Below are 55,467 nucleotides of genomic sequence, written 5' to 3'. Positions count from 1 at the left end.
CCGGGGTCCACGTCGTGCCACGGGACCAGGACGAAGGCCCGCTGGTGGGCGCGCGGGTGGGGAAGGGTGAGCACCGGGTCGTCGGAGACCACGTCCGCGTACGACAGGATGTCCACGTCGATGGTGCGCGGACCCCAGCGCTCGTCACGGACCCGGTCGAAGGCCTCCTCGATGGCCTGGCCGCGCTCCAGGAGCGAGTCCGGCGGCAGCGTCGTCTTCACGACGACCACCGCGTTGAAGTACGAGGGCTGCGAGCCGGGGTCGACGCCCCAGGGCTCCGTCTCGTACACCGGCGAGACGGCCTTGACCCGGAGGCCGGGCGTGTCCTCCAGGGCGTCGATGGCGCCCTGGAGGGTCTCCAGGCGGTTGCCCAGATTGGCGCCGAGGGAGATCACCGCCCGTTTCGGATTGGACAGTGTCACATCGGCCGCGTCGACCTGCGCGACCACGGAGGCGGGCACCGGCTGTACGGTCGGGTCGCTCTGCGCCCCGCTGGGATACACGGTCATACTCGGCTCCGGATGATGGTGATGGTGACGTCGTCGAAGGGCACGGTGATCGGGGCATCCGGCTTGTGCACGACCACCTCGACCTCCTGGACGCCTTCGTGCTTGAGGCACTGCTGGGCGATCCGCTCGGCCAGCGTCTCGATCAGGTCGACCGGTTCGCCCTTGACGACATCGACGACTTCTTCCGCCACGACGCCGTAGTGCACGGTCTTCGTCAGGTCGTCGTCGGCCGCCGCGGGGCGGGTGTCGAGGCCGAGCACCAGGTCCACGATGAAGGTCTGGCCCTCCTCGCGCTCCCGGGGGAAGACGCCATGGTGCCCACGGGCCTTGAGGCCGCGCAGCGCGACACGATCCACGCGAATCACTCCTGCTGTTCGTCGGTAGCGCGGGCGGCGCCGAGAGCGGTCGGCGTAGCCCACACATTCGAATCTACCTGCGGCCACTGACAACGCCCGATCACGGGGGCGCGTACAGAAGTCCGGGTGGGTGATACTCGCCCCTACCCCCGGGTCCGCCGGGTCAACCCTGTGGGAGCCGCCGCCCACTCAGGCGGGCGTTTCCTCGCCGTCGTCGCCGCCCGGACCGCCTTCACCGGAAGGGTCCTCTCCGGTCTCGGCCAGCACCGGCGATCCGTGGTGCGACCAGAGCTTCCAGCCCTCGGGCGTCCTGCGGAACACATTGGTGGCGACGACCAGCTGCCCGACCAGCGGGCCCAGCTCACCGGCCTCCTCGGCGGGGCCGCCGCTGAGGATGTTCTCGGTGCAGGTCACCAGGGCGGTGTCCGCGGTGATACCGACCTTCACATCGGTCAGGAAGAACTGGATGTACTCGGTGTTCGCCATGATCAGCGCGTACGACCTGAGGACGTCGCCACGCCCCGAGAGCACCGGCCAGCCGGGGTGGACGCAGGAGATCTCGTCGTTCAGCCACAGCCCGGAGAGGGCCTCGAAGTCCCCCCGCTCCATCGTCTCGTAGAAGGTGGTGTTGGCGAGCTCGACCTCTTCGACCTCGGTGCTCGCGGTCACTTGGCTCCCTCTACGGCGCGGGCCACCCGGACCGCGTCGGCCGTGGCCCGTACCTCGTGGACCCGGACGGCCCAGGCGCCCTCGTGGGCGGCGAGCGCGGAGACGGCGGCGGTGGCCGCGTCCCGCTCGCGGGCGGGCGGCGGGGTGGCGCCGTCCCGTGCCAGTACGCGGCCGAGGAAGCGTTTGCGGGAGGCGGCGACCAGCAGGGGGTGGCCCAGGGCCCGTACCTCGGAGAGGTGGGCGACCAGGGCCAGGTCGTGCTCGGCTTCCTTGGCGAAGCCCAGGCCCGGGTCGACGACGATCCGCTCCGGCGCGATACCGCCGGCGACCGCCGCGTCCACCCGGACACGCAGCTCGGCGACGACCTCGGCGACCACGTCCCGGTAGACCGCCCGGCTGGTCATGGACTCGCTGAAACCGCGCCAGTGCATCACCACGAAGGGGGCCTCGGCGGCGGCGACCACCGGGATCATGGCGGGGTCGGCCAGTCCGCCGCTCACGTCGTTGACCAGCAGCGCACCGGCCTCGATCGCCTGCTCGGCGACGGCGGCGCGCATGGTGTCGACGGAGACGGTGACACCCTCGGAGACCAGGCCGCGCACCACGGGCACCACCCGGCGCAGCTCTTCGTCGGCGTCGACCCGGCTGGCGCCCGGACGGGTGGACTCACCGCCCACGTCCACCAGGTCGGCGCCTTCCGCGACGAGGTCGAGGCCGTGTTTCACCGCAGTGCCGGTGTCGAACCAGCGGCCTCCGTCGGAGAAGGAATCGGGCGTCACATTGACGACACCCATGACCGCGCAGCGGTCCCACTCCGGCAGTCCTGCAACCAGGCCTCGCCCGCGCAACGTACTCATACCCCCAGCCTAAGCGCTGCCCGCGGGCCCGGCCGTGGAGTCCGTACGCCGACAGGGGGTGCCGGGCGGCCCGTACGGCCCAGGGGCGGCCCCGGCCGGCGGACGGGCTCGCTCGGCCCCGTTACGCCGCCTCCGCGCCGTTCTCCGTCGCGAGATGCGCGCACGGCCGTTCCTGCACCCGCTCCCGCCGGGAGAACGGCCACGGCAGGCCCAGATTGACGAACCCCTCGGCCTGCATCGCGGCGAAGCCGATGCGCGGCAGGTCGCTGGTGTTGCGGAAGACCACGAACCGCGGTTCCCAGCGCGGCCGGAACTTCGCGTTGAACTTGTACAGCGACTCGATCTGGAACCACCGGGAGAGGAAGACCAGCAGCCCGCGCCAGCCCCGCAGCACCGGACCCGCGCCGAGCTTCTCGCCGCGGGCCAGGGCCGAGCGGAACATCGCGAAGTTGAGGGAGACCCGCTCGATGCCGAGGGCGGGGGAGGCCTCCAGGGAGGCGACGATCAGCAGCTCGTTCATGCCCGGGTCGGCGGCGCGGTCGCGGCGCATCAGTTCCAGGGACATGCCGTCCGTACCCCACGGTACGAAGTGGATGATCGCCTTCAGGTCGCCGAAGGGGGATTCCGGCCCGTCGGCCTTGTGGGCCGTGGCGATCACGCAGTCCCCGTCGCCGGGGTCGCCGATCCGGCCGAGCGCCATCGAGAAGCCGCGCTCGGTGTCGGTGCCGCGCCAGGCCGCCGCTGCTGCCCGGATCCGCTCCAGTTCCGCCTCGCTCACGTCACGGACGCGCCGGACCCGCGTCTCGTAGCCACCGCGCTCGATACGCTTCACCATCTGGCGTACGTTGCGCATCGCCCGTCCGGCGAGGGAGAAATCCACCACGTCCACCACCGCCTCGTCGCCCAGTTCCAGCGCGTCGAGCCCGGTCTCGCGGGTCCAGACCTCACCGCCGGTCTCGCTGCACCCCATCACCGCGGGGGTCCAGGAGTGCAGCTTGGCCTCGTCCATGAAGCGCTCGATGGCGCCGGGCCACGCCTCCACGTCGCCGATCGGGTCACCGCTGGCGAGCATCACGCCGGAGACGACGCGGTAGCAGACGGCCGCCTTGCCGCTCGGCGAGAAGACGACGCCCTTGTCCCGGCGGAGCGCGAAGTGGCCGAGCGAGTCCCGGCCGCCGTGCTTCGCCAGCAGGGCGCGCAGCTGCTTCTCGTCCTCGTCGGTGAGGCGCGCGGCCGGATGTTCGGGACGGAAGGCCAGGTAGATCGTGGTCACCGCGGTCAGCAGGCCGAGCGAGCCGAGTGAGTAGGCGACGGTCCAGGAGGTGTTGCCCGCGTACTCGACCGGGCCCTCGAAGCCGACCAGGCCGAACAGCACGTGCTGGAGGCGGTCGACGATGCTCGGGCTGCCGACGACCCGGCCGGGGTGGACGCTGACGACGATCAGCCCGAGGCCCAGCGAGCCCGCGCCGAGCAGGACGAAGTTGGCGAGCGCCTTCCAGCGGCTGCGCGGATCGGGCAGTGCTTCGAACTCGCTCCGGTGGCGCACCAGCAGGGACAGCAGCACCAGGGAGATCAGCGCACCGACGACGGAGTGGCGGTAGACGAACTGCGCCACCGCGCCCGCGGGCAGCAGTACCACCGCGGCCCGCCAGGCCCTGCGCTTACGGCGTTTCAGCCCGTGGGCGAGGAGGAGCAGCAGCACACCGGCACAGAGGGCGAGTGCGGCGGTGAAGGGGCCGAGAGCGCCGGGCAGCACTTCGGCGACGGCATGCATCCGGCTGTGGCGGAACCGGGGGAACACTCCTCCGGCGACGTCGAGCAGACCGACGAGCGTGCAGGCCGTACCGATCAGGGCGGGAACCGTCTCCGGGCGGGGTCCCTGGACGATCCGCCGGACGCTTTTCGGAACCATTACCGACTTTTCCTCATCTACCGGCACAGACATCGCTTCCCACGGCTCCACAAGAGGTTCTGTGTCCGCCGGCCGCCGAGACCGGCGCAGCATCCGGACATTTGTGTCCTCTAGGACGGCATTTCCGGGGGGCGGGTTCATCCGCCGCCCGGAAAATCTCACAGCAGAAAGCGCACCTACCCATGGGTCTCACCAGCCACAAGGTCCTGGCACTTGCCGCACTGCTGGCCGTCGTGTCCTTCGCCGCGACGGTCTGGCTCTGGCCGCGTCTGGCGCGCCGCAGCGGGCGCGCGGTGGCGGGCCGCATCGGCCTGCTGTTCGTCACGCAGGTGGCGGTCTTCGCCTCCGTCGGACTCATGGCCAACAACTCCTTCCTCTTCTACGGCTCCTGGGCCGACCTCTTCGGGCAGGAGCAGACGCCGGGTGTGGTGGTCGACCACGAGGTGGGCAGCCGGGACGTGCACATCGTGGGGAAGCAGGGCCTGGACGTCCCCGGCGGTACGAAACCGGCGGTCGGCGGTCAGATCCAGAAGGTCGTGATCCAGGGCCGGAAGTCGAAGATAGCCAGTCCTGCGTACGTCTATCTGCCGCCGCAGTACTTCCAGCAGGCGTACGCGAAACGAACTTTCCCGGTGTCCGTGGTCCTCACCGGATACCCCGGCACCGCGGAGAACCTGCTCAAGGGTCTGCACTTCCCGAGGACGGAGTACGACCAGGTCAAAGCAGGGAAGATGAAGCCGATGGTGCTGGTGATGCTGCGGCCCACGGTGGCTCCGCCGCGGGACACGGAGTGCGTGGACATCACGGGCGGCCCGCAGAGCGAGACGTTCTTCGCCAAGGACGTGCCGGAGGCGGTCCGGACGACGTACCGGGTCGGTACCGGGCCCCGGAGCTGGGGTTTCATCGGTAATTCGACCGGTGGCTACTGCGCGCTGAAGCTGGCGATCCATCACCCGAACGTGTACGGCGCGGGGGCCGGACTCTCCGCGTACTACCGGGCGGCCGAGGATCCGACGACCGGTGACCTCTTCCAGGGCAGCAAAGCGGAGCGGGACCGGGCGGACCTGTTGTGGAGCCTGACGCACCGGCCCGCCCCGAAGACATCCCTCCTCGTCACCACGAGCAAGGCGGGCGAGGGGAACTACCGCAGCACGATGCGGTTCATGGCGAAGGTGAAGCCGCCCACCGAGGTCTCCTCGATCACGCTGACGAGCGGCGGGCACAACTTCAACACCTGGCGCCGCGAGATCCCCGCGAGCCTGGTGTGGCTGAGCAGCAGGCTCACCGGCCGCTGACGGTCTCCAGTTCCACCTCGGTCCGCGGGACGTCCCGCGCGTCGGCGGCGGTGGAGCGCCGCAGCGCCTCGTGCAGCCGGGCCGGGGTGAGGACGCCGAGGAAGCGCCCCGCACTGTCCTCGTCGATCACCGCGATCCAGCCGGCGTCGTGCTGGAGCATCGTGGCGAAAGCCTGCTTGAGCGAGGCCCCGACGGGCAGCCAGGCCTCCATGCGCCGGGCGTGCTCGCGCACGGTCCCCTTGGCGGTGGCGGCCTGTTCGGCGGAGATCCACCCGTGCAGATTGTCGTCGGAGTCCAGCACGACGGCCCACCGGGCGATGTTCGCGGGCAGCGGGTCGTCGAGGTGCACGACGGGCGGCTGCTCCAGGTCGCCGGGTTCGATCGGGGTGACGGACAGCCGCTTGAGGCCCCGGTCCGCGCCCACGAAGTCCGCGACGTAGGGCGTGGCGGGCGCGCCGAGAACGGCGGCCGGGGCGTCGAACTGCTCGATCGTGCCGTGCCCGTAGACGGCGATACGGTCCCCCAGCCGGACCGCCTCCTCGATGTCGTGCGTGACGAAGAGGACGGTCTTGCGGACGGCCTTCTGGAGCGCGAGGAACTCGTTCTGGAGGTGCTCGCGGACCACGGGATCCACCGCGCCGAACGGCTCGTCCATCAGCAGGACCGGCGGATCCGCCGCCAACGCCCGTGCCACACCGACCCGTTGGCGCTGACCGCCGGAGAGCTGCTCGGGGTACCGGTCGCCGTGGACGGACGGGTCGAGACCCACCAGCTCCAGAAGTTCGGCGGCGCGGGCACGGGCCGTCGCCCGCTTGACGCCCAGCAGATGGGGAACGGTCGCGGTGTTGTCGAGAACCGTCTTGTGCGGAAAGAGCCCGACCTGCTGGATCACATAGCCGATCCGGCGGCGGAGTTCGACGGGGTCGATGGCGGATATGTCGTCCCCGTCGACGTATATCCGGCCCTCGGTCGGCTCGATGAGACGGTTGACCATTTTCATCGTGGTCGTCTTCCCGCAGCCGGACGGTCCGACGAGCGTGACCAGTTCACCTCGGGCCACCTCGAAGGAGAGGTTGCCGACGGCAGTGGTGCCGTCGGCGTACCGCTTGGTGACGTTTTCGAATCGGATCATGATTCCCCATTGTGACGGGGCCTTTGTGAAGGCCATGTTGCTGCAGTGCGACGGATCCCGGCATTGTCAGTGGCCGGGGATAGGGTCGCCACTCAGTTGCCGTAATTGGGTTTCGGATCACGGCGCGAGGCGTCACCGTGACGGGGGAGGGGGACGGGATGACGGGCGAGACATGCATACAGCGCAATGACTGGATCTGCTGGCAGTACGTCACCTCCCGCAGCCAGGAGTTGACCGACGCGACGGTCCAGCACATCTGGATCACGGTGGTCTCGGTGGCGATCGGGCTGGTGGTGGCGTTCCCGCTGGCGCTGCTCGCGCGCCGTGGGCGGATGTTCGCCGGGCCGGTGCTCGGCCTGACGACCGTGCTCTACACGGTGCCCTCGCTGGCGATGTTCTCGCTGCTGCTGCCGTGGTTCGGTCTGTCGGCGGCGCTGGTGATCACGGGGCTCGTGCTGTATTCGCTGACCATCCTCGTACGGAACATCATGGCCGGTCTCGCCGCGGTGCCCGAGGACGCGCGGGAGGCCGCGCGGGGGATGGGGTACGGACCCGGCAGGCTGCTCTGGGAGGTCGAACTGCCCCTGGCGCTGCCCGCGGTACTGGCCGGGGTGCGGATCGCGACGGTCTCGACGGTCGCGCTGACCACGGTCGGGTCGATCGTCGGAAAAGGCGGCCTGGGCAATCTCATCCAGGACGCGCTGCCGACCCTCTTCAAGGCACAGGTGCTGACCGCCTCCGTGCTCTGCGTACTGCTGGCTGTCGTGGCCGATCTGCTGCTGCTCGGCGTGCAGCGGCTGCTGACGCCCTGGACCCGAATACGGACGCCGAAGGCGGTTCGTGCGGCGGAGGCGGGCTGACCATGGGCGAGTTGACCGATGCCTGGACCTGGCTGACGACGGGGGCGAACTGGTCGGGGGAGAACGGCGCGGGGCACCGGCTGGCCGAGCACCTGACCGTCAGCGGGACCGCGTTCGCGCTGGCGTGCCTCATCGCGCTGCCGGTCGCGCTCTGGCTGGGGCATCTCGGGCGGGGCGGCGCGCTGGCCGTGAACATCTCCAACATCGGCCGGGCGATACCGACCTTCGCGGTGCTGGCCCTGCTGCTGCTGACGCCGCTGCGCACCCGGGGCGATCTGCCGACGGTGATCGCGTTGGTGCTGTTCGCGGTGCCGCCGCTGCTGACCAACGCGTACACCGGGATGCGCGAGGTGGACCGGTCGGTGGTGGAGGCGGCCCGCGGGATGGGGATGTCGGGGCGCCAGTTGTTCGTACGGGTCGAACTGCCCCTCGCGTACCCGCTGATCATGACCGGGCTCAGGTCCGCGGCCGTCCAGGTGATCGCCACCGCGACGCTCGCCGCGATGACCGGCGGCGGCGGGCTCGGCCGGATCATCACCGCCGGGTTCAACACGTACGACACCGCGCAGGTGGTGGCGGGCGCGCTCCTCGTCGCCGCGCTGGCGCTCCTCGTCGAGGTCCTGCTGGTGGTGGCCGACAAGCTGCTCGACCCGCGTCGGAAGGTCGCCTGACCGTGCCCGGTCCGAATTCCTCCGTGGCACCACACCTCCGTGGCACCACACCTCCGTGGCACCACGCCTCCGTGGCACCACGCCTGTCGCTTCTCGCGTTTCACGACTCCTGGACCTACCGGCCCCTCTGTGCCGGTCGGTCTTGCATCGCCTCTTGTGTATCGCCTATCACGTGCCGTCCGGCACGTGGCATTTGGAGTGGACCTCATGATCAAGACCTCGCGGATAGCGGGCGCGGTACTCGGCGTGGTGGCTCTGACGGGTTCCCTCGCGGCGTGCGGCGGGAACAGTCTGGAGAAGGACAAGAACGGCGGGGATTCGAGCACCGCGGCCGGCTCGGGAAAGAAGGGCTCGCTCGTCATCGGCGCGGCCGGTTTCACCGAGTCCAAGGTGCTCGCCGAGCTGTACAGCCAGGTGCTGGCCGACGCGGGGTACAAGACCTCGGTCACCACGGTGAACAACCGGGAACTGTACGAACCCTCGCTGGAGAAGGGCGAGATCGACGTCGTACCGGAATACGCGGCGACGCTCGCCGAATTCCTCAACGCCAAGACGAACGGCGCGAAGCAGGCCGAGAAGAAGCCGGTGGCTTCCGGGGATGTGACGGCGACCGTCGCGGCGCTGCAGAAGCTCGCCGGACCGCGCGGACTGAAGGCGCTTCCAGCCGGCGCCGCCGTGGACCAGAACGCGTTCGCGGTGACGAAGGAATTCGCCGCGAAGAACAAGCTCAAGTCCCTTTCGGATCTGGGCAGGTCGAAGGCGAAGGTCAAGATCGCGGCGGGCGACGAATGCACGATCCGGCCGTTCTGCGAGCCGGGCCTGAAGTCGAAGTACGGCATCGATGTGACCGGCGTGGACCCCAAGGGTGTCGGTACCCCGCAGGCCAAGCAGGCCGTCAAGGACGGCACCGACCAACTGGTGCTGACCACCACGACCGACGCGACGCTGGACACCTACGGGCTCGTCCTGCTCCAGGACGACAAGCACCTCCAGAACGCGGACAACGTCCTGCCCGTCGTGAATGCGAAGGACGCGGGCAGCGCGGAGATCGCCGCGGCACTGGCGAAGCTCACCAAGGTGCTGACGACAGATGATCTTGTCCAGCTGAACCGCAAGGTCGACTCCGAGCGCGCGAAGCCCGGCGATGTGGCGAAGGACTATCTGAAGTCGAAGAGCTTGATCAACTAGTGGGCCGGTGGGGAATGGAGGTAACCGCTGGGGAACAAATCCCGGTGCGGTCGTCCATTCGGCTCGCACGCACGGTAAATTTCGAGCCATGCCACGTGGACGCCACCGCCATTCCCCACCCCTGCACAGGCTTCTCCAGCCCTCGGCCGTAGCCGGTGCTTCGCTTCTTCTCGCCGCCGGCGCCTGGCTGTTCGCGGATCCTCTGGTACTTCGCTGTCTGGTCGCGGGCGCGGCAGCCGCCGCGGTGACCGGCGCGTTCCTGATGCGCAGCTGGGACCGGGTGGCCGGCCGCCGCGTCGCCGAACTGACCCGTGCGCGGGCCGGGGACGAGTGGAAGGCCGAGGAGCGGGCCGCCGAACTGGAGGGCGACCTGGAGGAGTCGCGCGCGCTGCGCGTCAAGCTGGAGGCGAAGCTGCGCTCCAAGCGGATCGAACTGGCCGGGCTGCGCGGCGAACACGCCGCCCTGCTGCGCCGGTACGCCAACGCCGAGACCGAGCGGGCCAGCGCGCTCGAAGGCCGCAGGCTCCTGGCGATCGAGGCGGCGGCCCCGGCACGGGCCGCGTTGCCCGCGGCGAACTCCACGCCCACCCCGGCCGCGTACACGAGCGCTGTCCGGGCGCTGGACGCCCTCACGCGCAACGCGGCGGCGCAGCAGGCGCAGCGGGACCGGCAGGCACGGCAGGACCGAGCCGAAGCGGTGGAACCGGAGGGGAAGCACTCGGCGGCCGTCAGCGAGCACACGGACCCGCCGTCAGCCCTCCCGGCTCCCCGGCACGTCCCCGCTTCGCAGAACCTCCCGGCCCCGCGCAACGTCCCGGCCACGGCCGTCGCGCCGTACACCCCTCAGCAGGGCCGGGCGAACCGGCCCGTGGGCCGCTTCGACTTCTTCGGCATGCAGAAGGTGCCCGCGGCCCTGGAGCCCGCGCAGCTGGAGTCCGTGCAGAACGAGGACCTGGCGGACGTGGTGGGCGCCGAGGCGATCGAGGCGCACGAGGCCGAGGCCGGCCGTGGTGGTGACGAGGAGCGCGGGATCGGCCAGGTCATCGATCTGACCGCACACGACGAGACGGAACAGCTCGACCTGACGGGGCTGCGTAGCGCGATCTCGTAGCCCTCGGAACCCGCGAGCCCTCGGAACCCGCGAGCCCTCGGAACCCGCGAGCCTGCGAACGCCCGGCTTCCCGACCCGGCTTTCCGGCCGGGCGGCGGCCGGTCCTACTTGTCGATGTCGCCGACGACGAAGAAGAGCGAGCCCAGGATCGCCACCATGTCGGCGACCAGGGTGCCCGGCAGCAGCTCGGTCAGCGCCTGGATGTTGTTGAAGGACGCCGAGCGGAGCTTGAGGCGGTACGGCGTCTTCTCGCCCTTGGACACCAGGTAGTAGCCGTTGATGCCCAGCGGGTTCTCGGTCCAGGCGTACGTCTGGCCCTCGGGGGCCTTGAGCACCTTCGGCAGCCGCTGGTTGACCGGGCCGGGAGCCAGGCCGGCCATCCGGTCCAGACACGCGTCGGCCAGGTCCAGCGCGTTGTGGGTCTGGCCGAGCAGGACCTCGAAACGGGCGAGGCAGTCGCCCTCGTCCCGGGTGACGACCCGCAGCGTGTCCTGAAGGTCCCCGTACGCGAGGTACGGCTCGTCGCGGCGCAGGTCGAAGTCGACGCCCGAGCCGCGGGCGATGGGCCCGCTCACGCCGTACGCGTGCACGGCCTCCCGGGAGAGGACCCCCACCCCGCGGGTCCGGCCGCGGAAGATCTCGTTGCCGAGGACGAGGTCGTCGTACACGTCCATGCGCGAGCGGACATCGGCCACCGCCTCCCGCACCCGGCCGAGCCAGCCCGCCGGAAGGTCCTCCTTGAGGCCGCCGACCCGGTTGAACATGTAGTGCATCCGGCCGCCGGAGACCTCCTCCATCACCGCCTGGATCACTTCGCGTTCGCGGAAGGCGTGGAACACCGGGGTGATCCCGCCCAGTTCGAGCGGGTACGAGCCGAGGAACATCAGGTGGTTGAGCACCCGGTTCAGCTCGGCGAGGAGCGTACGGATCCAGACCGCCCGCTCCGGCACCTCCATGCCGAGCATGCGCTCGACGGCCATCACGACGCCCAGCTCGTTCGAGAAGGCGGAGAGCCAGTCGTGGCGGTTGGCGAGCATGACGATCTGGCGGTAGTCGCGGGCCTCGAAGAGTTTCTCCGCGCCGCGGTGCATGTAGCCGATGACCGGCTCGGCCTGCTGGATGCGTTCGCCGTCCAGGATCAGGCGGAGGCGGAGCACGCCGTGGGTGGAGGGGTGCTGAGGGCCGATGTTGAGCACCATGTCGGTGGTCTCCGCGGCACCGCCGATGCCGACCGTCGTCTCCGTCATACCGTCGTCTCCGTCATGCGGGCCAGTATCCCCGTGCGGACGGTGGTTTCCCCACCCGCCCCTGGCTCGGCTCCGGCTCCGGGCCCGGTCCCGCCGGCGTCATCAGCCAGCCGAACGCCCCCAGCCCGCTCCGGTCCGTCAGCTCCGCGGCCTCTCCCGCCGCCGCCAGTGCCCGTACGTACGCCGTGGGATCCGTGGAGGCCAGCGTCAGCGGGGGGCGTGCGCCGGTCACGCCCAGGCGGTGCAGTGCCTCCCGCTGGGTGAGCAGGTCTCCGCCGCCGCAGGCTGCCGCGCACGCGTCCAGGGCCACGTGCGCGGTGATGTCGCAGCTTCCGTCCGGGACCGGCCGCGCCTCCCGGCCCGCGCGGAAACCGGTGAGCGTGCCGAAGGGTGGCCGGGACCCGCGCGTGTGGGAGTAGTCGACGGCGACCGCCAGACCGGCGTCGAGCGTGCCGGCCGCAGCCGCCCACGCCTCGTCGCGCGGGCGGCCGATCTCGGCCCGCAGGCCCGGCTCGGTCAGCGGCCACCAGCGGTCCAGCCACTCCGCGTCCGCCCCGGCTACCGGATCCCCGAGCCGCTCCGCGCCGTCCGACGTCCGTACCAGGACGTAGCGCGGCGTCCCGTCCGCGTCCGCCTCCGCCACATCGACCGGTACGTTGTCCAGCCACTCGTTCGCGAAGAGCAGCCCGCACACCCCGGCCGGCGGCTCCGCGGTCCACACGACCCGCTCGTCGAGGCCGGGCGGACGGGCGGCCCGCTCGACGGCGTATGCCCGTACCAGGAAACCGTCGGGCAGCGCGGCCAGCACCCCCGACAACAGTTCGCCGCGGCCCGCGCCCATGTCGACCAGGGCCGGTTCCCGGAGGCCGAGACCGGTCAGCAGCCGGGCGACCGCCGAGGCGAACAGCGGGGAGGCGTGCACCGAGGTGCGGAAGTGGCCGGCGGGCCCCTCCGGCCGCAGATAGAACCCGTCCGCCCCGTACAGCGCGGTCTCGGCCGCCTCACGCCACCCACGCCACTCATCAGTCACGGCGTCAAGTCTCCACCTTGGGGAGTACTCCCCGGGGCAGCGGATCGGCCCTCCGGTTGACCCTGACACCTGTTCGGCTTCCCTACGCTGGGTTACGTGCAGCGCCTCTACGCCTTCATCCGCAGACACCCGACCTGGGTCGACAGCTTCTGGGCCGTCGTCCTCCTCGGGATCTGCGGCGTGCAGTACGTGTTGGGCAACTACCCGGCCCATGAGCGAGCCGCGGCCGTCCCGATCGCCGTCGGGCTGTGCACCGCCGTCGCGCTGCGCCGTCGCGCGCCCGAGAAGATGCTGGTGCTGACCGCCGTGATGGGGCTCGCCCAGCTGGCCCTCGACGTCCAGTCGTCCCTGGCCGACTTCGCGATGCTGTTGCTGATCTACACGGTCGCCGCCGTCGGGAAGCGCTGGGCCTCGCGGTTCGCCCTGGTCGGCGCGTTGAGCGCGGGCACGCTCGCGCAGCTGCGCTGGCCCGAGCCGACGGTCCACAACTGGGTCCAGGAGGTGTTCTTCACGGTCGTGCTGACCGTGCCGTTCGTCCTGGCCTGGGTGCTCGGCGACTCGATGAGCACGCGCCGGGCCTACCTGGCGCAGCTGGAGGAACGGGCCGCACGGCTGGAGAAGGAGCGCGAGGCGCAGTCGAAGGTGGCGGTGGCGGGTGAACGGGCCCGCATCGCCCGCGAACTGCACGATGTCGTCGCGCACAACGTCTCCGTCATGGTCGTCCAGGCGGACGGCGCCGCCTACGTCATGGACGCCTCGCCCGACCAGGCGAAGCAGGCCCTGGAGACCATTTCCTCCACCGGCCGCCAGGCGCTCGCCGAGATGCGCAGGCTGCTGGGGGTGCTGCGGACCGGGGACGCGCAGGAGAGCGGGGAGTACGTACCGCAGCCCGACGTGGAGCAGATCCAGGAGCTGGTCGACCAGGTCAGGACCGCGGGACTGACCGTGGACTTCCAGGTCGAGGGGACACCGCGTCCGCTGCCCAGTGGCGTGGAGCTCACGGCGTACCGCATTGTGCAGGAAGCACTCACCAATACGCGCAAGCACGGCGGGCCCGACGTGGGCGCCAGCGTACGGCTCGTGTACTTCGACGACGGGCTCGGTCTGCTCGTCGAGGACGACGGCCGCGGCGCCGCGCACGAGCTGTACACGGACGGCGGCGCCGACGGGCAGGGACACGGTCTGATCGGGATGCGGGAGCGCATCGGGATGGTCGGAGGCACGCTGGACGCGGGCCCGCGCCCCGGCGGCGGCTTCCGGATCAGCGCGCTGCTCCCGCTCAGGCCCGCCCACTAGAAGGGATTTGTACGACATGGCGATCCGGGTAATGCTCGTCGACGACCAGGTGCTTCTCCGCACCGGCTTCCGGATGGTGCTCGCCGCCCAGCCGGACATGGAGGTCGTCGCGGAGGCGGGCGACGGCGCCGAGGCCATCGACATCCTCAGGACGTCGGCGGTCGACGTGGTGCTGATGGATGTCCGGATGCCGAGGCTCGACGGTGTCGAGGCGACCCGGCAGATCTGTGCGCAGCCGAACGCGCCCAAGGTGCTGATCCTGACGACCTTCGACCTGGACGAGTACGCCTTCTCCGGTCTGAAGGCGGGCGCCAGCGGCTTCATGCTGAAGGACGTGCCCCCGGCGGAACTGCTCGCCGCGATCCGCTCGGTGCACAGCGGCGACGCGGTGGTGGCGCCGTCGACGACCAGGCGGCTGCTCGACCGCTTCTCACCGATGCTGCCGGGCCGGGCGTCCGGCCCCCAGCACAAGGGCGTCGGGCGGCTCACCGAGCGCGAGCGCGAGGTGATGCTGCTGGTCGCCCAGGGCATGTCGAACGGCGAGATCGCGGCGCACCTGGTGCTGTCCGAGGCCACGGTCAAGACGCACGTGGGCCGCATCCTCACCAAGCTGGAGCTCCGGGACCGGGTCCAGGTGGTGGTGCTCGCGTACGAGACGGGGCTGGTCAGGGCGGGCGGCTCGGGAGCGCGCTGAGCCGCGCCGTCGGAGGCGGGCCCGGCAGAGACCGGCCGGGCAGGTCCGGCCGGGCAGATCCGGCCGGGCAGATCCGGCCGGGCAGCTCCTGTCGGGCAGGTCCTAGCGGAGTACCCCCTCCAGGAAGTCGCTGCCGAGCCGGGCCACCACGGTGAGGTCCAGCTGGTGCAGTACGTACCGTCCGCGGCGCCTGGTGGTGATCAGCCCGGCCCGCTTCAGCAGCGCCAGATGACGGGAGACCTCGGGCGCGGATATGCCGTGCGTGTCGGCCAGTTCGCCCGTGGTGTGCGAGGCGCGGGCCAGCTCTCTGCACAGTCGCATCCGCATCGGGTGGGCCAGCGCTTCGAGCCGCAGCTTCAGCAGCTCCACGGAGGCGGGGGAGGGCAGCTCGGGCGCCGCGACCGGGTACTGGACCACCGGGCGCCAGTCCGGGCGGTGCAGCACCAGCAGGTGGGGCCAGCCGAAACTCGTCGGTACGAAGGTGAGTCCGTCCCCGGCGGGCGAGCCCATGGCCACCGACCGGCCCTCCGAGAGCTTGTCGGCGCTGATGCGGGTACCCGTCTCGTCCATCGACAGGGCGGCGGAGACCGCGGTCACGGCCTCGGCGAGGCCCTTGTGCCGCAGCAGCTCGGTCTTGTGCCGGGCGTCGGCGGCCAGCTGGAACCGTATGCGCCGCCAGGTGTCGCCGAAGAACGCCTGCTCGCAGTCCTCGAAGAGACGCCGGATCCACGCCCGGACGGTGACCGGGTCGTTCAGCAGCTGTCTGGTGAAGTCGAGCTGTCTGGGGCCGCGCGCCGCCGCGAGGTCCAGGGAGCGCGCCCGCACTCCGGAGTCCGAGAGCGGGGAGGGCCCACCGATGTTGTAGGTGACGGAACAGGTGAACTCCATCGCGACGGTGACGAATTCGTCGTCCGGCAGCAGATCGAGCAGATCCAGGTCCTCGGCCAGCGTCGCTCCGGGCCTGCTGCCCGTATGCCTGTCACCCAGGTGCGCGCCGTGCGTGGGCCCGCCGTCCGTACGCCCTCTGTACGCCGGCCGGACCCCCGCGAACGGCATGAAGATGTCCGAGAACGTGGAGCGCCACAGGAATTCCGCCTCGTGCAGCCGGTCGGCGAGGTCCGCGGGGAGCGCGGCGGACGTCGCCGTGGCCCAGCCGTGCAGTCCCGGGTGGTGCCCCGGCTCGGACAGCACATGCAGGGCGTTGCCCAGCTCGGCCAGCGGCGACGGCTCGAAAGTGATCCCGTCCGGCGGCAGTCCGGTGATGTCGATGTCCACGCTCATGCATCCATGGTGCCTGCCCCCACTGACAACCGGCCGTCGATTGACGGGCCTCGTCAAACGGCGCTCAGGGGGCCGGAGCGGGCACGCAGGGTGGGGCCATGAACGCCAATCAGCAGCACATGTTCGACGCCTACCGTGCGGCCCAGCGGGGGGAACTGGCTCCGCCGCTGCCCGGCAAGCACGACTGGGAGGCCATCGGGGAGATGGCGCGGACGGCGCGGATGGCGCGGTCCGCCGGGACCGCACCGTCCGGGCGCCGACGGGCAGGGCGGCGGCGCTGGTGGGGCCTGCTGCGGAGAACCGGTTGAAGCGGCCGGTACGGCGCGGGTTCCCCCTCGCAGGTCCGCCGCCGGTCACCCCACCCGTCGCACGAACTCCCGTACCGCCGACACCACGTCCGCCACCGTCCACGACAGCCCCGGCCCCGCCACCGTCACCTCGGTGAACGAGAGTTCCGGCACCCCGCCCGGCGCAGGATGGAACGGGTGGAACAGCGCCACCCCGGTCTCCTCCGCCTGCTCGACCGCCACCCGGGTCAGCACCTCCGCGTCGTACGGGAGCCACACCTGGAACTGGTGCGTGTGCGGCACCTCGGGGTTGATCCGGAACCACGCCACCCCGGCCTCCCGGAACCCCTCCGCCAGCCCGGCCGCGACCACCTTCGCCTGAGCGACGTACGACGCCAGCCGCGGCAGCTCCCGCTCCAGCCCCACCAGCGCCGACAGCGCGGCCGGGTACTGCTGGAAGATCTGCCCCCCGTACCGGTGCCGCCAGACCCGCGCCTCGTCGACGAGCGTTTCGGGTCCCGCGAGCACCGCGCCCGAAAGGCCGTCCAGCGACTTGTAGAAGGACACGTACACACTGTCCGCGAGCCCCGCGATCTCCTTCAGGCCGCGGCCGAAGTGCGGGGTGCACTCCCACAGCCGTGCGCCGTCGAAGTGCACCACCGCGTCACGTTCCCTGGCCGCTTCGACGACCGCCACCAGTTCGTCCCAGGTCGGCAGGGAGAAACCGGCGTCGCGCAGCGGAAGTTCCAGCATCAGCGTCCCGAACGGTTCGCCGAAGTCGCGCACCTCGTCGGCGGTGGGCAGCCGGGGCGCCGACGTCGGGTGGACCGTACGCAGTCCGCTCACCGTCCCGAAAGCGCCCCCCTCGTGCATCTCCGGGTGCGCCAGCGGATGCAGGGCGACCGTGGCGTTGCCCGTGCGCTCCGCCCAGCACCGCAGCGCGACCTGCTGGGCCATCGTGCCGGTGGGGAAGAAGGCCGCCGCGGGGAAACCGAGCAGCGAGGCCACCCGCTCCTCCAACGCGGCGACGACCCCGCCGCCGTACAGGTCGACGGATTCGCCGAGGTCGTACACCGTTCCCGCGTCCGCGGCCAGCGCCGTCAGCCGCTCGCCCAGCGTGGCGTGCGCGGACGGACGCGACAGTATGTGCTTCGCCCCCCGCAGCGCGGCCGTTCTACGCTGCCGCTCGTTCTGGTCGCTCCGGGTGTCCCGCTCGTCCTGCTTGTTCTGGGCGTCCCGCTCGTTCTGCTGCTCGTTCTCGTCCGTGTCGTGGGTCATATTCAGATCATCACCCACAGCCTGTGGACAGTCTCCCGAGTGCCCCGAAACCTGGGCGTAGCATGACGGGGAAATCGTCCGGTACCCCTCGCGGACTGGAACGGAAGGCCGTCCCACATGAACGCATCAGTAGACACCCGCCCCGCCCGGCTCACCGTCGGCGTCGTCGGCACCGGCCGGGTGGGCCCCGCGCTCGCCGCGTCGCTCCAGCTGGCCGGGCACCGTCCGGTCGCCGCGTCCGGTGTGTCCGACGCCTCCGTGCGCAGGGCCGCCGTCCTGCTCCCCGATGTCCCCCTGGTCCCCCCGGCCGAGGTGCTGGCGCGGGCCGAGCTGGTCCTGCTGACCGTGCCCGACGACGCGCTGCCCGCGCTGGTCGAGGGACTGGCCGCGACCGGCGCGGTCCGCCCGGGACAGCTCCTGGTCCACACGTCGGGCCGGTTCGGCACCCGGGTGCTCGACCCCGCGCTGCGCGCCGGAGCCCTGCCGCTGGCACTGCACCCGGCGATGACCTTCACCGGCACCTCGGTGGACGTCCAGCGGCTGGCCGGCTGCTCCTTCGGCGTGACCGCCCCCGACGAGCTGCGGCTCGCCGCCGAGGCACTGGTCATCGAGATGGGCGGCGAGCCCGAGTGGATCGCCGAGGAGTCCCGGCCGCTCTACCACGCGGCGCTCGCCATCGGCGCGAACCACCTGGTCACCCTGGTGGCCCAGTCCATGGAGCTGCTGCGTACGGCCGGGGTCGCCGCCCCCGACCGGATGCTCGGCCCGCTCCTCGGCGCCGCCCTCGACAACGCCCTCAGGTCCGGTGATGCGGCGCTGACCGGACCGGTCGCCCGCGGCGACGCGGGCACGGTGTCGGCGCACGTCGAAGAGTTGCGCAAGCACGCCCCGCAGGCCGTCGCCGGATATCTCGCGATGGCCCGTACGACGGCGGACCGCGCCCTCGCGCACGGTCTGCTCAAGCCGGAACTGGCCGAGGACCTGCTCGGTGTCCTCGGCGAGGAGGAGACCCGATGACCGCCCTGCTGCACACGGCCGCCGAGCTGGACGCCCTGCCGCGCACCGCGCCGTCCACCGGCAGGCGTGCCGTCGTCATGACCATGGGCGCCCTCCACGAGGGCCACGCCACCCTGATCCGTACGGCGAGGGAGCTGGTGGGGAGGACCGGTCAGGTCGTCGTCACGGTCTTCGTCAACCCGCTCCAGTTCGGTGCGGGTGAAGACCTCGACCGCTACCCCCGCACCCTCGAAGCCGACCTCGCCGTCGCCGAACTGGCCGGTGCGGACGCGGTGTTCGCCCCGGCCGTGGACGAGGTCTACCCGGGCGGGGAGCCGCAGGTGCGGATCGCGGCGGGCCCCATGGGCGAGCGTTTCGAGGGCTCGGCGCGCCCCGGCCACTTCGACGGGATGCTCACCGTCGTCGCCAAGCTGCTGCACCTCACCCGGCCCGGCCTCGCGCTGTTCGGGCAGAAGGACGCCCAACAGCTCGCCCTGGTCCGGCGGATGGCGCGCGATCTCAACTTCCCGGTCGAGATCGTCGGCGTACCGACGGTCCGCGAGCCCGACGGCCTGGCTCTCTCCAGCCGCAACCGCTTCCTCTCCGCCGAGGACCGCGCCACCGCGCTGGTCCTCTCCCGGGCCCTGTTCGCGGGCCGGGACGTCCTGGCGGCGGCACCGTCGCCGACCGGCGACGCCACCCCCGCGGCCGTGCGCGCCGCGGCACGGGCCGCCGTCGCGGGCGCGCCGCTCACCCTCGACTACCTGTCCCTGATCGACCCGTCCGACTTCACCGAGGCCGACGACCACCACAAGGGCGGGGCGGTCCTCGCGATCGCCGCCCGGGTCGGTGCGACGCGCCTGATCGACAACATCCCGCTGACCTTCGGGGAGCCACAGTGACCGGAACCGGAATACGCCTGCACGCACCCGTCCCCGGCTGGTCGCTCGACGCCGACGTCGTGATCGTCGGGTCCGGCGTCGCCGGTCTCACCGCCGCGCTGCGCTGCACCGCGGCGGGCCTGCGCACCGTCGTCGTGACCAAGGCCCGCCTCGACGACGGGTCGACCCGCTGGGCACAGGGCGGCGTCGCCGCCGCGCTCGGTGAGGGCGACACCCCCGAACAGCACCTCGACGACACGCTGGTCGCCGGCGCCGGGCTCTGCGACGAGACCGCGGTACGCACCCTGGTCACCGAGGGCCCCGACGCCGTACGCCGCCTCATCGCGACCGGCGCGCACTTCGACACCGACGCCACCGGCACCCTCGCGCTCGCCCGCGAGGGCGGCCACCACCGCCGCCGGATCGCCCACGCGGGCGGCGACGCGACGGGCGCGGAGATCTCCCGCGCACTGGTCGAAGCGGTCCGCGCCGCTGCGCTGCACACCGTCGAGAACGCCCTGGTCCTCGACCTCCTCACCGACGCCGAAGGCCGTACGGCGGGTGTCACCCTGCACGTCATGGGGGAGGGCCAGCACGACGGCGTGGGCGCCGTCGTCGCACCCGCGGTCGTCCTCGCCACCGGTGGGATGGGCCAGATCTTCTCGGCGACCACCAACCCGTCCGTCTCGACCGGCGACGGCGTGGCCCTCGCCCTGCGCGCGGGCGCGGACGTCTCGGACCTCGAATTCGTCCAGTTCCACCCCACGGTGCTCTTCCTCGGCGCGGGCGCCGAGGGCCAGCAGCCACTGGTCTCCGAAGCGGTACGGGGCGAGGGCGCCCACCTCGTCGACGCCGAGGGCGTCCGGTTCATGGTCGGTCAGCACGAGCTGGCCGAACTGGCCCCGCGCGACATCGTGGCCAAGGCCATCACCCGCCGCATGCACGAGCACGGCGCGGAACACATGTATCTCGACGCCCGCCACTTCGGCGCCGAGATGTGGGAGCAGCGCTTCCCGACGATCCTGGCCGCCTGCCGAGCCCACGGCATCGACCCGGTGACCGAGCCGATCCCGGTGGCCCCCGCCGCGCACTACGCCTCGGGCGGCGTCCGCACCGATCTGCACGGCCGTACGACCGTCCCCGGTCTGTACGCCTGCGGTGAGGTCGCCTGCACCGGTGTGCACGGCGCGAACCGCCTGGCGTCCAACTCCCTCCTGGAGGGGCTGGTCTTCGCGGAGCGCATCGCGGACGACGTCGCTGCCACCACCAGGAAGGCCGCCGCGGCCGTCGCCCCCGCCGAACCCGTCACGCTTCCGCTGCTCGCCCCCGAGTCCCGCCTCCGCATCCAGCGGATCATGACGGCGGGCGCCGGAGTGCTGCGCTCGGCGGACAGCCTCAGGACGGCCGCGGCGGAGCTGGAGGCCATCCGTGCGGAAGTGGACACTCCCGCACCTGTGAGCACAGCGGCATCTGTGAACCCACCGGCACCGGCGGACACAGCAGCCACCGCACCGAAGCCCGCCACACCTGCCACGTCTGCCACACCCGCCAAGCCCGCCGAACCGGGCGTCGAGGCGTGGGAGGCCACCAACCTCCTCTGCGTCGCCCGCGTCCTCACCGCCGCCGCACTCCGCCGCGAGGAGACCCGCGGCTGCCACTGGCGCGAGGACCACGCCGACCGGGACGACACCGACTGGCGCCGCCACCTCGTCGTACAGCTGCAACACGACCGTTCGCTGGACGTACGCACCACGGCCAGCGCGGACTTTCCCCCGACCCTCCCCCAGCGTCCCCAGGAGCAGTGACCGTGACCACCCCCGACCTCCCCCTCCACCAGATCGGCGGCGAAGCCGACGGCGCCGTGTCCGCGGGCGGCTGCGGAGACGCCTGCGCCTGCGGCGACGACGCGTACGACCCCGAGGCCATGGAGTGCGGGCTCGACCCCGATCTCGCCGCGCTGCTCGCCGACTCCGGCCTCGACCCCATCCTGGTCGAGGACATCGCGCACCTCGCCATCGACGAGGACCTCGACGGCGGCGTGGACGTGACCACCTTCGCGACCGTGCCCGAAGAGGCCGTCGCCACCGCCGACTTCACCGCCCGCGAGGCCGGTACGGTCGCCGGTCTGCGCATCGCCGAAGCGGTTCTCTCCATCGTCTGCACGGAGACCTTCGAGGTCGAACGGCACGTCGAGGACGGCGCTCGCGTCGCGGCGGGCGAGAAGCTGCTCTCGGTGACCACCCGCACCCGGGACCTGCTGACCGCCGAGCGCAGCGCGCTCAACCTGCTCTGCCGCCTCTCCGGCATCGCCACGGCCACCCGCGCGTGGGCCGACACACTGGAAGGCACCAAGGCGCAGGTCCGCGACACCCGCAAGACCACCCCGGGGCTGCGCGCCCTGGAGAAGTACGCGGTGCGCTGCGGCGGCGGTGTCAACCACCGGATGTCCCTCTCCGACGCGGCCCTGGTCAAGGACAACCACGTCGTGGCGGCGGGCGGTGTGGCCGAGGCGTTCAAGCTCGTACGGGCCGACTTCCCCGATCTCGCCATCGAGGTCGAGGTGGACACCCTGCCCCAGGTCACCGAAGTCCTGGCGGCCGGAGCCGACCTGATCCTGCTGGACAACTTCACCCCGGCACAGACCGCCGAGGCGGTCGCCCTCGTCGGCGGCCGGGCCGCCCTGGAGTCCTCGGGAAGACTGACGCTGGACAACGCGCGGGCGTATGCCGAGACGGGCGTCGACTACCTCGCGGTCGGGGCGCTCACCCACTCCTCGCCGATCCTGGACATCGGTCTCGACCTGCGCGAGGCGAAGTAGCCCATGCTGCTCACCATCGACGTCGGCAACACCCACACCGTCCTCGGTCTCTTCGACGGCGACGAGATCGTCGAGCACTGGCGCATCTCCACGGACGCCCGCCGCACCGCCGACGAGCTGGCCGTACTCCTCCAGGGCCTGATGGGCATGCACCCCCTCCTCGGCGACGAGCTGGGCGACGGCATCGAGGGGATCGCGGTCTGCTCCACCGTCCCCTCCGTCCTGCACGAACTGCGCGAGGTGACCCGCCGGTACTACGGCGACGTCCCCGCGGTCCTCGTCGAGCCCGGCATCAAGACCGGCGTCCCGATCCTGATGGACAACCCGAAGGAGGTCGGCGCGGACCGCATCATCAACGCGGTCGCGGCCGTCGAGCTCTACGGCGGCCCGGCCGTCGTCGTCGACTTCGGTACGGCGACGACCTTCGACGCGGTGTCCGCGCGCGGCGAGTACACCGGCGGGGTGATCGCCCCCGGCATCGAGATCTCGGTCGAGGCGCTCGGTGTGAAGGGCGCCCAGCTCCGCAAGATCGAGCTGGCCCGCCCGCGCAGCGTGATCGGCAAGAACACCGTCGAGGCCATGCAGTCCGGCATCATCTACGGCTTCGCCGGACAGGTCGACGGCGTCGTGACCCGGATGGCCCGCGAGCTGGCCGACGATCCCGAGGACGTCACCGTCATCGCGACGGGCGGTCTCGCCCCGATGGTGCTCAGCGAGGCCACCGTCATCGACGAGCACGAGCCCTGGCTGACGCTGATCGGGCTGCGCCTGGTGTACGAGCGCAACGTCTCCCGCATGTGATCCGCCGGAACCCGGCCGGAAAGCGGCGCGGCGGGGCCGAAATCCCCGCCGCGCCGCTTTCCGGTGCATTAAGCAGATATTGCCCCTTTAGTACGTATCGTCGTTCCATGCCCACGCCCTACGGTTCCCGAGGCGGCATGGCCTTCAGCGCGGATGAGCTGCGTGTGCTCCGACGCGCCCTTGCCATCGCCCTCAATCCGACCCCCGTCGCCGACGAGGACATCCAGGACTGCCTGCGTCTCGCCGAGTCCGTGGACGAGGCCATCGGAGAGACGGGCAGGCTGCGCGCCTTCCTCCTCGCCGACCTCGCCCGCTACCGCGACGCCCTGCCCGGTGCGGCCCGCAGCTACACCGAGCTGCTCCAGGACGCCCTGGCCGCCGGTTACGACCCCCGCGCCGAGGACCTGGCCGCCCTGCGCACCCTGCGGGACCTGCCGTCCGGCGACGCCCTGCTACGGCGCTGCCGGGCACTGGCCGAGCGGTCGGTACAGGCCGGACTGGCGGGCCGTACGGCGACCCCCGGCCAGCGCACCCGGCTCCTGGCGCTGCCGGGCGGGCGGAAGGAGGGCGAGCCGGTCCAGCCCAAGCGCCCGGCGCCCGACGGCGTCCCCGCGCCGCCCCGCCCGGCCCCGAAACCGTCCGAGGTCTTCCCGCCCCGCCGCAAACCGGCCGCGCCTCCCGCACAGCGCTTCGCGGTGGGCTGAGTCCGTCCGGGTCCGCTGAGTCCGTCCGGGTCCTAAGGGGTGTCCGGTCGACCGGGCCGGACACCCCCTGGCTACTCTGTCCGTATGGACTACGTTTCCGCGCTTGTGCCCCCCGTGGTGATGGCCGTCTTCTTCACCTTCCTCGTGATGACGATCGTGAAGACCCAAGGCGGCCCGAACAAGGCCAAGGAAGACGCGGCGGTGGACGAGGCTCTCGCCCGCGCCGAGGCTGTGACCCAGGCGGCAGGCGGCAGCTCCGCCTGATCGCAGCAGTGCCCGAAGGGCGTACGGCTCATTTCACGCCGTACGCCCTTTTCTGTGTAAATAGCCAGCCATTCATGACATCTCGCACTATGGTGCGTATGTGCCCCGCCAATTGGGAGAGCTGGAAGACGCCGTCATGACACGGGTCTGGGAGTGGAACCGACCGGTCACCGTCCGGGAAGTCCTGGAAGACCTCGAACGGGAACGTTCCATCGCCTACACCACCGTCATGACCGTATTGGACAATCTCCATCAGAAGGGCTGGGTGCGCAGGGAAGTGGCGGGCCGCGCCTATCGATATACCGCGGTCTCCAACCGTGCCGCCTACTCCGCCGCACTGATGAACGAAGCCTGGTCGACGAGCGACAACTCCGCTGCCGCGCTTGTCGCCTTCTTCGGCATGATGTCGTCCGAGCAGCGCGATGCGCTGCGTGATGCTTTGCGCATCGTTCAGGGTGATGCGGACCGCGATGACCGTGACGGAGACGCGGACCGATAGCGTCGGCCGTATGTCAGGTACGCCAGCAAAAGCCCTCACGGTCCGCAGGGCCAGGACCAGCGATGTGCCCGCAGTACGCAGACTCCTGGACGCGTACGTACGGGAGCGGATCCTGCTCGACAAAGCGACGGTCACTCTTTACGAGGACATCCAGGAGTTCTGGGTCGCGGAACGCGACGACGATGCCAGGGTCGTCGGCTGCGGAGCACTCCACGTGATGTGGGAAGACCTCGCCGAAGTGCGCACTCTCGCGGTGGACCGCGAGTTCAAGGGCGCCGGGGTCGGACACCAGGTTCTCGACAAGCTGTTGCAGACCGCGCGGTGGATCGGTGTGCGCCGGGTATTCTGCCTGACCTTCGAAGTCGACTTCTTCGCGAAGCACGGCTTCACCGAGATCGGCGAGACTCCGGTCGACGGAGATGTCTACAGCGAGCTGCTGCGTTCCTATGACGAGGGAGTCGCCGAGTTCCTCGGTCTCGAACGAGTGAAGCCGAACACCTTGGGCAACAGCCGGATGCTTCTGCACCTGTGAGCGCCACTAGCCGTCGGAACCCCGTCGGAACCCTATGTCCGAATCGCGCATGTTTCCCGTGTTCTTGCACTCCTGAACCTCTGCCGGGGGTTTGTGTTTTCCTGGGAAAAGCGGTTTCCTTTCCGCGTACTGAATTTTTCGATGAAAGGAAATCCGGTGGCACAGAAGGTTCAGGTCCTTCTTGTCGATGACCTCGACGGTGGCGAGGCGGACGAGACAGTGACGTTCGCTCTGGATGGCAAGACTTACGAGATCGACCTCACCACGGCGAACGCGGACAAGCTCCGTACGCTGCTGGAGCCGTACGCGAAGGGCGGCCGGCGCACCGGTGGCCGCGGCGCGGGTGGCCGTGGCAAGACCCGTATCGCGGTCGGTGGCAACAAGGACACTGCGGAGATCCGTAAGTGGGCCAAGGAGAACGGCTACAACGTGAATGACCGCGGCCGTGTGCCCGCTGACATCCGCGAGGCTTACGAGAAGGCCAACGGCTGATTTCCGAGAGGTCCGGGGGTCGCCCCCCGGGCAACTGCAGTCCGGTTTCCGGGGAGCGCTCCCCGGAAAGCAGCAGCGTTACGCACCATCCGGGCCCGGTGGCATTCCGTTGCCGCCGCGTCCACGAGCCGCACCAGATCGGGAGCGCTGCCGTGCTTCCGGAACCCGCTGAACACGGGCAGGGCAGGCTCAACCTCGTGCCCCGGCTCCGGGGGTCGCAGCCAGCCGGCGACCCCCTGCGAGCCACCCGGGCCGGGAGGTGCGGGGGCCGTGATCCGGCCGCCCGTACCGATGGCGGTCAGATCGAGCGCGATCCCGCCCCACTCCAGCCAGTCGAGCAGCCCCGGTAGCTCGTCGGCGCTGCCCGCGGCCACCAGCAGCCGCATCCGGCGGCCCGAGAGAGCCACCGGCCCGGTGCCCGGCACCCGGCGCAGCAGGGCGAACCCGGCGTCGGACGGCAGCTCGATCACGTCGAAACGCAGTCCGGTCAGCAACTCCACCGGCGGCCCCGCGAGCGCCGCCCAGCCGAGCCGCGTCTCGTACCACCGGGCGATGCTTTCGCCGTGGCTGATTCCGGCGCGGGCGCCTTCTGCGACCGGTTCGCGGGGGGACGGAACGGTGAGGGCCATGCCCGGAGCAACTCCCGGAAGGCGGGAGAGTTACGGAGCGTTTCCGTTTGATTGCTTTCCGTTGACGTGCAAGAGGCGTGCGCGCGCGTTCAGAGGCGCCAAGTTGTTCGCCCGTAGCGGAGGGAACCGGTGCGCGCCGCATGGACTGTCAGTGCTTGCGGGTAAGACATACCTAGTGGGGAGGGGCGACACGCGGTTCAGGCGGTCTCACGTTCGCCATCGGCGTACTGGAGACAGGGGTATCTGCCTGGCCTGCGGGAACATCGTCTCGCACCATCGGGTTGGAGCAGTTGTCGGCTGTTCGGGGCCGGAGGCCATGGACGGGTGTCGGCAGTTGGAATGAGCTGTCCCGCCCCGCGGGACTAGCATGCGGAAGGACTGGGAGGGGACCGACCCCTCGCTGCCCGACCGCTCTGAGGAGCGATTAACGATGTTCGAGAGGTTCACCGACCGCGCGCGGCGGGTTGTCGTCCTGGCTCAGGAAGAAGCCCGGATGCTCAACCACAACTACATCGGCACCGAGCACATTCTCCTGGGCCTTATCCACGAGGGTGAGGGTGTCGCCGCTAAGGCCCTGGAGAGCCTCGGGATTTCGCTCGAGGCGGTCCGCCAGCAGGTGGAGGAGATCATCGGTCAGGGGCAGCAGGCCCCGTCCGGCCACATCCCCTTCACCCCTCGTGCCAAGAAGGTCCTGGAGCTGTCGCTCCGGGAGGCTCTTCAGCTCGGCCACAACTACATCGGTACGGAGCACATCCTGCTCGGCCTGATCCGCGAGGGCGAGGGCGTAGCCGCCCAGGTCCTCGTGAAGCTGGGCGCCGATCTGAACCGGGTGCGGCAGCAGGTCATCCAGCTGCTCTCCGGCTACCAGGGCAAGGAGACCGCCGCAGCAGGCGGTCCCGCCGAGGGCACGCCCTCGACCTCGCTCGTCCTGGACCAGTTCGGCCGCAACCTCACCCAGGCTGCCCGCGAATCCAAGCTCGACCCGGTCATCGGGCGCGAGAAGGAGATCGAGCGGGTCATGCAGGTGCTGTCGCGCCGTACCAAGAACAACCCGGTTCTCATCGGCGAGCCCGGCGTCGGAAAGACGGCGGTCGTCGAGGGGCTGGCGCAGGCCATCGTCAAGGGTGAGGTGCCCGAGACCCTCAAGGACAAGCACCTCTACACCCTCGACCTCGGCGCGCTCGTCGCGGGTTCCCGCTACCGCGGTGACTTCGAGGAGCGGCTGAAGAAGGTCCTCAAGGAGATCCGCACCCGCGGCGACATCATCCTGTTCATCGACGAGCTCCACACCCTGGTGGGTGCGGGCGCCGCCGAGGGCGCGATCGATGCGGCTTCGATCCTGAAGCCGATGCTCGCCCGTGGTGAGCTCCAGACCATCGGCGCCACGACGCTCGACGAGTACCGCAAGCACCTGGAGAAGGACGCAGCGCTGGAGCGCCGTTTCCAGCCGATCCAGGTGGCGGAGCCGTCCCTCCCGCACACCATCGAGATCCTCAAGGGCCTGCGGGACCGCTACGAGGCCCACCACCGTGTCTCCATCACGGACGAGGCCCTCGTCCAGGCCGCCACCCTGGCCGACCGGTACATCTCGGACCGCTTCCTGCCGGACAAGGCGATCGACCTGATCGACGAGGCCGGCTCACGGATGCGCATCCGCCGGATGACCGCGCCGCCGGACCTCCGCGAGTTCGACGAGAAGATCGCGAACGTCCGCCGCGACAAGGAGTCGGCCATCGACTCCCAGGACTTCGAGAAGGCAGCTTCACTCCGCGACAAGGAGAAGCAGCTGCTGGCCGCGAAGACCAAGCGGGAGAAGGAGTGGAAGGCCGGCGACATGGACGTCGTCGCCGAGGTCGACGGCGAGCTGATCGCCGAGGTGCTGGCCACGGCCACGGGCATCCCGGTCTTCAAGCTCACCGAGGAGGAGTCCTCGCGGCTGCTCCGCATGGAGGACGAGCTGCACAAGCGCGTCATCGGGCAGAAGGACGCCATCAAGGCCCTGTCGCAGGCGATCCGCCGTACGCGGGCCGGACTGAAGGACCCGAAGCGCCCCGGTGGCTCGTTCATCTTCGCCGGTCCGTCCGGTGTCGGTAAGACCGAGCTCTCCAAGACGCTCGCCGAATTCCTCTTCGGCGACGAGGACGCACTGATCTCCCTCGACATGTCGGAGTTCAGCGAGAAGCACACGGTTTCCCGTCTCTTCGGTTCTCCCCCCGGATACGTGGGTTACGAAGAGGGCGGCCAGCTCACCGAGAAGGTGCGCAGGAAGCCGTTCTCCGTCGTTCTCTTCGACGAGGTCGAGAAGGCCCACCCCGATATCTTCAATTCCCTGCTCCAGATTCTGGAAGACGGTCGTCTGACCGACTCCCAGGGCCGGGTCGTGGACTTCAAGAACACGGTCATCATCATGACGACCAACCTCGGGACCCGGGACATCTCCAAGGGCTTCAACCTCGGCTTCGCGGCCCAGGGCGACGTCAAGACCGGTTACGACCGGATGAAGGCCAAGGTCAACGAGGAGCTGAAGCAGCACTTCCGCCCCGAGTTCCTGAACCGTGTCGACGACACGGTGGTCTTCCACCAGCTGACCGAGGAAGACATCATCCAGATCGTCGACCTCATGGTCGAGAAGGTCGACGAGCGGCTGCGCGACCGGGACATGGGCCTTGAGCTCAGCCCGGACGCCAAGGCGCTCCTCGCCAAGCACGGGTACGACCCGGTGATGGGCGCGCGTCCGCTGCGGCGCACGATCCAGCGCGAGATCGAGGACATCCTCTCCGAGAAGATCCTCTTCGGTGAGCTGCGCCCCGGTCACATCGTGGTCGTCGGCGTCGAGGGTGAGGGTGAGGAGAAGAAGTTCACCTTCCGCGGCGAGGAGAAGTCGGCACTGCCCGACGCCCCGCCGATCGAGCAGGCGGCGGGTGGCTCCGGCCCGAACATGACGAAGGACGTCTGACGCGGATGCGTTGAACGGCCCGAGTGACAGAAGGGCGGCCCCGGAACCGAGTACATCGGTTCCGGGGCCGCCCTTTCTGCGTCCTCCGAACCCCTCCGAGTCCCTCGGTTCACCGCCGCTCAGCGCTGCCCGGCGGTGAACTGGCTCACAGAATCAGCCCGTTGTGCCCGAGGGCCGAAGGTCCCGGAACCGGCAGGCATTGGTCCCACGCCGGTGACAAGGGCCACAGGGGGTTCGAGGCCTACTAGGCGGAATAGGGGATCGGCCGGTACAGGCGGCCAGGCCTTCCGGCCGGCGGCGGCCGGGACCTTCGTCCTGCGCGGTGGAACCCCCGTGCGGGACAGCTCGGTACCGGGTTCAGCTGCGGTTTCCTGCCTCGGCCGGATCGGGTCGGGTCGCTGCGGAGCGCGCCGGGGCCGCCGAACGGCGCCGGGTTCCTGGTGCCGTCGCTACGGCCTGATGTCGTAGATGGGCGTTTTGGGTGTTGTGTCCGGTCGGGTTACCAATGAGTGGTCAGCCCGGCCTGTGCGGCTGGGTCCTCTTACGCCCCGGAGTTGTTGCACGTATGCAGAAGCACACCAAGTTCCGTACGCCCCGCCTGTCCCCGTTCCGTAGCCGCGCCGCGGTCATAGCCGCCGGGCTCGGAGTGTCGGTCGCGCTGGGTGCCGGTGCTGCGGTGGCCGCCGACGCACACCCGTCCTCCTCGGCGGGGACCTCGTCCGTCGCCACCGCAGTCGCCCACCAGGCCGAAGCCCAGGCGCAGGCCGCGGCCAAGACCACGACGCCCATCAAGACCGTGAACGCGGCCAACGCCCAGGACGCCTGGGTCAAGCCGGTCGACCACGTCGTGATCGGTGAGCCCTTCGGGATCGGCGGCAAGATGTGGTCCCACAAGCACTCGGGCCAGGACTTCGTCATGCCGACCGGCACCCCGGTGAAGGCCGTGCACGACGGCACCATCGTGAAGGCCGGCCCCAACGGTGGCGGCGACGGCCCCGCCTACGGCAACGCCATCGAGATCAAGGTCGGCAACACCACGTACGCGCAGTACGCGCACCTGTCGCAGATCGATGTCCACGTCGGTCAGACCGTGAAGGCCGGCCAGGTCATAGGCAAGTCCGGTGCCACCGGCAACGTGACCGGTCCGCACCTGCACTTCGAGATCCGTACGGGCCCCAACTACGGCTCGGGCATCAACCCGGTCCCGTTCCTGAAGGCCCACGGCGTCAACCTGTGACGGAGTCCGTGCCCGTGTCCCGGTGAGCCCGGGTCATGAGTTCGGTGGCGACCTCGAGGACAGCTTCGCGCTTGTCCTCGGGGTCGCCTTCTGCGTCCTTGAGCGCGAACTGCCCGGCGTGCATCGTGAACAGCGCCGTGAAGCAGCGGACCTGGTCGGACAGGGAGGCGTCGGGCGCCCGGACCAGGTCGAGCAGGACCAGCATCCGGTCCTTGAAGTTCTCGCCGACGCTCAGCTCGCGCACCGTCCCCTGGTTCTCCTGCATGAAGCGGAAGAGCGGGGTGGCGCCGCTGAGCGCCTCGCTGTAGCGGCGCAGGACCTCGGTCTTCGTCTCCAGGGTGCGCGGCTGCGACTGGCCCCAGGCGATCACTTCGTCGATCGGCGCGGAGAGATCCCGGAAGAGGCTGATGAGGATGTCTTCCTTGGTCTTGAAGTGGTAGTAGAGCGCCGCCTTGGTGACGTCGAGCTTCTCGGCGATCTCCCGCAGCGATGTTTTCTCGTATCCGTGCTCGACGAAGAGCTCCAGGGCGACGTCCTGGATGCGCTGGCGAGTGTTGCCCCTGCTGCCCATGGTGCTCTCCTGCGATACTTACTTGACGCCCGGCTAGTTGCGGGACTACCTTTCCGCATTGTAGTCAGCTAGCCGGGCGGCAAGTAAGTGCAGAGTCGGGCCGGCAGTTTCCAGGGGAGTGGTGGGGTACGTGTCGGAGACCGTAGATGTGGCGAAGGCCGGGGCAGAGGCGAAAGCCGAGCCACGGGCGCGCAGTGTCAGGGTGGTGCTGTTCGCGCTGATGATCGCGATGTTGCTCGCGATGCTCGACAACATGATCGTGAATACGGCCATGCCGACGATCGTCGGCGAACTGGGCGGACTGGAACATCTGTCCTGGGTGGTGACCGCATACACCCTCGCGACGGCCGCTTCGACGCCGATCTGGGGGAAGATCGGCGACATGTACGGGCGCAAGGGCGCCTTCCTCGCCTCCATCGTCATCTTCCTGGTCGGCTCCGCGCTGAGCGGGATGGCGCAGGACATGTCCCAGCTGATCGGCTTCCGGGCCGTCCAGGGGCTGGGTGCGGGCGGTCTGATGGTCGGCGTCATGGCGATCATCGGCGACCTCATCCCGCCGCGTGAGCGGGGCAAGTACCAGGGCATGATGGCCGGCGTCATGGCGGTCGCGATGATCGGCGGGCCGCTCGTCGGCGGCGCGATCACCGACCACCTCGGCTGGCGCTGGACCTTCTACATCAACCTCCCGCTGGGCGCCGTGGCGCTCGCGATGGTCACCGCCGTACTGCATCTGCCCAAGAAGCGGGCCCGGGGCCGGATCGACTATCTGGGTACGGCGCTGCTCACCGTGGGCATCGTCTCGATCGTACTGGTCACCACCTGGGGCGGCTCGCAGTACGCCTGGGGCTCGGCCATCATCATGGAACTGATCTTCATCGGTATCGCGGCGCTGCTGGGCTTCGTCTTCTGGGAGACCAAGGCCGCCGAGCCGGTCGTGCCGCTGCACATCTTCCGCAGCCGCAACTTCACGCTGATGTCCGTCATCGGCTTCCTCACGGGCTTCGTGATGTTCGGCGCGATGCTCTTCCTGCCGCTGTTCCAGCAGTCGGTGCAGGGTGCGTCCGCGACCAACTCGGGTCTGCTGCTGATGCCGATGCTGCTGGCGATGATGGCCGTCTCGCTGATCGCGGGCCGTATCACCACCAACACCGGTAAGTACAAGCTCTTCCCGATCGTGGGCGGCGTCCTGATGGTCGCCGGGCTGTACCTGCTGTCGACGATGGACGTCCACACCACCCGCCTGACGACCGGCATCTACATGGCCGTGGTCGGTGCCGGTATGGGCTTCTTGATGCAAATCACCATGCTGGTCGCGCAGAACAGCGTGGAGCTGAAGGACATGGGCGTCGCCTCGTCCTCCACCACCCTCTTCCGTACCCTCGGCTCCTCCTTCGGCGTCTCGATCATGGGCGCGCTCTTCACCAGCAAGGTGCAGGACGAGATGGCCGCGCGGATGGGCAAGGGCGTCTCGCTCCCCTCGGCGCAGCTGGACGCGGCGCACCTCGCGAAGCTGCCGGCGCAGGCCAGGGACGCGTACCAGTACGCGGTGGCGGCCGGTACGCACGGCGGGTTCCTGCTGGGCGCGGTGGCCGGTCTCGCCGTGATCGTGGCCGCGGTCTTCGTCAAGGAAGTGGCGCTGCGCGGCGGCGGCCCGGCCCCCACGGCGGCGTCCCAGGAGGGCGAGGTCAAGGCGGCGGTCGAGACCGTCTGACCGGCACGGACGTAGACACGGAGGGGCCCCGGGGCGCACGCACCCCGGGGCCCCTCCGGCATGACGTCCCTACGGCTTCGGCCGGGTCAGCGTCGGGTAGCTGCCGGTGTTCGTCGGGGCGTGCTCCGGGAGCCAGAGCACCGCGATGGCGCCGCCCGTCTCCTTCGCGCCCTCCGGAGCCGCGTTGCGGAACGTCAGCCGCGCACCCAGCACGCGGGCCTGCCCGGACGCGATCGTCAGCCCCAGGCCGTGTCCGACGCCGGACCGGTCGCTGCTGCCGGTGCGGAACCGGCTCGGCCCCTCCCGCAGCAGATCCTCCGGGAACCCGGGGCCGTGATCCCGCACCCGTACCACCCGGCCCTCGACCGTGACCTCCACCGGCGTACCGCCGTGCTTGGCCGCGTTGCCGAGCAGATTGCCGATGATCCGCTCCAGCCGTCGCGGATCGGTGTTGACCCACGACTCGTGGATCACCCGCACCGTCGCGTCCGGGGCCATGATCGTCACCCGTCGGCTGACGAACTCGCCCAGCGCGATCTCCTGGAGCTCCGCCCGCTCGGACGCGCTGTCCAGCCTGGCCACTTCCAGTACGTCCTCGACCAGCGTCCGCAGCGCCTGCGCCCGGTTGCGCACCAGCTCCGTGGGGCGGCCCGGCGGCAGCAGCTCCGCCGCCGTCAGCAGCCCGGTGACCGGTGTCCGCAGCTCGTGCGCGATGTCCGCGGTGACCCGGCGTTCGGCCTCCACCCGCTCCTGGAGGGTGTCGGTCATCGCGTCCACGGCGCGGGCCAGCTCGTCGGTCTCGTCGCGTACGAAACCGCCGATGGCGTCCCTGACCCGGACATCCGTACCGCCGTGTGCGACCTTGCTCGCCGCCGCTGCCGCCTTGCGGAGCCGCCGTGAGAGCTGCCCCCCTATCAGCACGCCCAGCGCGCTGCCGCCGAGCACCACCGAGACCGAGCCGATGACCAGGGCCCGGTCCAGGTCCTGCATCACGGTGGCGTTGCTGCTGTAGCGGCTGTGCAGGGACAGCACGCTGCCGTTGGCCAGCGGGGCGGCGGCCCAGACGTCGGGCACGTCGTCGGCGTGCTCGACGATCAGGGTGGAGAGCCGGTTGTCGGCTGCCCGCCGGCGCAGTTCCGCGGGGAGGGTCGGGTCATTGACCTTGGAGCCGAACTGCGGCAGCTGCTGCTTCTTCGACTCGTAGAGCCGCAGGGCGAACTGGAGCCGGCCGACCTGGGTGTCCCGCGCGTTGTCGAGCATCGAGACGCGCGCCGCGTTGTGTACGACGAGACTGAGCGCGATGGCGATCAGCGCGCCGACCCCGGCGATCGCGATGCTGATCTTCCACCGGACCCCGGTGCGCAGTGCGAAGTGCCTCATGCCTTGAGCTTGTATCCGAAGCCGCGGACCGTTTCGATCCGGTCCTGCCCGATCTTCGTGCGCAGCCGCTGTACATGGACGTCGACCACCCGGGTGTCGCCGCCCCAGCCGTAGTCCCAGACCCGTTCGAGGAGCTTGTCGCGGGAGAGCACCGTGCCCGGCGCCGACGAGAACTCCAGCAGCAGCCGCATCTCGGTCGGGGTCAGGGCCACGTGCTCGCCGTGCTTGCGCACCTCCATGCCCTCCGTGTCGACCTCGATGGCACCGAAGACCAGCACCCCGCGCTCGTCCGGCTGTGTGCCGCCGTCCGAACCGGAGCCGTTCGCATGCCCGAAGCGGCGCAGCACGGCGCGTATCCGGGCCACCAGCACCGCACCGTCGAACGGCTTGGTCACGTAGTCGTCGGCCCCGGCCTCCAGGCCCAGCACGACATCGATCGAGTCGGCGCGCGCCGACAGCATGATCACCGGCACGGTCGACTGGTCACGGATCCGGCGGCACAGGGAGACCCCGTCCAGGCCCGGCACCATCACATCGAGCAGTGCGATGTCGGGCTGGTTCGTACGGAACGCGTCGAGGCCCGACAGCCCGTCGGGCATCGCGGTGACCCGGAAGCCGTCGCGCTCCAGCGCGAGCTGGGTCGCCTCGCGGATCACATCGTCGTCCTCGACGAAGAGGACATGGGTCTCAGCCATTCCGCTGCTTTCTCAGTTGTTCGTGGGGCCGACCGTCGCGGTGCCGCCGTCGCTGTCCCCGTCACCGACCGCCCGGCTGAAGTCGGTGTGCACGGTGTCGGTCTGGGAGAACTTGTTGTTCGCCCAGTGGTACGTGAAGACGTCCTCGCTCGACGCGTACGACACCGAGTCGCCCTTGGCGTACTGCTGCTTCGTGACCACCAGGTCACCCCGGTCGATCTCCGAGTAGACCGGTGCCGCCTCCGAGGTGAAGACGTTCTTGTACGTGTCGCCCTTGGCCCGGTAGACGTAGGTGGCGACGCCCACCGCGTCACGGCAGGTCATCACGTTCACCACGACGTCGGCGACGCTGTTGCCGGTCAGGTGCCCGTACGAGACGTCGACCGGGTAGTCGCTCTTGGAACACGGCTTCAGATCGCGCTTCACCGCCGGGCTGACCTCGGGATCCTGCCGGACCAGCCGCACCGCGTCGACGCGTTCCGCGGGCTGGATGACCGTGGCCGAACCGGAGTCCGGCGAGGGCTCCAGCGTGCCGACCGCGGGGACCGACCGGGCCTCTCCCGCGTCCCGGGTGCCGGTGCCGCCGGAGTCGCAGCCGGCGAGGAACAGCCCGAGGGCGACGAGCCCGGCGACCGCCGTGACACTCGCCGCCAGTGTTCCGTTCCTGGCTCCCCGGCCGCCGCCCCGGTCCCCGTCCGGGCCGTCGGCCGGATCTTCGTCCAGGTCATGGGTCAGGCCACTCTTCAGGCCGCGCACCGCTCCCGCCCCATCTCTTGTTCACCACGGATCAGCGCTCGGGCGTCGATGTCGCGGCTCTCCAACTCCTGCCGGAGCCGTGCGAGGGCCCGGTGCAGAGTGCTCTTCACCGTACCGGCAGACATGCCCAGTGCGGCAGCCGTCTCCTCGGTACTCATCTGCTCCCAGTGTCGCAGGACGACGACACTGCGCTGCTTGGGAGCGAGCACCTTCAGGATGTCCATCAGCAGGGCGCGGTCGGCGTGCTGCTCGGTGCCGTCCTCGATGCTCGCGTCGGGCAGCTGCTCGGTGGGCACTTCCTCCAGCTTGCGGGCGCGCCACCACTCCGTACGGGTGTTGATCATGACGCGGCGCAGATAGGCGTCGGCGAGCGACTTGTCGGCGATGCCTTCCCAGCGGCGGTACGTACGGGCCAGCGCGGTCTGCAGCAGATCCTGGGCGTCGACGGGGTCGGGCACCAGCCGGCGGGCACTCCGCAGGAGCGCTTCCTGCCTGGTGCGTACGTACTCCTCGAATTCGAGCACCTCACCGTGCGCCATACCCAACCGCCTCCGTCGTTCCCCGTGTGCACTGCTGCGTGGTCTGTTCTGTGGTCTGTCCACGAAGCTACGGAGGCGTTGTCACGGAGCTGTGCGTACCAGCCGTCGGCTGCCGCACGGCTGTCCATCGGTTGTGTAACGAAGATCGGTGAATCAGGTTTAAAACGCGATCAGCCCAGGGGGAGCCGGTACACCCCGTCCGCCAGTGGCTCCACGAGCCCGTCCGCGACCAGCCCGTCCAGCGCCCTGGCCCGCTGCACCGGCTCGTGCCACACCGCGTCCAGCTCCGTCTGGGGTACGGGATCCACCGCTTCCCGCAGCACCGCGAGCAGCTTGCCGCGCACCTGGCGGTCCGTACCGGCGTACGTCTGTCCGCGCCGGGGCGCCCCCGTGTGCGCGGGCTTGCCCGCCAGCCGCCAGGCGCACTGCCCGGCGACGGGGCAGCGCCCGCACTCCGGTTTCTTGGCCGTACAGACCAGGGCGCCCAGCTCCATCGAGGCCGCCGCCCAGCGGGCCGCCGTGGCCTCGTCCTCGGGGAGTAGCGTGCGGGCGAGCTTGCGCTCGGCGGCCGTGGTGGCGTTCGGCGGGTACTCGACGCCGGTGACCGCGCGGGCGAAGACCCGCCGCACGTTGGTGTCCAGGACCGCGTGACGCTGACCATGGGCGAAGGAGGCGACGGCTGCCGCCGTGTACTCGCCGATGCCGGGCAGCGAGATCAGCTGCGCGTGCTCGGTCGGTACGTCCCCGCCGTGCCGTTCCGTTATGGCCTGCGCCGCCCCGTGCAGCCGCAGCGCCCGCCGCGGATAGCCGAGCCTGCCCCAGGCGCGGACCGCTTCGCCGGGGGCCTCGGCGGCCAGATCCGCGGGGCGCGGCCAGCGCGCCAGCCACTGCTCGTACACCGGGAGCACCCGGACGACAGGGGTCTGCTGGAGCATGAACTCGCTGACCATCACCCCCCAGGCGCCCGCCTCGGGGCGGCGCCACGGCAGATCGCGGGCGTTCGAGGCGAACCAGGCGAGGACGGGGGAGTGGAGGTCGGCGGCGGCGGGGGCGGCGGGCTCGTGTGAAGGCTCAGTGGTCGCAGTCATGGCACCTCCGATCCTCTCAGCTCCGGAGACCCGGCCCCACGAACCAGGCCGCGGCGCTGATGTCACTCGTCCGCATGGTCTCCACCAGCGACCGCACGGGACGCGTCAGGAATTCGCTGACCAGCAGCGCGACGAGTGCGCCGAGGAGGAGGCCGACGATCACGTCGTGCGGATAGTGCACCCCGACGAAGACCCGCGAGAACGCCATCAGCAGCGCCACCGGCACGGTGAGCCAGACGAGCCGCACCATGGCGAGGGAGAGACCCACCGCGGCGGACGCGGCGATGATCGAGTGGTTGCTCGGGAAGGACCAGTCACCGGGCGCCGGGCAGTCGATCAGCGGGCGCATCGCCCCCGAGACGGCCCGGCACGGACGTTCCTCGTGGATCACCGACTTCAGCACCTCGCTGATGACGTACGCGATGGCGGTCCCCAGCGGCGCGAGCAGCGCCAGGCTCATCGCCTGGGACGAGCGGGTGCGCGCCCGCCACCACACCACGACGAAGAGGACCGCGAAGAGCAGCAGACCGGCCTCCGTCCACAACTCCATGAGCTGCTGCACCCAGGAGGGAGTGGAGTGGGCGAATTCGAGGATGTCTTTGTAGAGCTGGGAAGAACTGTCCATGGTGACGGACAGTATGGGTCATCCCTGTGCGGTCACCACGGGCGATCCCCCTGTCCCCGGCCCGCGCGGAAGACGGCGCTCCGGCACGGTCTGCGGAATGATGATCCGTAAAAGTTGCCCGGACAGCGGCATGTGGGGCCTGAGTTGGTCCTGATCTCTCGTACAGTTTGCGCCGTGGGATCTATGCGCAATCCGGTCGGGCCGCTTCCCTCCTCCATCTACTGGCGACGGAGGGCAGTAGCGGCGACTCTGGTTGCGCTGCTCGCTCTGCTCGTCGTGTGGATCGTGACCTCGGGCGGCGGCGGAAAGCACCCCAAATCCACTGCGAAGGGGTCGAGCCCGGCGAAGTCGATCACCCCGGGCCCCTCACAGACGGGCCCCGCGATCAGCCAAGCACCGGGCGGACGTGGCGAGTCGAGCAGTTCCGGCGGTTCGGACCCGGGCGGCTCCGGTGGGTCGGGTGACGCGGACAGCGGCTCGGGCGGCGGCGGTACGGGAACGGGCGGTTCCGGCGACGACGCCGGCGGCGACTCCAACGGCACCGGCGGCAGCGCCGGTTCGGGCGCGGCAGGCGGCGGCGGCACCGCCGGTCAGCAGGTCCCGGCGAGCTCCGGCCTCCCCGACTGCACTGCGGGAGCGGTCCAGTTGACGGTGCGTACGACCAGGAACAGCTACGCGCCGGGCGAGAAGCCGAAGTTCGACCTGGTCGCCAAGAACACCTCGGCGGCGGACTGCAAGGTGGACTTCGGCCCCAAGGGGACTGTGTTCACCATCACATCCACCGAGAACGACGGCGTCGTCTGGTCGTCGAAGGACTGCCCGACGGACGCCAGGTCGCTCTTCATCCAGGTCCCGGCGGACTCCACGATCACCCACACCGTCGAGTGGGACCGCAAGAAGTCCGCCCCGAAGTGCGAGAAGCCGGGGCCCGCGGTCGCCGGTCCGGGCACGTACCTGGTGGAGGCGGAGGCGCCGGGCATGCCGGTGAAGCAGACCTCGGTGGTCCTGGCGAAGGACTGACGGGCCGGGAAACCCGAGCCCCTCCGGACCCTCGAGCCCCTCCGGCGATTGAGGAGCGGGGTCCGGGGCGGAGCCCCGAAACGCCACCGCCCTCCAAGGCCACCGCCTAGACGTACCGCTCAAGGATCGAGGACTCCGCGAGCCGCGACAGCCCCTCCCGCACGCTCCGGGCCCGCGCCTCGCCGACCCCGTCCACCGTCTGCAGATCGTCGACGCTCGCGGCCAGCAGCTTCTGCAGCCCGCCGAAGTGCTCGACCAGCCGCTCGATGATCGCTCCGGGCAGCCGCGGCACCTTCGCCAGCAGCCGGTACCCGCGCGGCGACACCGCGGAGTCGAGCGTCTCGGGGGAGCCGCTGTAGCCCAACGCCCGTGCCACGACGGGCAGTTCGAGAAGTTCCGTATGGCTGAGCGTGTTCAGCTCGACCAGCGCCTCGGCGACCGTGCGCGAACGCTTCGCCGTCGGCTCCGGCACGTAGTCCCGGACCACCAGCTCCCGCTCCGGCTCGACCCCCGCGATCAGCTCGTCGAGCTGGAGGGAGAGCAGCCGGCCGTCGGTGCCCAGCTCCACCACGTACTCGGCGATCTCGGTGGCGATCCGCCGGACCATCTCCAGCCGCTGCGCCACGGCCGTGACGTCCCGGACCGTCACCAGGTCCTCGATCTCCAGCGCAGAGAGCGTGCCGGCGACCTCGTCGAGCCGGAGCTTGTACCGCTCCAGCGTGGCCAGTGCCTGGTTGGCGCGGGACAGGATCGCCGCCGACTCCTCCAGGACCCGGCGCTCCCCGTCGACGTACAGCGCGATCAGATGCATCGACTGCGACACCGAGACGACCGGGAAACCGCACTGTTTGGAGACCCGGTCGGCCGTGCGGTGACGGGTGCCGGTCTCCTCGGTGGGGATCGACGCGTCCGGGACCAGCTGGACACCGGCCCGCAGAATCTTGGTGAGATCCTTGTCGAGGATCAGCGCGCCGTCGAGCTTGCAGAGCTCGCGCAGGCGGGTCGCGGCGAACTCCACGTCCATGACGAAGCCGCCGGTGCACATCGACTCGACGGTCTTGTCCATGCCCAGGACGATCAGGCCGCCGGTGTTCCCGCGAAGGATGCGTTCCAGGCCGTCGCGCAGCGCTGTACCGGGCGCGACAGCGCTCAGCGTGGCGCGCATCAGCGCTTCATTGCCGGAGGAGCTCCCGCCGGACTTCCCGGGTGCTGCTCGGTCATTGGCTGCCACTGCACTCCTCCGGCTCGTACGGACAGGCGAGACCAGGGCAAAGTCTACCGGCGCACTACCTCCTCCTGGGGCGCGCGGGCCCTCGGACTGCGCGGGAGGACCCGGAGCGCGTCTCCCATGTCGGCCACTTCGATCACCTTCATGCCCGCCGGGACCTTCCCCGGGTCGGCCGGGACCAGGGCATGGGTGAAGCCGAGACGGTGCGCCTCGGCGAGCCTGCGCTGGACGCCGGTGACCCTTCGGACCTCGCCTGCCAGGCCGACTTCGCCGATCGCGACCAGGTTCTTCGGCAGCGGGACATCGCTGGCCGCGGAGGCCAGGGCCAGCGCGACGGCCAGGTCGGCGGCCGGTTCGGTGAGCTTCACGCCGCCGACCGTCGCCGTGTAGATGTCGCGCTTGCCGAGCGCGCTGATCCTGCCGCGCTGTTCGAGCACGGCGAGCATCATCGAGACCCGGGAGGTCTCCAGGCCCGAGGTGGTGCGCCGGGGTGAAGGGATCTGGGTGTCGACGGTGAGCGCCTGCACCTCGGCGACCAGGGGGCGCTTGCCCTCCAGGGTGACCGTCAGGCAGGTGCCGGGGACGGGCTCGTCACGGCGTGTCAGGAACAGCCCGCTCGGGTCGGCGAGGCCGGTGATGCCCTCGTCGTGCAGCTCGAAGCAGCCGACCTCGTCGGTCGCGCCGTACCGGTTCTTGACACCGCGGACCAGCCGGAGGCGGGCGTGCCGGTCGCCCTCGAAGGAGAGCACGACGTCCACCAGGTGTTCCAGGAGCCGCGGGCCCGCGATGGCGCCGTCCTTCGTCACGTGGCCGACCAGCAGCGTGGACATCCCGCGCTCCTTGGAGGCGCGGATCAGCGCCCCCGCCACCTCACGCACCTGCGCCATACCGCCGGGCGCCCCGTCCAGCTCGGGCGAGGCCACCGTCTGTACGGAGTCCAGCACCAGCAGGGACGGCTTGACGGCATCGAGGTGGCCGAGCACCGCGGAGAGATCGGTCTCGGCGGCCAGGTACAGATGGTCGTTGATCGCGTGGATCCGGTCGGCGCGCAGCCTGACCTGGCTGGCGGACTCCTCGGCGGTCACGTAGAGCGTGCGGTGGTCGTCACTGGCCGCCTTCGCCGCGACATCGAGCAGCAGCGTGGACTTGCCGACGCCGGGCTCGCCCGCGAGCAGCACCACGGCACCGGGCACCAGCCCGCCGCCGAGCACCCGGTCCAGCTCGGCGACACCGGTGGAACGGGCGGTCGCCGTCCGGCTGTCGACCTGGCCGATGGGGACCGCGGCGGTGCTGACCCGGCCCGCCGCCGTCGTACGCACGGCGGGCGCGCCGCCGAACTCCTCGACCGTCCCCCAGGTCTGGCACTCGGGGCAGCGGCCGAGCCACTTGGCGGTCGTCCAGCCGCACTCGGTGCAGCGGTAGGACGGCCGGTCTTTGGTCTTTGCACGGGTGGCCATGGCGCCACCGTAACCGCCGGGTCGGACAGTGGGGCTTTCGTCCGGAAAGCGCGGCGGAATGCAGGATTCCTGTCCCCTTTTGAGGGATACGTTCACCCGTAAGGATTAAATGCCCTGAAGAGGTGCTAAGAGGCGGCGACTCCCGGCCTACCGTCGGCCGGGTGACGAGCAGCAGGCTGGAGAACCCCACACAAGCCACCGGCGCACACCGGGCGCACCGCAGGGCGTCCCACCCGGCGGAGCAGCGTCCGCCGGCCCGTTACGAGGCATATCTGGACGGTCTTTTCACCTACTGCCTCTCCGTCCTGTGCGACCACGACGCGGCCACCGCCGTCCTCGGCGAGGTGCTCGCCGTCGCGGAGCGGCAGTTCAGCCGCTGCCCCTCCGGCGAGCAGGGGCGCCGGTCCTGGCTGTACGCACTCGCGCGCTGGGCCTGTCTGCGCAAGCTCGCCGAACAGAAACGGCTGCGGCCCGGCGCGCACACCGGCCGCACGCCGGAGCCCGCGCCCGCGCCCGCGCCCGCGCGGACCGAACCACCGGAAGCCGCCGAGCGCAGGCGCCGGGATCTCGCCACCCTCGCCTGGCCCGAAGCAGCCGGCACCACCCCCGAGCAGCGCGAGGCGCTCGAACTCGCGGTACGCCACCAGCTCGGTCCGCGTGAGGTCGCCGCCGTCCTCGGCATGGACCCCACCGCGGCCCGTGACCTGCTGGCCGCCGCGGCCTGCGAGGTGGAGCGGACCCGCGCGGCGCTCGCCGTCGTCGAGACCGGGAACTGTCCGAGCGTCGCCCGCCTCACCGGAGACCACCAGGTCCTGCTCTCCACGGCGCTGCGCCGCGAACTCGTCCGGCACGTCGACGACTGCCCGCGCTGCCGCCGGGTCGCCGAGCACGCCGGGGCCACCGGCCCGTGGCCCGGCTCCCGCACCACCCCGGCCACCCCCGCGGCCCTGCCGCTCGTCGCGGCGGAACGATCCGCCGCGTACACCGCGATGCTGCACGCCCCCCGCGGCAGCGCCCCGCGCTTCGGCCGCGCGGGCTTCCCGATGGACCCCAAGGACCGTGCCGCGCGCCGCGAACGGCTGCGCTCGCGCGCCGTGACGACCACGGTCGTGGCGACGGTCGTCGCGGCCCCGATGCTGGCCCTGTGGGCGGCGTACCGGCACGCCCCGAGCACCGGAGAGGGACACGGCGGTTCGGTGACGGCCAGCGAGGCCGAGGAGCCCGGCGGACCGGACACCGGGCCGTACGACCACTACGAGAACGCGGGCAACGCCCGTACCGAACACACTCCGTTCGCCGGCGGCAGCAGTTCGCCGGACGTGTCGGTGGAGGTCGTCAGCCCGGACGCCGGGAAGAACGGGGCGTCGCCGGGCGGCACTTCGGCGGCCCCCGGCTCGCTCACCGTCCAGGCCCGCTCGGCGGGCGGCCGGACGGCGATCACGCTGACCGCCGGGGGTGACGGGCCGGTCTCCTGGTCGGCCTGGAAGACCGCGCCCTGGCTCTACCTCAGCAGCACGTCGGGCGTACTGGAGCCCGGCCGGTCGGTCACGATCCAGGTGTACGTCGACCACCGCGCCGAACCGGCGGGCGCCTGGTCGGCCCGGATCGGCGTCGACCCGTCGGGCGCCGTGGTCTCGATGCGGGGACACGGCAGGACGGGCGGCGATCACGGCCACGGCCACCACGGGGGCCACGGTCACGGCCGCCCGACCCCCTCGGGCGGCTCGGGCAACGGTCCGACGCCGACCCCGTCCGACCCGGCATCACCGCCCACGGACCCCACGCCCACCCCGACGCCCACCGTCTCCGGCCCTCCGGCGTCCCCGCCGCCCTCGGACCCGCAGACACCTTCGCCCGGTAACTGAGTCCCGGCAACTGAGTTCCGGCAACTGAGTTCCGGTAACCGAGTTCCGGTAACCGAGTTCCGGCAACCTACGGCGTGCCGGGGTCGGCCGGGTGCGGAGCCATCGGCAGCAACGCGGCCAGCCGCTCCTCGCACAGCCGCGCCAGGCGCTTGTACGCCGCCTTGCCCATCATCTCGGTCAGCTCCGGCCGGTACGTGACGTAGACCGGTTCACCGGCCCCGTGCGCGGACGTCGCCGACGTGCACCACCAGTGCAGGTCGTGACCGCCCGGACCCCAGCCGCGCCGGTCGTACTCACCGATGGAGATCTGGAGCACCCGAGACTCGTCGGGCCGGTCGATCCAGTCGTACGTACGGCGGACCGGCAGCTGCCAGCAGACGTCCGGCTTCGTCTCCAGCGGCTCCTTGCCCTCCTTCAGGGCCAGGATGTGCAGCGAACACCCCGCACCGCCCGCGAAACCGGGCCGGTTCTGGAAGATGCACGAGCCCTCCCACCGCCGGGTCTGACGCTCGCCGTCCTCGTCGAGCTGCACCCAGCCCGACTCCGTGCCCTCGTCGTGGAACTGCCACAGGTCCGGGGTGAGACGGGCCACATGACCGGCCACCCGCTTCTCGTCGTCCTCGTCCGAGAAGTGCGCCCCCAGCGTGCAGCAGCCGTCGTCGGCGCGGCCCGCCTCGATGCCCTGGCAGCCGCTGCCGAAGATGCAGGTCCACCGGGAGGTGAGCCAGGTCAGGTCGCAGCGGAAGATCTGTTCGTCGTCGGCGGGATCGGGGAACTCGACCCAGGCACGGGCGAAATCCAGGCCCTGCTCGTCACTCTTCGGCTTCGGCTGCGTGACAGCTTTGCCCGGCTTCGCCTTTTTCGTCTTTGGCACAGGCCCAGCGTACGGGGACGGAGCCCCGGCAGGCCCGCGCGGCCACCCCGTGGTCCGTCCGCAGTAGCGTTCCGCACATGAGACTCGGAGTCCTCGACGTCGGTTCGAACACGGTGCACCTGCTGGTGGTCGACGCCCACCCCGGCGCCCGCCCGCTGCCCGCGCACTCGCACAAGGCCGACCTGCGCCTGGCCCAACTGCTCGACGCCGACGGCGCGATCGCCTCCGAGGGCATAGACAGCCTGGTCGCCACGGTCGGCGAAGCCCTCCAGGCGGCCGAGGACAAGGGCGCCGAGGAAGTCCTGTCGTTCGCGACCTCCGCCGTACGCGAGGCCAGCAACGCCGACCACGTCCTCGCCCGGGTACGCGCCGAGACCGGCGTCGACCTCCAGGTCCTGACCGGCGCCGAGGAGGCGCGGCTCACCTTCCTCGCGGCCCGCCGCTGGTTCGGCTGGTCCGCGGGCCGCCTGCTGCTGCTCGACATCGGCGGCGGCTCGCTGGAGATCGCGTACGGCATCGACGAGGAGCCCGACGCCGCGGCGTCGCTGCCACTCGGCGCGGGCCGGCTGACCCACACCTGGCTGCCGGGCGATCCGCCGGACCCGCAGGACGTCAGGGCGCTGCGCCGGCAGGTACGCGCCGAGATCGCGAGGACCGTCGGTGAGTTCAGCCGCTTCGGCAGGCCGGACCACGTGGTGGCGACCTCGAAGACGTTCAAGCAGCTGTCCCGCATCGCGGGCGCGGCCCGCTCCAACGAGGGCCCCTACGTGTACCGCGGCCTGAGTCGTACGTCACTGGAGGAGTGGGTCCCGAAGCTGGCCGCGATGACGGCGGCCGAGCGCGCCCAGCTGCCCGGCGTCTCCGCCGAGCGGGCACCGCAACTGCTGGCCGGGGCGCTGGTCGCGGAGGGCGCGATGGACCTGTTCGGGGTCGAGGAGCTGGAAGTCTGCCCCTGGGCACTGCGCGAGGGCGTCATCCTGCGCCGCCTCGACCACCTCCCCGTCCGATAGGACCTTGAGCCGTGGGTCCCGGCCCCCGACGCGGCCCCCGACGCGGCCCGTACGCTGTCTCCGTGGCAGAACCAGTGGTGCGCATCCCGGATGCGAAGGTCGCGCTGTCCACGGCGTCCGTGTACCCGGAGTCGACGGCGACGGCCTTCGAGATCGCCGCGCGCCTCGGCTACGACGGTGTCGAGGTGATGGTGTGGACGGATCCCGTCAGCCAGGACATCGAAGCCCTGCGCAGACTCTCCGACCATCACCAGGTCCCGATCCTCGCCGTGCACGCGCCCTGTCTGCTGATCACCCAGCGGGTCTGGTCGACCGACCCCTGGACCAAGCTCCAGCGCGCGCGGGCCGCGGCCGAGAAGCTCGGCGCGTCCACGGTGGTCGTGCACCCGCCCTTCCGCTGGCAGCGCGGCTACGCCCGTGACTTCGTCGACGGGATCTGGCGGATGGCGGACGAGACCGATGTGCGGTTCGCCGTCGAGAACATGTACCCCTGGCGCTACCGGGACCGCGAGATGCTCGCGTACGCACCCGACTGGGACGTCACCAAGGACGACTACCGCCACTTCACCGTCGACCTCTCGCACACCGCGACCGCCCGCACCGACGCGATGGCGATGATCGACCGGATGGGATCCCGGCTGGCCCACGTCCACCTCGCCGACGGCCGCGGCTCGGGCAAGGACGAACACCTGGTGCCCGGCCGCGGCACCCAGCCCTGCGCCGAACTCCTCGACGGTCTCGCGGGCAGCGGCTTCGACGGTCATGTGGTCATCGAGGTCAACACCCGCCGCGCGATGTCCTCGGCCGAACGCGAGGCGGACCTGGCGGAGGCGCTCGCCTTCACCCGTCTCCACCTGGCGACCGGGGTCCGCCGGCCATGACCGGACCCGGCCCCGATCCCGCCCCCGCCCGCCGCAGAGGCCGCCCGCCCCGCGCGCGGGCGGCCGAGGGCGGTGGCGCGCGGAGCCGGATCCTGGAGGCCGCGCGCACGGAGTTCTCCGAGCGGGGCTACGACAAGACCTCCGTACGCGGCATCGCGAAGGCGGCCGGGGTCGACGCGGCGCTCGTCCACCACTACTTCGGTACGAAGGACGAGGTGTTCGAGGCGGCCATCGAGGTCACGATGGAGCCGGCGCAACTGGTCCCCGCCCTGGTGGCCGCGGGCCCGGACGGCATCGGGGAGCGGCTGGCCCGCTACTTCCTCGGCGCCTGGGAGAACCCGGCGACCCGCGCCCCGCTGCTCGCGATCATCCGCTCGGCGCTGACGCACGAGGCCGCGGCGAAGGTGCTGCGGGGGTTCGTGCTCCAGCGGGTACTGGGCCGGGTGGCGGCCGACCTGGACGTACCGAACCCGCAGTTCCGGGCGGAACTGGCGGCTTCGCACATGATCGGGATCGCGATGATGCGGTACGTGATCAAGGTGGAGCCGATGGCTTCGGCGGGGGTGGACGAGATCGTCGCGATGGTCGCACCGACCCTGCAGAGATACCTGACCGACCCGTCCGAGACCCCGCCGGGCGCCCGGCCCGTGCGCTGAAGGTCCGCCTCCGCACATTCCGGGATCCGGACGCACGGTCCAGATCCTGGAGTGCAGGCGTACGCTCGTCAGCAGTCCATTCTGCCTAAGGAGCGAGCCACGATGCCCGAGCTGAGGTCCCGCACAGTCACCCACGGCCGCAACATGGCGGGCGCCCGTGCCCTCATGCGAGCCTCGGGCGTAGCGAGCGAGGACATCGGCAAGCCGATCATCGCGGTCGCCAACTCGTTCACGGAGTTCGTTCCGGGCCACACGCACCTCCAGCCGGTCGGCCGGATCGTCTCCGAGGCGATCAAGGCCGCGGGCGCCGTCCCCCGGGAGTTCAACACGATCGCCGTGGACGACGGCATCGCGATGGGCCACGGCGGAATGCTCTACAGCCTCCCCTCGCGCGACCTGATCGCGGACAGTGTCGAGTACATGGTCGAGGCGCACTGCGCGGACGCCCTGATCTGCATCTCCAACTGCGACAAGATCACCCCGGGCATGCTGATGGCCGCGATGCGCCTCAACATCCCCACCGTCTTCGTCTCCGGCGGCCCGATGGAGGCCGGCAAGGCCACCCTCGTCGACGGCACGGTCCGCAAGCTCGACCTGATCAACGCGATCAGCGACGCGGTCAACGAGAACGTCTCGGACGAGGACATCCTCCGTATCGAGGAGAACGCCTGCCCCACCTGCGGCAGTTGTTCCGGCATGTTCACCGCCAACTCGATGAACTGCCTGACCGAGGCCCTCGGCCTCGCCCTCCCCGGCAACGGCTCGGTCCTCGCCACGCACACCGCCCGCCGGGCGCTGTACGAGGAGGCGGGCCGCACGGTCGTCGAGATCACCAAGCGCTACTACGAGCAGGACGACGAGACCGTCCTGCCCCGCGCCATCGGCACCCGCGCCGCCTTCGACAACGCCATGGCCCTGGACATCTCCATGGGCGGCTCCACCAATACGATCCTGCACCTGCTCGCCGCCGCGCAGGAGGCCGAACTGCCTTACGGGCTGGCCGAGATGGACGAGGTCTCGCGCCGCGTCCCGTGCCTCTCCAAGGTCGCCCCGAACGTCGCCCCCGGCGGCACGTACTACATGGAGGACGTGCACCGCGCCGGCGGCATCCCCGCCATCCTCGGTGAGCTGTACCGCGGCGGGATGCTCAACGAGGACGTGCACGCGGTGCACTCCCCGTCCCTCGCGGACTGGCTGAAGACCTGGGACGTGCGCGGCGGCTCCCCGTCGCCCGAGGCCGTGGAGCTGTGGCACGCGGCCCCCGGCTGCGTCCGTTCCGCCGAGGCCTTCTCGCAGTCCGAGCGCTGGGACACCCTCGACGTGGACGCGGCGGGCGGCTGCATCCGGGACGCGGAGCACGCGTACTCGAAGGACGGCGGTCTCGCGGTCCTCAAGGGCAACCTCGCCGTGGACGGCTGTGTCGTGAAGACGGCCGGTGTCGACGAGTCGATCTGGACCTTCGAGGGCCCGGCCGTGGTCTGCGAGTCGCAGGAGGAGGCCGTCGACAAGATCCTCCGCAAGGAGATCAAGGAGGGCGACGTCGTCGTCATCCGCTACGAGGGCCCCAGGGGCGGCCCCGGCATGCAGGAGATGCTCTACCCGACGTCCTTCCTCAAGGGCCGCGGCCTCGGCAAGGCGTGCGCGCTGGTCACCGACGGCCGGTTCTCCGGCGGCACCTCGGGCCTCTCGATCGGTCACGCCTCGCCCGAGGCGGCGTCCGGCGGCACGATCGCGCTCGTCGAGGACGGCGACCGCATCCGTATCGACATCCCGAACCGCGGCATCGAGCTCCTGGTGTCGGACGAGGACCTGGCGGAGCGCCGGGCCGCGCTGAACGGCGTGTACGCGCCGAAGGACCGCGAGCGCAAGGTCTCGCAGGCGCTCAAGGCGTACGCGGCGATGGCCACCAGCGCCGACCGCGGCGCGGTCAGGGACGTGTCCAAGCTCGGCTGACGAGCCGACGGCCCGATTCCACGGCCACAGGCCCCGCTCCACCCCGCACGCCCGGACACCCGCAGTATGATTACTGTGTGTGTCCGGGCGTGTGCGTTACGATGCCCCCTTCCCTGACATGGTCACAAATGGGGGCACCATGCGTCAGTTCATCAAGAGGTCAGCCGTGCTCGCCGCGGCCGTCGGAGCATTCGCGGCGATCGGGATCGTCCCGGCGTCCGCGGCGACGGCCACCCCGGCCAGCATCTGCGGTTCCGGATACCGCCAGATCGATTCACACATCTTCACCAACGGGCGAGTCGAATTCGCCCGTGTCTTCCTGCTCTACGACGCGGCCACCGGCTACAACTGCGTGGTCACCCAGCACAGCAAGGCCACCGCGGGCATGCCGCTGACCACCGGCGCCTGGCTCGACGTGCAGGGCGACGGCAAGGGCCAGGTCAAGAACCAGGGCACGTTCACCTCGTACGCGGGCCCGGTCCGGCTGAAAGCCGTCCACTCCTGCGTGAAGTGGGGCGGCATGATCGAGGCCGGGGTCGGTACGTACACCTACACGAGTCCCTGGGAACACTGCGGCTGAAGCCCGCCCCACGGCCCCGGGGGATACTCGACCCCGTGAGCGAGAACAACGAGAGCACCACCCCCGGCGGGCCGCAGCCCGAATCGATCCGTTTCTTCGGTACGACCTGGGTCGGCCACGACAACGGATACGGGCTGCGGCGCGTCGCGGTCTCCGTCGGCTCGCTGGTCACGACGGCCGCCGCCTGCCTCGTGATGCGCCTCGCCTACCAGGGCGTACGGATCGCCGACGCCGGCAGCTTCGTCGCGCTCCTCTTCATTGCCGTCTTCACCCTCTGCAGCGCCCTCGCCTTCGTCCGCACCTGGGACGGATTCCGCCGCCGCCCCGCCGATCCGGCCCGCGAGGAATCCCTGCGCAGCTTCAAGGCGATCGGCTTCATCGGCTCCCTGCTCGCGTACTTCTTCCGCTCCCTCACCGAGGCCCCGGGCGAGCAGCTGCTGCGCGCCGAGTACGAGAGCGCCGTGGCCCGGTACGAGAAGCGCCGGGGCACCCGCGCGGGCAACCCGGCAGCCCGTCGCAAGGCCAATGCCAAGGCCAAGGCCGGGCCCAAGCGCGCATAGGGCCCCGGAGGCCCCTGTTCCGTAGGCCGCCGCGCCGCGAGGGTGTCCCACATGACGGGACATCGGTGCCGGTCCTGGCGGACGAACGGGCGGAACTGCTGCGGATCTTCCCGGCGGGCGTGGTGCGGGAGGAGTACGTCATCAACCTCACGACCGTCCGGAAACCGGCGAACCGACCGGCACGGTAAGGGACTTCAAGCCCCCTGCACCGCCCAGCCGTGTCCGCCCGCACCAGGGTCCGTCACCCGCGTCGCCCGCCGTACCGCCCCACCAGCCCGACGATCCCCCCGACCACGACGCCACGCCACACCCCGTCCGTCAGGCTGCTGAAGAAGCTCTCCGAGCCGAGCAGCTGCCGCACCACCACGTCGGACACCGCCATCAGCGCGCCGGGCACCACCGCGACCCGCCACGGGTGCGCCGCCGCCCACCGCCGGATCCGCTGGTCGACCCGGGCCCCTGGCCGCCCGCCGAGCGGCGTACCGCCGACGACGAAGAACAGCGTCAGCGCGACCGAGACCGCGGTGGTCACCGTGTGCGCCCCCAGCCCCTCGGCGATCGTCGCGATGCCGAGCGAGACCCCGCCGCCCAGCAGGCCGACGGCCGTGGCGGACCGCCACGGCCCGAGCGTCGCGGAGGCGAGAGCGAGACTGCGCTGCTCGGACCTGGACATCTCCGTCTTGGACATCTCCGTGTTCTGCGTCATGTCCCCACGGTCCGCCGCGCACCGCCCCGACGCCATGGGGGATGACCCTGACGCAGCCCTGAAGTCGGCCCGCTTTCCCGGGTGGTGGGCAGAATTGCCGCATGACGATGCCCACCCGCGCCTCACGCGCCCACTCCTTCAACGCGGCGGCAGCCGCCTACGCCGCGAACCGCCCCTCCTACCCGCCCGCGCTCCTCGACGCCGTCGAGGACATCGCGGGCCGCCCCCTGGCCGGCGCCCGGGTCGTCGATGTCGGCGCGGGCACCGGCATCGCGACGGCCCTCCTGCACGCCCGGGGCGCGCGCGTCGTCGCGGTGGAGCCGGGCGACGGCATGACGGAACAGTTCCGCCGCACGCTCCCCGGCGTACCGGTCGTGCGCGGCGACGGGAACCACCTTCCGCTCGCCGACGCGTCGGCGGACTTCGTCACGTACGCCCAGGCCTGGCACTGGACGGACCCGGACCGCTCCGCACCCGAGGCGATGCGGGTGCTGCGCCCCGGCGGCGCACTCGCCCTCTGGTGGAACGTCTCGGACCACGGAGTGCCGTGGATCGCCGCCCAGGACGACCGCATCCGGCGCTTCTTCGGCAACGACAGCGCGCACGGCGCCCACGGCACCGCCGACCGGGTGCGCATGACGCAGGGCGGGCCGGAGTTCGTCCGGCGCGGCGTTCCCTGGACCCGGGAGGTTCCGCTGGACACCCACCTCGCCAATCTGGCCAGCCACTCCGTCTTCCTCGTCGCGGGCGAGGAAGCCACCAGGGCCTTCGTCGACGAGGAGCGCACCGCGCTCACGGAGGTCTTCCCGACGGGCGTGGTCCAGGAGGCGTACACGGTCGACCTCTGTGTGGCGGTCCGCTGATCCGTACCGCGCGCGGCTGCCGGAACCCTTGACGGCGCAGCGCCCCGCCCCAATTATTCATCACATGATGAATTTCAAACGGGGTGCGGCCGGGCCCACGGGTTCCGGCGGCGACCCCGGGCAGGGACCCGCGGCGGCTCCCTCCGAAGCCGCCGTCGACGCCCGGAACCTCACCGTCCTACGAGGCTCCCGCACCGTTCTGCGCGACCTGACCTTCACGGTTCCCCGCGGCCGGATCACCGGCCTGCTCGGCCCGTCCGGCTGCGGGAAGTCCACCCTGATGCGCGCGGTGGCCGGCACCCAGGCGAAGGTCACGGGCACGCTCACGGTCCTGGACCACCCGGCGGGCGAGGCCCCGCTCCGCCACCGCATCGGCTACGTGACCCAGGCCCCTTCCGTATACGCAGACCTGACCGTCCATCAGAACCTGGACTACTTCGCCTCCGTCCTGGGTGCCCGCGCCGACGTCCCCCGCGCCATCGAGCTGGTCGACCTCACCCCGTACACCCACGCCCTGGCCGGGAACCTCTCCGGCGGCCAGCGCAGCCGGGTCTCCCTGGCGGTGGCCCTGCTCGGCACCCCGGAACTCCTGGTCCTCGACGAGCCGACCGTGGGCCTCGACCCGGTGCTCCGCAGAGACCTCTGGGCCCTCTTCCACAGCCTCGCCGAGGCAGGCACCACCCTCCTCGTCTCCTCCCACGTGATGGACGAGGCGGAACGCTGCCACCGCCTGCTCCTCATGCGCGAGGGCGAGATCCTGGCCGACGGCACCCCGGACGAACTGCGCACCCGCACCCACGCCCCGACCGTCGAGGAAGCGTTCCTCCACCTCGTCGGCGCGGACCGGGAGACGGCCCGATGACCCTCACCCACACCCTCGCCACCACCCGCCGGGTCCTGCGCCAACTGCGCCACGACCCCAGGACGATCGCCCTGCTCCTGCTGATCCCGGCAGCCATGATCACGCTGCTGCGGTACGTGTTCGACGCGTCCCCGCAGACGTTCGACTCGATCGGCGCGTCCCTGCTCGGTGTCTTCCCGCTGATCACCATGTTCCTCGTGACCTCGATCGCGACCCTGCGCGAACGCACCTCGGGCACCCTCGAACGCCTGCTGTCCCTCCCGATCGGCAAGGCCGACATCATCGCGGGGTACGCCCTGGCCTTCGGCCTGCTGGCCGTCGTCCAGTCCGCCCTGGCCACGGCCCTCTCGGTCTGGCTCCTGGACCTGGACGTCACGGGCTCTCCCTGGCTCCTCCTCCTGGTGGCCCTCCTGGACGCCCTGCTGGGCACGGCACTCGGCCTGTTCGTCTCGGCGTTCGCGGCGTCGGAGTTCCAGGCGGTCCAGTTCATGCCGGCGGTGATCTTCCCGCAGCTCCTGCTGTGCGGCCTCTTCACCCCGCGCGCCCAGATGCAGCCGGTCCTGGAGGGCATCTCCGATGTGCTGCCGATGTCGTACGCGGTGGACGCGATGAACCAGGTACTGCACCACGGGACCATGACGGCGACGTTCGTACGCGACGCACTGATCGTCGGAGGCTGCGCCCTGCTGGTCCTGACCCTGGGCGCGGCGACCCTGCGCCGCCGCACGGCATGAACGCTCCGTCCGCGCCCCCGCCGATTCCACCGCTCGGACACCCGCCCCCGTCGCCCCGCCCTGGTGCGAGGATGGCCGGCGACAGACGAACCGCCCCACCGGCGAGGTGAACAGAGCCATGGCCCAGACAGTCGCAGTCCTCGGCACCGGCAAGATCGGCGAAGCCCTCCTCAGCGGAATGATCCGCGCGGGCTGGCACCCGGCCGACCTCCTCGTCACCGCCCGCCGCCCGGCGCGGGCGGACGAGCTCCGTACGCGTTACGGCGTGGAGGCGGTCAGCAACGAGGAAGCGGCCAAGCGCGCCGACACCCTGATCCTGACCGTCAAGCCGCAGGACATGGCCAAGCTCCTCGACGAACTGGCCCCGCACGTCCCCGCCGACCGCCTGATCATCAGCGGCGCGGCGGGCATCCCCACCTCCTTCTTCGAGGAGCGCCTCGCCGAGGGCACCCCGGTCGTACGGGTCATGACGAACACCCCGGCGCTCGTGGACGAGGCGATGTCCGTCATCTCCCCGGGCAGCCACGCCACGGAGGCGCACCTGCGGCACGCCGACGAGATCTTCGGGGGAGTGGGCAAGACCCTCCGCGTCCCCGAGACCCAGCAGGACGCGGCCACCGCACTCTCCGGCTCGGGCCCGGCGTACTTCTACTACCTGGTCGAGGCGATGACCGACGCGGGCATCCTCCTCGGCCTGCCCCGCGCGCAGGCGCACGATCTGATCGTCCAGGCGGCCATCGGCGCGGCGGTGATGCTCAGGGACAGCGGCGAACACCCGGTGAAACTGCGCGAGGCGGTCACCAGCCCGGCGGGCACCACGATCAACGCGATCCGCGAGCTGGAGAACCACGGCGTACGAGCCGCCCTCATCGCCGCGCTGGAGGCAGCCCGCGACCGCAGCCGCGAACTGGCCTCCGGCAACGGCTGAGGCCCCGGCGCCCTCCCCGGGCCTACGGCTCCAGCAGCCCGATGGCCCGGTACGCGGCGTCCACGGTCGGCCGCGCCATCTCCCGGGCCCGCTCGGCACCCCGCCTGAGCACCGTTTCCAGATACCCGGGGTCGGCGGCCAGCTCCGCATGCCGCTCCTGCAGCGGGCGCAGCAGCTCCACCACCGCGTCGGCGGTGTCCTTCTTCAGAGCCCCGTACGACTCGTACGTCTCGGCGAGCGCCCCGGGCGCCCGCCCGGTACACGCCCCGAGCACGTCCAGCAGATTGGCCACCCCGGGACGGGACTCCCGGTCGTAGGCGACCTCCCGGCCGCTGTCGGTCACGGCGCGCATGACCTTCTTCCGTACGACGTCGGGCTCGTCCAGCAGATAGACGATTCCCGCACCCGACTCGTGCGACTTCCCCATCTTGGCCGTCGGATCCTGAAGGTCCATGACCCGCGCGGCCACGGCCGGTGAGGTGGCCTCGGGAACGACGAACGTGTGCCCGTACCGCTGGTTGAACCGCACGGCGAGATCCCGCGCCAGCTCCACGTGCTGCGTCTGGTCCTCACCGACCGGTACCTCGTCGGTCGCGTAGGCAAGGATGTCCGCCGCCATCAGCGCCGGATACGTGAGCAGGGACAACCGGACACTGTCCCCGGCCGCCTTCGCCCGGACGCTCTTCTCCTTGTACTGGATCATGCGCCGCATCTCGCCGTCGGTGGCGGTGCACTCCATCAGATAGGAGAGCCGCGCGTGCTCGTCGACGTGGCTCTGCACGAATACGGTGCACTGCTCGGGATCGAGCCCGGCGGCCAGCAACAGCGTGGCGGCCTGACGGCTCAGTCTGCGCACCCGCGCGGGGTCGTGCTGCATGGTCAGCGCGTGCAGATCCACCACACAGAACAGGGACTCGGCCCGGTACTGGTCCTCATCGGCCCACCGGCGCACGGCACCCAGGTAGTTCCCGAGCGTCAGATGCCCGGTCGGCTTGACCCCGCTGAAGACGCGAGTCATTTCTCCACCTCTCGATCGGAGCCGCCGTCCTCGACAGCCGACCTCCCGGAGGGAGAAACACGAACGGCCGCCGGAGAGGCGGCCGTTGAACGCACACGTGAATGCCGGCCGCCGTCAGGCGGCCCGCCACCGAAGGGTGCACGTACGCGTATGCATGAGCCCTACCGTAGCGCAGGGCCCGCCCGACCGGGCCTCCTCCAGCCCTCCGGTTTGACATGGGAGGGGCGTCTCCGTAATGTTCTCCGAGCTGTCCGACGTGAGCTCCGGCCCCGGTCGGTCCCCGGACAGCCATTCCGCACCAATCATTCGAGCGAGCGACGACTTGTCGCGCCGCTCTTATGCACTTTTGCGAAATGAGGAATCCGCGTTCGAAGGAACGTGACCCCCGATTAGCTCGGGGGCCAGGAATCCGCTAATGTCTCACT

The 55,467-nt window shown here is 70.8% G+C and carries 56 protein-coding genes (1 of these 56 only partly in view); 33 read left to right on the top strand and 23 right to left on the bottom strand.

The genetic code is table 11. The features are described 5' to 3' along the window. From folK to NBY69_RS32075, 5 genes are all read right to left on the bottom strand, one after another. Positions 1–509: the 5' portion of a 2-amino-4-hydroxy-6-hydroxymethyldihydropteridine diphosphokinase gene (gene folK / locus NBY69_RS32095; protein WP_250305468.1), read on the bottom strand. It extends 103 nt beyond the left edge of the window; 509 of the gene's 612 nt are visible here — the first part of the coding sequence; the start codon lies at positions 507–509; its stop codon lies off the left edge, out of view. Next, a complete protein-coding gene (folB, locus tag NBY69_RS32090; RefSeq protein ID WP_250305467.1) occupies positions 506–865 on the bottom strand; it encodes a dihydroneopterin aldolase in 360 nt (119 codons plus the stop codon). Before folB ends, folK begins: the two co-directional genes overlap by 4 nt. A gap of 189 nt (positions 866–1,054) precedes the next feature. After that, complete coding sequence (locus NBY69_RS32085; protein WP_266641542.1) at positions 1,055–1,534, bottom strand: nuclear transport factor 2 family protein; 480 nt, start codon at positions 1,532–1,534, stop codon at positions 1,055–1,057. Next, positions 1,531–2,391, bottom strand: coding sequence for a dihydropteroate synthase (gene folP / locus NBY69_RS32080; RefSeq protein ID WP_250305466.1), 861 nt, complete (start codon positions 2,389–2,391; stop codon positions 1,531–1,533). Before folP ends, NBY69_RS32085 begins: the two co-directional genes overlap by 4 nt. A gap of 121 nt (positions 2,392–2,512) precedes the next feature. After that, positions 2,513–4,303: a phosphatidylglycerol lysyltransferase domain-containing protein gene (locus NBY69_RS32075; protein ID WP_250305465.1), complete on the bottom strand. Its 1,791-nt coding sequence runs from the start codon at positions 4,301–4,303 to the stop codon at positions 2,513–2,515. Between the two features lie 182 nt (positions 4,304–4,485). Here NBY69_RS32075 and NBY69_RS32070 point away from each other — a divergent pair, with 182 nt between their 5' ends. After that, positions 4,486–5,598: an esterase family protein gene (locus NBY69_RS32070; RefSeq protein WP_250305464.1), complete on the top strand. Its 1,113-nt coding sequence runs from the start codon at positions 4,486–4,488 to the stop codon at positions 5,596–5,598. On the opposite strand, the gene NBY69_RS32065 is transcribed toward NBY69_RS32070, so the two are convergent. After that, a complete protein-coding gene (locus tag NBY69_RS32065) occupies positions 5,585–6,730 on the bottom strand; it encodes an ABC transporter ATP-binding protein (RefSeq protein ID WP_250305463.1) in 1,146 nt (381 codons plus the stop codon). The two genes, NBY69_RS32070 and NBY69_RS32065, sit on opposite strands and share 14 nt — an antisense overlap. Positions 6,731–6,888: 158 nt before the next feature. Here NBY69_RS32065 and NBY69_RS32060 point away from each other — a divergent pair, with 158 nt between their 5' ends. The 4 genes from NBY69_RS32060 (at position 6,889) to NBY69_RS32045 (ending at position 10,560) form a co-directional block, all read left to right on the top strand. Then, on the top strand, positions 6,889–7,590 hold the full coding sequence (locus NBY69_RS32060) for an ABC transporter permease (protein WP_250305462.1): 702 nt from the start codon (positions 6,889–6,891) through the stop codon (positions 7,588–7,590). A 2-nt stretch (positions 7,591–7,592) separates the two neighbouring features. Further along, positions 7,593–8,261: an ABC transporter permease gene (locus tag NBY69_RS32055; protein WP_250305461.1), complete on the top strand. Its 669-nt coding sequence runs from the start codon at positions 7,593–7,595 to the stop codon at positions 8,259–8,261. A 207-nt stretch (positions 8,262–8,468) separates the two neighbouring features. After that, entirely contained in the window at positions 8,469–9,449 is a 981-nt protein-coding gene (locus tag NBY69_RS32050) for an ABC transporter substrate-binding protein (RefSeq protein WP_250305460.1), read from the top strand. Positions 9,450–9,537: 88 nt separating this feature from the next. After that, positions 9,538–10,560 (top strand): hypothetical protein, encoded by a 1,023-nt coding sequence (locus NBY69_RS32045; protein WP_250305459.1) that lies wholly within the window; start codon positions 9,538–9,540, stop codon positions 10,558–10,560. 104 nt (positions 10,561–10,664) lie between these two features. Here NBY69_RS32045 and NBY69_RS32040 read toward each other — a convergent pair whose 3' ends face one another. Both NBY69_RS32040 and NBY69_RS32035 read right to left on the bottom strand, forming a co-directional pair. Then, a complete protein-coding gene (locus NBY69_RS32040) occupies positions 10,665–11,807 on the bottom strand; it encodes an NADH-quinone oxidoreductase subunit D (protein WP_250305458.1) in 1,143 nt (380 codons plus the stop codon). A gap of 13 nt (positions 11,808–11,820) precedes the next feature. Continuing rightward, the gene (locus tag NBY69_RS32035) at positions 11,821–12,837 is read right to left on the bottom strand and encodes an SAM-dependent methyltransferase (RefSeq protein WP_250305457.1); all 1,017 of its coding nucleotides are present in this window, start codon (positions 12,835–12,837) and stop codon (positions 11,821–11,823) included. Positions 12,838–12,933: 96 nt separating this feature from the next. Here NBY69_RS32035 and NBY69_RS32030 point away from each other — a divergent pair, with 96 nt between their 5' ends. Together NBY69_RS32030 and NBY69_RS32025 are read left to right on the top strand one after the other, a co-directional pair. After that, on the top strand, positions 12,934–14,133 hold the full coding sequence (locus NBY69_RS32030; protein ID WP_250305456.1) for a sensor histidine kinase: 1,200 nt from the start codon (positions 12,934–12,936) through the stop codon (positions 14,131–14,133). Between the two features lie 16 nt (positions 14,134–14,149). After that, on the top strand, positions 14,150–14,827 hold the full coding sequence (locus NBY69_RS32025) for a response regulator transcription factor (protein ID WP_250305455.1): 678 nt from the start codon (positions 14,150–14,152) through the stop codon (positions 14,825–14,827). A gap of 102 nt (positions 14,828–14,929) precedes the next feature. On the opposite strand, the gene NBY69_RS32020 is transcribed toward NBY69_RS32025, so the two are convergent. After that, positions 14,930–16,102 (bottom strand): DUF5937 family protein, encoded by a 1,173-nt coding sequence (locus NBY69_RS32020; protein WP_250305591.1) that lies wholly within the window; start codon positions 16,100–16,102, stop codon positions 14,930–14,932. Between the two features lie 104 nt (positions 16,103–16,206). On the opposite strand from NBY69_RS32020, the gene NBY69_RS32015 reads away from it, so the two are divergent. After that, positions 16,207–16,416 carry a hypothetical protein gene (locus tag NBY69_RS32015; RefSeq protein WP_250305454.1) on the top strand — a complete coding sequence of 70 codons (210 nt, stop codon included), beginning with the start codon at positions 16,207–16,209 and terminating at the stop codon, positions 16,414–16,416. A gap of 45 nt (positions 16,417–16,461) precedes the next feature. On the opposite strand, the gene NBY69_RS32010 is transcribed toward NBY69_RS32015, so the two are convergent. Further along, entirely contained in the window at positions 16,462–17,673 is a 1,212-nt protein-coding gene (locus tag NBY69_RS32010) for a low specificity L-threonine aldolase (RefSeq protein ID WP_250305453.1), read from the bottom strand. 117 nt (positions 17,674–17,790) lie between these two features. On the opposite strand from NBY69_RS32010, the gene NBY69_RS32005 reads away from it, so the two are divergent. The 10 genes from NBY69_RS32005 (at position 17,791) to NBY69_RS31960 (ending at position 25,660) form a co-directional block, all read left to right on the top strand. Next, a complete protein-coding gene (locus NBY69_RS32005) occupies positions 17,791–18,690 on the top strand; it encodes a Rossmann-like and DUF2520 domain-containing protein (protein WP_250305452.1) in 900 nt (299 codons plus the stop codon). After that, positions 18,687–19,571 carry a pantoate--beta-alanine ligase gene (panC, locus tag NBY69_RS32000; RefSeq protein WP_250305451.1) on the top strand — a complete coding sequence of 295 codons (885 nt, stop codon included), beginning with the start codon at positions 18,687–18,689 and terminating at the stop codon, positions 19,569–19,571. Before NBY69_RS32005 ends, panC begins: the two co-directional genes overlap by 4 nt. Next, positions 19,568–21,355, top strand: a complete 1,788-nt coding sequence (locus NBY69_RS31995) for an L-aspartate oxidase (RefSeq protein ID WP_250305450.1) — start codon at positions 19,568–19,570, stop codon at positions 21,353–21,355. The genes panC and NBY69_RS31995 overlap by 4 nt, the downstream gene beginning before the upstream one ends. A 2-nt stretch (positions 21,356–21,357) precedes the next feature. Beyond that, on the top strand, positions 21,358–22,368 hold the full coding sequence (nadC, locus tag NBY69_RS31990; RefSeq protein ID WP_250305449.1) for a carboxylating nicotinate-nucleotide diphosphorylase: 1,011 nt from the start codon (positions 21,358–21,360) through the stop codon (positions 22,366–22,368). Positions 22,369–22,371: 3 nt separating this feature from the next. Continuing rightward, complete coding sequence (locus tag NBY69_RS31985; RefSeq protein WP_250305448.1) at positions 22,372–23,169, top strand: type III pantothenate kinase; 798 nt, start codon at positions 22,372–22,374, stop codon at positions 23,167–23,169. A 137-nt stretch (positions 23,170–23,306) separates the two neighbouring features. Beyond that, positions 23,307–23,873: a hypothetical protein gene (locus tag NBY69_RS31980; protein ID WP_250305590.1), complete on the top strand. Its 567-nt coding sequence runs from the start codon at positions 23,307–23,309 to the stop codon at positions 23,871–23,873. 84 nt (positions 23,874–23,957) lie between these two features. Next, positions 23,958–24,137, top strand: coding sequence for a hypothetical protein (locus NBY69_RS31975; protein WP_250305447.1), 180 nt, complete (start codon positions 23,958–23,960; stop codon positions 24,135–24,137). Between the two features lie 100 nt (positions 24,138–24,237). After that, entirely contained in the window at positions 24,238–24,636 is a 399-nt protein-coding gene (locus NBY69_RS31970) for a BlaI/MecI/CopY family transcriptional regulator (RefSeq protein ID WP_250305446.1), read from the top strand. A 10-nt stretch (positions 24,637–24,646) separates the two neighbouring features. Next, on the top strand, positions 24,647–25,168 hold the full coding sequence (locus NBY69_RS31965; protein ID WP_250305445.1) for an amino-acid N-acetyltransferase: 522 nt from the start codon (positions 24,647–24,649) through the stop codon (positions 25,166–25,168). Positions 25,169–25,324: 156 nt separating this feature from the next. Further along, the gene (locus NBY69_RS31960; RefSeq protein ID WP_250305444.1) at positions 25,325–25,660 is read left to right on the top strand and encodes an Lsr2 family protein; all 336 of its coding nucleotides are present in this window, start codon (positions 25,325–25,327) and stop codon (positions 25,658–25,660) included. Here the strand turns inward: NBY69_RS31960 and NBY69_RS31955 are convergent. Beyond that, a complete protein-coding gene (locus NBY69_RS31955) occupies positions 25,639–26,289 on the bottom strand; it encodes an SCO3374 family protein (protein WP_250305443.1) in 651 nt (216 codons plus the stop codon). The genes NBY69_RS31960 and NBY69_RS31955 overlap by 22 nt on opposite strands. A gap of 430 nt (positions 26,290–26,719) precedes the next feature. Between NBY69_RS31955 and NBY69_RS31950 the strand changes: the two genes are divergently transcribed. Both NBY69_RS31950 and NBY69_RS31945 read left to right on the top strand, forming a co-directional pair. Next, positions 26,720–29,245 carry an ATP-dependent Clp protease ATP-binding subunit gene (locus NBY69_RS31950; protein WP_250305442.1) on the top strand — a complete coding sequence of 842 codons (2,526 nt, stop codon included), beginning with the start codon at positions 26,720–26,722 and terminating at the stop codon, positions 29,243–29,245. 565 nt (positions 29,246–29,810) lie between these two features. Then, on the top strand, positions 29,811–30,482 hold the full coding sequence (locus NBY69_RS31945) for a M23 family metallopeptidase (RefSeq protein WP_250305441.1): 672 nt from the start codon (positions 29,811–29,813) through the stop codon (positions 30,480–30,482). Here the strand turns inward: NBY69_RS31945 and NBY69_RS31940 are convergent. Continuing rightward, positions 30,472–31,053: a TetR/AcrR family transcriptional regulator gene (locus NBY69_RS31940; protein WP_250305440.1), complete on the bottom strand. Its 582-nt coding sequence runs from the start codon at positions 31,051–31,053 to the stop codon at positions 30,472–30,474. The genes NBY69_RS31945 and NBY69_RS31940 overlap by 11 nt on opposite strands. A gap of 130 nt (positions 31,054–31,183) precedes the next feature. On the opposite strand from NBY69_RS31940, the gene NBY69_RS31935 reads away from it, so the two are divergent. Further along, positions 31,184–32,764: an MDR family MFS transporter gene (locus NBY69_RS31935; RefSeq protein ID WP_250305439.1), complete on the top strand. Its 1,581-nt coding sequence runs from the start codon at positions 31,184–31,186 to the stop codon at positions 32,762–32,764. A 69-nt stretch (positions 32,765–32,833) separates the two neighbouring features. Here NBY69_RS31935 and cseC read toward each other — a convergent pair whose 3' ends face one another. From cseC to NBY69_RS31905, 6 genes are all read right to left on the bottom strand, one after another. After that, the gene (gene cseC, locus NBY69_RS31930; RefSeq protein ID WP_250305438.1) at positions 32,834–34,144 is read right to left on the bottom strand and encodes a two-component system sensor histidine kinase CseC; all 1,311 of its coding nucleotides are present in this window, start codon (positions 34,142–34,144) and stop codon (positions 32,834–32,836) included. Beyond that, positions 34,141–34,839, bottom strand: a complete 699-nt coding sequence (gene cseB, locus NBY69_RS31925) for a two-component system response regulator CseB (protein WP_250305437.1) — start codon at positions 34,837–34,839, stop codon at positions 34,141–34,143. Before cseB ends, cseC begins: the two co-directional genes overlap by 4 nt. Positions 34,840–34,851: 12 nt before the next feature. Further along, positions 34,852–35,595 (bottom strand): hypothetical protein, encoded by a 744-nt coding sequence (locus tag NBY69_RS31920; protein WP_250305436.1) that lies wholly within the window; start codon positions 35,593–35,595, stop codon positions 34,852–34,854. Beyond that, the gene (locus NBY69_RS31915; RefSeq protein ID WP_250305435.1) at positions 35,583–36,134 is read right to left on the bottom strand and encodes a SigE family RNA polymerase sigma factor; all 552 of its coding nucleotides are present in this window, start codon (positions 36,132–36,134) and stop codon (positions 35,583–35,585) included. Before NBY69_RS31915 ends, NBY69_RS31920 begins: the two co-directional genes overlap by 13 nt. Positions 36,135–36,304: 170 nt before the next feature. Continuing rightward, positions 36,305–37,222, bottom strand: coding sequence for an A/G-specific adenine glycosylase (locus NBY69_RS31910; protein WP_250305434.1), 918 nt, complete (start codon positions 37,220–37,222; stop codon positions 36,305–36,307). 16 nt (positions 37,223–37,238) lie between these two features. Beyond that, positions 37,239–37,847, bottom strand: coding sequence for a phosphatase PAP2 family protein (locus NBY69_RS31905; protein ID WP_250305433.1), 609 nt, complete (start codon positions 37,845–37,847; stop codon positions 37,239–37,241). Positions 37,848–38,030: 183 nt separating this feature from the next. Between NBY69_RS31905 and NBY69_RS31900 the strand changes: the two genes are divergently transcribed. Next, positions 38,031–38,867, top strand: a complete 837-nt coding sequence (locus tag NBY69_RS31900; protein ID WP_308409516.1) for a hypothetical protein — start codon at positions 38,031–38,033, stop codon at positions 38,865–38,867. 106 nt (positions 38,868–38,973) lie between these two features. On the opposite strand, the gene disA is transcribed toward NBY69_RS31900, so the two are convergent. Then, on the bottom strand, positions 38,974–40,098 hold the full coding sequence (gene disA / locus NBY69_RS31895) for a DNA integrity scanning diadenylate cyclase DisA (RefSeq protein ID WP_250305431.1): 1,125 nt from the start codon (positions 40,096–40,098) through the stop codon (positions 38,974–38,976). A gap of 44 nt (positions 40,099–40,142) precedes the next feature. Then, positions 40,143–41,552, bottom strand: a complete 1,410-nt coding sequence (radA, locus tag NBY69_RS31890) for a DNA repair protein RadA (RefSeq protein ID WP_250305430.1) — start codon at positions 41,550–41,552, stop codon at positions 40,143–40,145. Between the two features lie 161 nt (positions 41,553–41,713). On the opposite strand from radA, the gene NBY69_RS31885 reads away from it, so the two are divergent. Further along, on the top strand, positions 41,714–43,417 hold the full coding sequence (locus NBY69_RS31885) for a BACON domain-containing protein (protein WP_250305429.1): 1,704 nt from the start codon (positions 41,714–41,716) through the stop codon (positions 43,415–43,417). A gap of 67 nt (positions 43,418–43,484) precedes the next feature. Here NBY69_RS31885 and NBY69_RS31880 read toward each other — a convergent pair whose 3' ends face one another. Then, positions 43,485–44,291 carry a hypothetical protein gene (locus NBY69_RS31880; RefSeq protein ID WP_250305428.1) on the bottom strand — a complete coding sequence of 269 codons (807 nt, stop codon included), beginning with the start codon at positions 44,289–44,291 and terminating at the stop codon, positions 43,485–43,487. Between the two features lie 77 nt (positions 44,292–44,368). Between NBY69_RS31880 and NBY69_RS31875 the strand changes: the two genes are divergently transcribed. From NBY69_RS31875 to NBY69_RS31850, 6 genes are all read left to right on the top strand, one after another. Next, the gene (locus NBY69_RS31875) at positions 44,369–45,301 is read left to right on the top strand and encodes a Ppx/GppA phosphatase family protein (protein ID WP_250305427.1); all 933 of its coding nucleotides are present in this window, start codon (positions 44,369–44,371) and stop codon (positions 45,299–45,301) included. Between the two features lie 62 nt (positions 45,302–45,363). Next, entirely contained in the window at positions 45,364–46,182 is an 819-nt protein-coding gene (locus NBY69_RS31870; RefSeq protein WP_250305426.1) for a sugar phosphate isomerase/epimerase, read from the top strand. Then, positions 46,179–46,838, top strand: a complete 660-nt coding sequence (locus NBY69_RS31865; protein WP_250305425.1) for a TetR family transcriptional regulator — start codon at positions 46,179–46,181, stop codon at positions 46,836–46,838. Before NBY69_RS31870 ends, NBY69_RS31865 begins: the two co-directional genes overlap by 4 nt. Positions 46,839–46,940: 102 nt before the next feature. Further along, positions 46,941–48,791: a dihydroxy-acid dehydratase gene (gene ilvD, locus NBY69_RS31860; RefSeq protein ID WP_250305424.1), complete on the top strand. Its 1,851-nt coding sequence runs from the start codon at positions 46,941–46,943 to the stop codon at positions 48,789–48,791. Positions 48,792–48,930: 139 nt separating this feature from the next. Beyond that, positions 48,931–49,371, top strand: coding sequence for an acetyltransferase (locus tag NBY69_RS31855; RefSeq protein WP_250305423.1), 441 nt, complete (start codon positions 48,931–48,933; stop codon positions 49,369–49,371). A gap of 35 nt (positions 49,372–49,406) precedes the next feature. Beyond that, on the top strand, positions 49,407–49,931 hold the full coding sequence (locus NBY69_RS31850) for a hypothetical protein (RefSeq protein ID WP_250305422.1): 525 nt from the start codon (positions 49,407–49,409) through the stop codon (positions 49,929–49,931). A 241-nt stretch (positions 49,932–50,172) separates the two neighbouring features. Here NBY69_RS31850 and NBY69_RS31845 read toward each other — a convergent pair whose 3' ends face one another. After that, positions 50,173–50,637: a hypothetical protein gene (locus NBY69_RS31845; protein WP_250305421.1), complete on the bottom strand. Its 465-nt coding sequence runs from the start codon at positions 50,635–50,637 to the stop codon at positions 50,173–50,175. A gap of 101 nt (positions 50,638–50,738) precedes the next feature. Here NBY69_RS31845 and NBY69_RS31840 point away from each other — a divergent pair, with 101 nt between their 5' ends. The 4 genes from NBY69_RS31840 to proC all read left to right on the top strand — a co-directional run bounded on the left by NBY69_RS31840 (position 50,739) and on the right by proC (position 54,024). Then, complete coding sequence (locus NBY69_RS31840; RefSeq protein ID WP_250305420.1) at positions 50,739–51,500, top strand: class I SAM-dependent methyltransferase; 762 nt, start codon at positions 50,739–50,741, stop codon at positions 51,498–51,500. A 64-nt stretch (positions 51,501–51,564) separates the two neighbouring features. After that, positions 51,565–52,362, top strand: a complete 798-nt coding sequence (locus NBY69_RS31835) for an ABC transporter ATP-binding protein (protein ID WP_250305419.1) — start codon at positions 51,565–51,567, stop codon at positions 52,360–52,362. Continuing rightward, complete coding sequence (locus NBY69_RS31830; protein ID WP_250305418.1) at positions 52,359–53,096, top strand: ABC transporter permease; 738 nt, start codon at positions 52,359–52,361, stop codon at positions 53,094–53,096. Before NBY69_RS31835 ends, NBY69_RS31830 begins: the two co-directional genes overlap by 4 nt. 118 nt (positions 53,097–53,214) lie before the next feature. Continuing rightward, entirely contained in the window at positions 53,215–54,024 is an 810-nt protein-coding gene (gene proC / locus NBY69_RS31825) for a pyrroline-5-carboxylate reductase (protein ID WP_250305417.1), read from the top strand. Between the two features lie 22 nt (positions 54,025–54,046). Here proC and trpS read toward each other — a convergent pair whose 3' ends face one another. Further along, positions 54,047–55,042, bottom strand: coding sequence for a tryptophan--tRNA ligase (trpS, locus tag NBY69_RS31820; protein ID WP_250305416.1), 996 nt, complete (start codon positions 55,040–55,042; stop codon positions 54,047–54,049). Positions 55,043–55,467: the final 425 nt, after the last annotated feature.

The organism is Streptomyces sp. A 4/2, assembly GCF_940670765.1.
GTDB lineage: Bacteria > Actinomycetota > Actinomycetes > Streptomycetales > Streptomycetaceae > Streptomyces.
Note: the sequence above shows the minus strand (reverse complement) of the source record. Positions and strands in the feature narration are given on the sequence as shown.

Excerpts from the sequence above, each read along its gene's own strand:
- NBY69_RS31965 (WP_250305445.1), top strand. The coding sequence starts at position 24,647 with ATGTCAGGTACGCCAGCAAAAGCCCTCACGGTCCGCAGGGCCAGGACC.
- NBY69_RS32025 (WP_250305455.1), top strand. The coding sequence starts at position 14,150 with ATGGCGATCCGGGTAATGCTCGTCGACGACCAGGTGCTTCTCCGCACC.
- NBY69_RS32040 (WP_250305458.1), bottom strand. The coding sequence starts at position 11,807 with ATGACGGAGACGACGGTCGGCATCGGCGGTGCCGCGGAGACCACCGAC.
- NBY69_RS31900 (WP_308409516.1), top strand. The coding sequence starts at position 38,031 with ATGCGCAATCCGGTCGGGCCGCTTCCCTCCTCCATCTACTGGCGACGG.
- NBY69_RS31905 (WP_250305433.1), bottom strand. The coding sequence starts at position 37,847 with ATGGACAGTTCTTCCCAGCTCTACAAAGACATCCTCGAATTCGCCCAC.
- NBY69_RS32050 (WP_250305460.1), top strand. The coding sequence starts at position 8,469 with ATGATCAAGACCTCGCGGATAGCGGGCGCGGTACTCGGCGTGGTGGCT.
- NBY69_RS31875 (WP_250305427.1), top strand. The coding sequence starts at position 44,369 with ATGAGACTCGGAGTCCTCGACGTCGGTTCGAACACGGTGCACCTGCTG.
- proC (WP_250305417.1), top strand. The coding sequence starts at position 53,215 with ATGGCCCAGACAGTCGCAGTCCTCGGCACCGGCAAGATCGGCGAAGCC.
- NBY69_RS32075 (WP_250305465.1), bottom strand. The coding sequence starts at position 4,303 with ATGGTTCCGAAAAGCGTCCGGCGGATCGTCCAGGGACCCCGCCCGGAG.
- NBY69_RS31985 (WP_250305448.1), top strand. The coding sequence starts at position 22,372 with ATGCTGCTCACCATCGACGTCGGCAACACCCACACCGTCCTCGGTCTC.
- ilvD (WP_250305424.1), top strand. The coding sequence starts at position 46,941 with ATGCCCGAGCTGAGGTCCCGCACAGTCACCCACGGCCGCAACATGGCG.
- radA (WP_250305430.1), bottom strand. The coding sequence starts at position 41,552 with ATGGCCACCCGTGCAAAGACCAAAGACCGGCCGTCCTACCGCTGCACC.
- NBY69_RS31980 (WP_250305590.1), top strand. The coding sequence starts at position 23,307 with ATGGCCTTCAGCGCGGATGAGCTGCGTGTGCTCCGACGCGCCCTTGCC.
- NBY69_RS32005 (WP_250305452.1), top strand. The coding sequence starts at position 17,791 with ATGAACGCATCAGTAGACACCCGCCCCGCCCGGCTCACCGTCGGCGTC.
- NBY69_RS31830 (WP_250305418.1), top strand. The coding sequence starts at position 52,359 with ATGACCCTCACCCACACCCTCGCCACCACCCGCCGGGTCCTGCGCCAA.
- NBY69_RS32015 (WP_250305454.1), top strand. The coding sequence starts at position 16,207 with ATGAACGCCAATCAGCAGCACATGTTCGACGCCTACCGTGCGGCCCAG.
- NBY69_RS32045 (WP_250305459.1), top strand. The coding sequence starts at position 9,538 with ATGCCACGTGGACGCCACCGCCATTCCCCACCCCTGCACAGGCTTCTC.
- panC (WP_250305451.1), top strand. The coding sequence starts at position 18,687 with ATGACCGCCCTGCTGCACACGGCCGCCGAGCTGGACGCCCTGCCGCGC.
- NBY69_RS31915 (WP_250305435.1), bottom strand. The coding sequence starts at position 36,134 with ATGGCGCACGGTGAGGTGCTCGAATTCGAGGAGTACGTACGCACCAGG.
- NBY69_RS31940 (WP_250305440.1), bottom strand. The coding sequence starts at position 31,053 with ATGGGCAGCAGGGGCAACACTCGCCAGCGCATCCAGGACGTCGCCCTG.
- NBY69_RS31950 (WP_250305442.1), top strand. The coding sequence starts at position 26,720 with ATGTTCGAGAGGTTCACCGACCGCGCGCGGCGGGTTGTCGTCCTGGCT.
- NBY69_RS31945 (WP_250305441.1), top strand. The coding sequence starts at position 29,811 with ATGCAGAAGCACACCAAGTTCCGTACGCCCCGCCTGTCCCCGTTCCGT.
- NBY69_RS31955 (WP_250305443.1), bottom strand. The coding sequence starts at position 26,289 with ATGGCCCTCACCGTTCCGTCCCCCCGCGAACCGGTCGCAGAAGGCGCC.
- NBY69_RS32070 (WP_250305464.1), top strand. The coding sequence starts at position 4,486 with ATGGGTCTCACCAGCCACAAGGTCCTGGCACTTGCCGCACTGCTGGCC.
- NBY69_RS31975 (WP_250305447.1), top strand. The coding sequence starts at position 23,958 with ATGGACTACGTTTCCGCGCTTGTGCCCCCCGTGGTGATGGCCGTCTTC.
- trpS (WP_250305416.1), bottom strand. The coding sequence starts at position 55,042 with ATGACTCGCGTCTTCAGCGGGGTCAAGCCGACCGGGCATCTGACGCTC.
- NBY69_RS31840 (WP_250305420.1), top strand. The coding sequence starts at position 50,739 with ATGACGATGCCCACCCGCGCCTCACGCGCCCACTCCTTCAACGCGGCG.
- NBY69_RS32055 (WP_250305461.1), top strand. The coding sequence starts at position 7,593 with ATGGGCGAGTTGACCGATGCCTGGACCTGGCTGACGACGGGGGCGAAC.
- folP (WP_250305466.1), bottom strand. The coding sequence starts at position 2,391 with ATGAGTACGTTGCGCGGGCGAGGCCTGGTTGCAGGACTGCCGGAGTGG.
- NBY69_RS31865 (WP_250305425.1), top strand. The coding sequence starts at position 46,179 with ATGACCGGACCCGGCCCCGATCCCGCCCCCGCCCGCCGCAGAGGCCGC.
- cseB (WP_250305437.1), bottom strand. The coding sequence starts at position 34,839 with ATGGCTGAGACCCATGTCCTCTTCGTCGAGGACGACGATGTGATCCGC.
- NBY69_RS32010 (WP_250305453.1), bottom strand. The coding sequence starts at position 17,673 with ATGACCCACGACACGGACGAGAACGAGCAGCAGAACGAGCGGGACGCC.
- cseC (WP_250305438.1), bottom strand. The coding sequence starts at position 34,144 with ATGAGGCACTTCGCACTGCGCACCGGGGTCCGGTGGAAGATCAGCATC.
- NBY69_RS31855 (WP_250305423.1), top strand. The coding sequence starts at position 48,931 with ATGCGTCAGTTCATCAAGAGGTCAGCCGTGCTCGCCGCGGCCGTCGGA.
- NBY69_RS32065 (WP_250305463.1), bottom strand. The coding sequence starts at position 6,730 with ATGATCCGATTCGAAAACGTCACCAAGCGGTACGCCGACGGCACCACT.
- NBY69_RS31835 (WP_250305419.1), top strand. The coding sequence starts at position 51,565 with ATGATGAATTTCAAACGGGGTGCGGCCGGGCCCACGGGTTCCGGCGGC.
- NBY69_RS31845 (WP_250305421.1), bottom strand. The coding sequence starts at position 50,637 with ATGACGCAGAACACGGAGATGTCCAAGACGGAGATGTCCAGGTCCGAG.
- NBY69_RS31910 (WP_250305434.1), bottom strand. The coding sequence starts at position 37,222 with ATGACTGCGACCACTGAGCCTTCACACGAGCCCGCCGCCCCCGCCGCC.
- NBY69_RS32060 (WP_250305462.1), top strand. The coding sequence starts at position 6,889 with ATGACGGGCGAGACATGCATACAGCGCAATGACTGGATCTGCTGGCAG.